The 56,477-nt window shown below is 68.6% G+C and carries 53 protein-coding genes (2 of these 53 running past the window's edge); 17 read left to right on the forward strand and 36 right to left on the reverse strand.

The window, feature by feature from the left end; all coding sequences use genetic code 11:
- The 3 genes from AD72_RS04120 to AD72_RS04130 all read left to right on the forward strand — a co-directional run.
- A protein-coding gene (locus AD72_RS04120) for a Fur family transcriptional regulator (protein WP_031465029.1) crosses the window boundary here: on the forward strand, positions 1–169 show its final stretch. 266 nt of this gene lie to the left of the window's left edge; 169 of the gene's 435 nt are visible here — the last part of the coding sequence; the start codon falls outside the window, past its left edge; it ends in the stop codon at positions 167–169.
- A 33-nt stretch (positions 170–202) separates the two neighbouring features.
- Positions 203–2,395, forward strand: coding sequence for a catalase/peroxidase HPI (katG, locus tag AD72_RS04125; RefSeq protein ID WP_031465030.1), 2,193 nt, complete (start codon positions 203–205; stop codon positions 2,393–2,395).
- A 140-nt stretch (positions 2,396–2,535) separates the two neighbouring features.
- On the forward strand, positions 2,536–2,790 hold the full coding sequence (locus tag AD72_RS04130; RefSeq protein ID WP_156365040.1) for a PASTA domain-containing protein: 255 nt from the start codon (positions 2,536–2,538) through the stop codon (positions 2,788–2,790).
- Between the two features lie 7 nt (positions 2,791–2,797).
- Here AD72_RS04130 and AD72_RS04135 read toward each other — a convergent pair whose 3' ends face one another.
- The 3 genes from AD72_RS04135 to AD72_RS35230 all read right to left on the reverse strand — a co-directional run bounded on the left by AD72_RS04135 (position 2,798) and on the right by AD72_RS35230 (position 6,151).
- Positions 2,798–4,351, reverse strand: coding sequence for a helicase HerA-like domain-containing protein (locus AD72_RS04135; RefSeq protein ID WP_031465032.1), 1,554 nt, complete (start codon positions 4,349–4,351; stop codon positions 2,798–2,800).
- A 79-nt stretch (positions 4,352–4,430) separates the two neighbouring features.
- Entirely contained in the window at positions 4,431–5,057 is a 627-nt protein-coding gene (locus AD72_RS37475) for a maleylpyruvate isomerase N-terminal domain-containing protein (protein WP_231644730.1), read from the reverse strand.
- Complete coding sequence (locus AD72_RS35230; RefSeq protein ID WP_082468753.1) at positions 4,940–6,151, reverse strand: Lrp/AsnC family transcriptional regulator; 1,212 nt, start codon at positions 6,149–6,151, stop codon at positions 4,940–4,942. Before AD72_RS35230 ends, AD72_RS37475 begins: the two co-directional genes overlap by 118 nt.
- A gap of 91 nt (positions 6,152–6,242) precedes the next feature.
- Between AD72_RS35230 and AD72_RS04145 the strand changes: the two genes are divergently transcribed.
- Entirely contained in the window at positions 6,243–7,445 is a 1,203-nt protein-coding gene (locus AD72_RS04145; protein WP_031465034.1) for a M20 metallopeptidase family protein, read from the forward strand.
- 1 nt (position 7,446) lies between these two features.
- Here the strand turns inward: AD72_RS04145 and AD72_RS04150 are convergent, their stop codons facing one another.
- From AD72_RS04150 to AD72_RS04175, 6 genes are all read right to left on the reverse strand, one after another.
- The gene (locus AD72_RS04150; RefSeq protein WP_031465035.1) at positions 7,447–7,788 is read right to left on the reverse strand and encodes a hypothetical protein; all 342 of its coding nucleotides are present in this window, start codon (positions 7,786–7,788) and stop codon (positions 7,447–7,449) included.
- Between the two features lie 116 nt (positions 7,789–7,904).
- Positions 7,905–8,930 (reverse strand): GNAT family N-acetyltransferase, encoded by a 1,026-nt coding sequence (locus tag AD72_RS04155; protein WP_031465036.1) that lies wholly within the window; start codon positions 8,928–8,930, stop codon positions 7,905–7,907.
- A gap of 26 nt (positions 8,931–8,956) precedes the next feature.
- Positions 8,957–10,018, reverse strand: a complete 1,062-nt coding sequence (gene tdh / locus AD72_RS04160; RefSeq protein WP_231644726.1) for an L-threonine 3-dehydrogenase — start codon at positions 10,016–10,018, stop codon at positions 8,957–8,959.
- A complete protein-coding gene (locus AD72_RS04165; RefSeq protein WP_031465038.1) occupies positions 10,015–10,548 on the reverse strand; it encodes a pyridoxamine 5'-phosphate oxidase family protein in 534 nt (177 codons plus the stop codon). The genes tdh and AD72_RS04165 overlap by 4 nt, the downstream gene beginning before the upstream one ends.
- Positions 10,548–11,462, reverse strand: a complete 915-nt coding sequence (locus AD72_RS04170; protein WP_031465039.1) for an aromatic prenyltransferase — start codon at positions 11,460–11,462, stop codon at positions 10,548–10,550. Before AD72_RS04170 ends, AD72_RS04165 begins: the two co-directional genes overlap by 1 nt.
- A complete protein-coding gene (locus tag AD72_RS04175; protein WP_231644727.1) occupies positions 11,459–12,364 on the reverse strand; it encodes a class I SAM-dependent methyltransferase in 906 nt (301 codons plus the stop codon). The genes AD72_RS04170 and AD72_RS04175 overlap by 4 nt, the downstream gene beginning before the upstream one ends.
- A gap of 334 nt (positions 12,365–12,698) precedes the next feature.
- Between AD72_RS04175 and AD72_RS04180 the strand changes: the two genes are divergently transcribed.
- On the forward strand, positions 12,699–13,307 hold the full coding sequence (locus tag AD72_RS04180; protein ID WP_156365042.1) for a hypothetical protein: 609 nt from the start codon (positions 12,699–12,701) through the stop codon (positions 13,305–13,307).
- The gene (locus tag AD72_RS04185; protein ID WP_156365043.1) at positions 13,271–14,539 is read left to right on the forward strand and encodes an alpha/beta fold hydrolase; all 1,269 of its coding nucleotides are present in this window, start codon (positions 13,271–13,273) and stop codon (positions 14,537–14,539) included. The genes AD72_RS04180 and AD72_RS04185 overlap by 37 nt, the downstream gene beginning before the upstream one ends.
- A gap of 6 nt (positions 14,540–14,545) precedes the next feature.
- On the opposite strand, the gene AD72_RS04190 is transcribed toward AD72_RS04185, so the two are convergent.
- The gene (locus AD72_RS04190) at positions 14,546–15,319 is read right to left on the reverse strand and encodes an AraC family transcriptional regulator (RefSeq protein WP_031465043.1); all 774 of its coding nucleotides are present in this window, start codon (positions 15,317–15,319) and stop codon (positions 14,546–14,548) included.
- Between the two features lie 117 nt (positions 15,320–15,436).
- Here AD72_RS04190 and AD72_RS04195 point away from each other — a divergent pair, with 117 nt between their 5' ends.
- Together AD72_RS04195 and AD72_RS04200 are read left to right on the forward strand one after the other, a co-directional pair.
- Entirely contained in the window at positions 15,437–16,285 is an 849-nt protein-coding gene (locus tag AD72_RS04195) for an alpha/beta hydrolase (protein ID WP_031465044.1), read from the forward strand.
- Positions 16,278–18,053, forward strand: a complete 1,776-nt coding sequence (locus tag AD72_RS04200) for an MOSC domain-containing protein (RefSeq protein WP_031465045.1) — start codon at positions 16,278–16,280, stop codon at positions 18,051–18,053. Before AD72_RS04195 ends, AD72_RS04200 begins: the two co-directional genes overlap by 8 nt.
- Here the strand turns inward: AD72_RS04200 and AD72_RS04205 are convergent.
- Complete coding sequence (locus AD72_RS04205; RefSeq protein ID WP_031465046.1) at positions 18,037–19,344, reverse strand: MFS transporter; 1,308 nt, start codon at positions 19,342–19,344, stop codon at positions 18,037–18,039. The genes AD72_RS04200 and AD72_RS04205 overlap by 17 nt on opposite strands.
- A 188-nt stretch (positions 19,345–19,532) precedes the next feature.
- On the opposite strand from AD72_RS04205, the gene AD72_RS04210 reads away from it, so the two are divergent.
- The gene (locus AD72_RS04210) at positions 19,533–20,747 is read left to right on the forward strand and encodes a Gfo/Idh/MocA family protein (protein ID WP_031465047.1); all 1,215 of its coding nucleotides are present in this window, start codon (positions 19,533–19,535) and stop codon (positions 20,745–20,747) included.
- 187 nt (positions 20,748–20,934) lie between these two features.
- Here the strand turns inward: AD72_RS04210 and AD72_RS04215 are convergent, their stop codons facing one another.
- Both AD72_RS04215 and AD72_RS04220 read right to left on the reverse strand, forming a co-directional pair.
- Complete coding sequence (locus AD72_RS04215) at positions 20,935–21,750, reverse strand: SAM-dependent methyltransferase (protein WP_031465048.1); 816 nt, start codon at positions 21,748–21,750, stop codon at positions 20,935–20,937.
- 104 nt (positions 21,751–21,854) lie between these two features.
- A complete protein-coding gene (locus AD72_RS04220; RefSeq protein ID WP_031465049.1) occupies positions 21,855–22,634 on the reverse strand; it encodes a helix-turn-helix domain-containing protein in 780 nt (259 codons plus the stop codon).
- A gap of 68 nt (positions 22,635–22,702) precedes the next feature.
- Here AD72_RS04220 and AD72_RS04225 point away from each other — a divergent pair, with 68 nt between their 5' ends.
- On the forward strand, positions 22,703–23,329 hold the full coding sequence (locus AD72_RS04225) for a hypothetical protein (RefSeq protein WP_031465050.1): 627 nt from the start codon (positions 22,703–22,705) through the stop codon (positions 23,327–23,329).
- A gap of 18 nt (positions 23,330–23,347) precedes the next feature.
- On the opposite strand, the gene AD72_RS04230 is transcribed toward AD72_RS04225, so the two are convergent.
- The 3 genes from AD72_RS04230 to AD72_RS04240 form a co-directional block, all read right to left on the reverse strand.
- Complete coding sequence (locus AD72_RS04230; RefSeq protein WP_031465051.1) at positions 23,348–24,757, reverse strand: alkaline phosphatase family protein; 1,410 nt, start codon at positions 24,755–24,757, stop codon at positions 23,348–23,350.
- The gene (locus AD72_RS04235; protein WP_082468755.1) at positions 24,757–25,884 is read right to left on the reverse strand and encodes an NHL repeat-containing protein; all 1,128 of its coding nucleotides are present in this window, start codon (positions 25,882–25,884) and stop codon (positions 24,757–24,759) included. The genes AD72_RS04230 and AD72_RS04235 overlap by 1 nt, the downstream gene beginning before the upstream one ends.
- Positions 25,885–26,001: 117 nt before the next feature.
- On the reverse strand, positions 26,002–27,051 hold the full coding sequence (locus AD72_RS04240) for an AraC family transcriptional regulator (RefSeq protein ID WP_051897880.1): 1,050 nt from the start codon (positions 27,049–27,051) through the stop codon (positions 26,002–26,004).
- Between the two features lie 156 nt (positions 27,052–27,207).
- Between AD72_RS04240 and AD72_RS04245 the strand changes: the two genes are divergently transcribed.
- Entirely contained in the window at positions 27,208–28,116 is a 909-nt protein-coding gene (locus AD72_RS04245; protein ID WP_156365044.1) for an acyl-CoA dehydrogenase family protein, read from the forward strand.
- Here AD72_RS04245 and AD72_RS04250 read toward each other — a convergent pair.
- From AD72_RS04250 to AD72_RS04265, 4 genes are all read right to left on the reverse strand, one after another.
- Positions 28,106–29,206: a calcium:cation antiporter gene (locus tag AD72_RS04250; RefSeq protein ID WP_031465055.1), complete on the reverse strand. Its 1,101-nt coding sequence runs from the start codon at positions 29,204–29,206 to the stop codon at positions 28,106–28,108. The two genes, AD72_RS04245 and AD72_RS04250, sit on opposite strands and share 11 nt — an antisense overlap.
- Before the next feature lie 90 nt (positions 29,207–29,296).
- The gene (locus AD72_RS04255) at positions 29,297–30,376 is read right to left on the reverse strand and encodes a hypothetical protein (RefSeq protein WP_031465056.1); all 1,080 of its coding nucleotides are present in this window, start codon (positions 30,374–30,376) and stop codon (positions 29,297–29,299) included.
- A gap of 266 nt (positions 30,377–30,642) precedes the next feature.
- Positions 30,643–31,302: a response regulator gene (locus tag AD72_RS04260; RefSeq protein WP_031465057.1), complete on the reverse strand. Its 660-nt coding sequence runs from the start codon at positions 31,300–31,302 to the stop codon at positions 30,643–30,645.
- Positions 31,299–32,456 carry a sensor histidine kinase gene (locus tag AD72_RS04265; protein WP_051897884.1) on the reverse strand — a complete coding sequence of 386 codons (1,158 nt, stop codon included), beginning with the start codon at positions 32,454–32,456 and terminating at the stop codon, positions 31,299–31,301. Before AD72_RS04265 ends, AD72_RS04260 begins: the two co-directional genes overlap by 4 nt.
- A 174-nt stretch (positions 32,457–32,630) precedes the next feature.
- On the opposite strand from AD72_RS04265, the gene AD72_RS04270 reads away from it, so the two are divergent.
- Together AD72_RS04270 and AD72_RS04275 are read left to right on the forward strand one after the other, a co-directional pair.
- Positions 32,631–33,047, forward strand: coding sequence for a hypothetical protein (locus AD72_RS04270; protein ID WP_051897886.1), 417 nt, complete (start codon positions 32,631–32,633; stop codon positions 33,045–33,047).
- Positions 33,044–34,615 carry a multicopper oxidase family protein gene (locus AD72_RS04275; RefSeq protein WP_031465060.1) on the forward strand — a complete coding sequence of 524 codons (1,572 nt, stop codon included), beginning with the start codon at positions 33,044–33,046 and terminating at the stop codon, positions 34,613–34,615. The genes AD72_RS04270 and AD72_RS04275 overlap by 4 nt, the downstream gene beginning before the upstream one ends.
- Positions 34,616–34,689: 74 nt before the next feature.
- Here AD72_RS04275 and AD72_RS04280 read toward each other — a convergent pair whose 3' ends face one another.
- From AD72_RS04280 to AD72_RS04295, 4 genes are all read right to left on the reverse strand, one after another.
- Positions 34,690–35,169, reverse strand: a complete 480-nt coding sequence (locus AD72_RS04280) for a nitroreductase family deazaflavin-dependent oxidoreductase (RefSeq protein ID WP_031465061.1) — start codon at positions 35,167–35,169, stop codon at positions 34,690–34,692.
- Positions 35,170–35,407: 238 nt separating this feature from the next.
- Positions 35,408–36,076 carry an HNH endonuclease signature motif containing protein gene (locus AD72_RS38090; RefSeq protein WP_343123697.1) on the reverse strand — a complete coding sequence of 223 codons (669 nt, stop codon included), beginning with the start codon at positions 36,074–36,076 and terminating at the stop codon, positions 35,408–35,410.
- Positions 36,010–36,615: a DUF222 domain-containing protein gene (locus AD72_RS37490; protein ID WP_343123696.1), complete on the reverse strand. Its 606-nt coding sequence runs from the start codon at positions 36,613–36,615 to the stop codon at positions 36,010–36,012. Before AD72_RS37490 ends, AD72_RS38090 begins: the two co-directional genes overlap by 67 nt.
- Positions 36,616–36,871: 256 nt before the next feature.
- Positions 36,872–37,441, reverse strand: coding sequence for a TetR/AcrR family transcriptional regulator (locus AD72_RS04295; protein ID WP_031465063.1), 570 nt, complete (start codon positions 37,439–37,441; stop codon positions 36,872–36,874).
- Positions 37,442–37,544: 103 nt separating this feature from the next.
- Between AD72_RS04295 and AD72_RS04300 the strand changes: the two genes are divergently transcribed.
- Positions 37,545–38,408 carry an alpha/beta fold hydrolase gene (locus tag AD72_RS04300; protein ID WP_031465064.1) on the forward strand — a complete coding sequence of 288 codons (864 nt, stop codon included), beginning with the start codon at positions 37,545–37,547 and terminating at the stop codon, positions 38,406–38,408.
- On the forward strand, positions 38,395–38,988 hold the full coding sequence (locus AD72_RS04305) for a TetR/AcrR family transcriptional regulator (protein WP_031465065.1): 594 nt from the start codon (positions 38,395–38,397) through the stop codon (positions 38,986–38,988). The genes AD72_RS04300 and AD72_RS04305 overlap by 14 nt, the downstream gene beginning before the upstream one ends.
- A gap of 5 nt (positions 38,989–38,993) precedes the next feature.
- On the opposite strand, the gene AD72_RS04310 is transcribed toward AD72_RS04305, so the two are convergent.
- From AD72_RS04310 to AD72_RS04335, 6 genes are all read right to left on the reverse strand, one after another.
- Positions 38,994–44,468 carry an ATP-binding protein gene (locus AD72_RS04310; protein WP_031465066.1) on the reverse strand — a complete coding sequence of 1,825 codons (5,475 nt, stop codon included), beginning with the start codon at positions 44,466–44,468 and terminating at the stop codon, positions 38,994–38,996.
- A gap of 253 nt (positions 44,469–44,721) precedes the next feature.
- A complete protein-coding gene (locus AD72_RS04315; RefSeq protein WP_037344782.1) occupies positions 44,722–47,832 on the reverse strand; it encodes an AfsR/SARP family transcriptional regulator in 3,111 nt (1,036 codons plus the stop codon).
- 106 nt (positions 47,833–47,938) lie between these two features.
- A complete protein-coding gene (locus AD72_RS04320; protein ID WP_031465068.1) occupies positions 47,939–48,844 on the reverse strand; it encodes a hypothetical protein in 906 nt (301 codons plus the stop codon).
- A 17-nt stretch (positions 48,845–48,861) separates the two neighbouring features.
- Positions 48,862–49,188, reverse strand: a complete 327-nt coding sequence (locus AD72_RS04325) for a hypothetical protein (RefSeq protein ID WP_031465069.1) — start codon at positions 49,186–49,188, stop codon at positions 48,862–48,864.
- Between the two features lies 1 nt (position 49,189).
- On the reverse strand, positions 49,190–49,618 hold the full coding sequence (locus AD72_RS04330) for a YbaB/EbfC family nucleoid-associated protein (protein WP_051897893.1): 429 nt from the start codon (positions 49,616–49,618) through the stop codon (positions 49,190–49,192).
- Positions 49,619–49,701: 83 nt separating this feature from the next.
- Positions 49,702–51,186: a sulfatase family protein gene (locus AD72_RS04335; RefSeq protein WP_031465071.1), complete on the reverse strand. Its 1,485-nt coding sequence runs from the start codon at positions 51,184–51,186 to the stop codon at positions 49,702–49,704.
- Between the two features lie 125 nt (positions 51,187–51,311).
- Here AD72_RS04335 and AD72_RS04340 point away from each other — a divergent pair, with 125 nt between their 5' ends.
- The gene (locus tag AD72_RS04340; protein WP_051897896.1) at positions 51,312–51,761 is read left to right on the forward strand and encodes a MarR family winged helix-turn-helix transcriptional regulator; all 450 of its coding nucleotides are present in this window, start codon (positions 51,312–51,314) and stop codon (positions 51,759–51,761) included.
- Positions 51,762–51,794: 33 nt separating this feature from the next.
- Positions 51,795–52,610, forward strand: a complete 816-nt coding sequence (locus AD72_RS04345) for an SDR family oxidoreductase (protein WP_031465073.1) — start codon at positions 51,795–51,797, stop codon at positions 52,608–52,610.
- On the opposite strand, the gene AD72_RS04350 is transcribed toward AD72_RS04345, so the two are convergent.
- The 6 genes in view from AD72_RS04350 to AD72_RS04375 are tightly spaced (at most 38 nt apart) and all read right to left on the reverse strand, a layout consistent with a single transcriptional unit that may run on beyond the window.
- Entirely contained in the window at positions 52,585–53,856 is a 1,272-nt protein-coding gene (locus AD72_RS04350; protein ID WP_037344785.1) for an MFS transporter, read from the reverse strand. The genes AD72_RS04345 and AD72_RS04350 overlap by 26 nt on opposite strands.
- 38 nt (positions 53,857–53,894) lie before the next feature.
- The gene (locus AD72_RS04355; RefSeq protein WP_031465075.1) at positions 53,895–54,539 is read right to left on the reverse strand and encodes a TenA family protein; all 645 of its coding nucleotides are present in this window, start codon (positions 54,537–54,539) and stop codon (positions 53,895–53,897) included.
- On the reverse strand, positions 54,536–55,393 hold the full coding sequence (locus AD72_RS04360) for a BtpA/SgcQ family protein (RefSeq protein ID WP_031465076.1): 858 nt from the start codon (positions 55,391–55,393) through the stop codon (positions 54,536–54,538). Before AD72_RS04360 ends, AD72_RS04355 begins: the two co-directional genes overlap by 4 nt.
- The gene (locus tag AD72_RS04365) at positions 55,390–55,701 is read right to left on the reverse strand and encodes a hypothetical protein (RefSeq protein WP_031465077.1); all 312 of its coding nucleotides are present in this window, start codon (positions 55,699–55,701) and stop codon (positions 55,390–55,392) included. The genes AD72_RS04360 and AD72_RS04365 overlap by 4 nt, the downstream gene beginning before the upstream one ends.
- On the reverse strand, positions 55,698–56,402 hold the full coding sequence (locus AD72_RS04370) for a hypothetical protein (RefSeq protein ID WP_031465078.1): 705 nt from the start codon (positions 56,400–56,402) through the stop codon (positions 55,698–55,700). Before AD72_RS04370 ends, AD72_RS04365 begins: the two co-directional genes overlap by 4 nt.
- Positions 56,399–56,477, reverse strand: partial view of a carbohydrate kinase family protein gene (locus AD72_RS04375; protein ID WP_031465079.1) — the 3' end only. The gene runs 794 nt beyond the window's last position; 79 of the gene's 873 nt are visible here — the last part of the coding sequence; its start codon lies off the right edge, out of view; it ends in the stop codon at positions 56,399–56,401. The genes AD72_RS04370 and AD72_RS04375 overlap by 4 nt, the downstream gene beginning before the upstream one ends.

A 56,477-nucleotide genomic window follows, 5' to 3' on the forward strand; every position in this document is an offset into this window, starting at 1 on the left:
TCATCACGTGGTGTGCCGCTCGTGTGGTGCAATCGCCGATGTCGACTGCGCGATCGGTGCGGCACCCTGTTTGACCGCTTCCGAGGACCACGGTTTCGTGATCGACGAGGCCGAGGTCGTCTACCGGGGCCTGTGCCCCGAATGCAGTTCCGCTACCACCCGTTCCTGACCACTCTGTACGTCCTGATCGTGGAGGATTCCCGTGTCTGACAGTCCCGAAACCGGCTGCCCGTTTTCGCCGTATCCCGTCGAGGGCGCCGACAACCGGCGGTGGTGGCCGGAGAAGCTCAACCTCAAGATCCTCGCCAAGAACCACCCCGCGAGTAACCCGCTCGGCGAGCAGTTCGACTACGCCAAGGCATTCAACTCCCTCGACCTCGCCGAGGTGAAGCGGGACATCGAGCAGGTGCAGACCACCTCGCAGCCCTGGTGGCCCGCCGACTTCGGGCACTACGGCCCGCTGATGATCCGGATGGCCTGGCACAGCGCGGGCACCTACCGGGTCGGCGACGGCCGCGGCGGCGCGGGCGGCGGGCAGCAGCGGTTCGCCCCGCTGAACAGCTGGCCGGACAACGTCAGCCTGGACAAGGCGCGGCGGCTGCTGTGGCCGGTCAAGCAGAAGTACGGCAACAAGCTCTCCTGGGCCGACCTGATCGTGCTCGCGGGCAACGTCGCGCTGGAGTCGATGGGCTTCAAGACGTTCGGCTTCGCGGGTGGCCGGGTGGACACCTGGGAGCCCGACGACGATGTCTACTGGGGTGCCGAGACCACCTGGCTGGGCAGCGACAAGCGCATCCTGAACGAGCAGCGCGACCTGGAGAAGCCGCTCGGCGCCACGCACATGGGCCTGATCTACGTGAACCCGGAGGGCCCCGAGGGGCAGCCGGACCCGGTCGCCGCCGCGCGCGACATCCGGGAGACCTTCGGCCGGATGGCGATGAACGACGAGGAGACCGCGGCGCTGATCGCGGGTGGGCACACCTTCGGCAAGACGCACGGTGCCGCGCCGGACTCGCACAACGGCCCGAACCCGGAGGGCGCCCCGCTCGAGCAGCAGGGTCTCGGCTGGAAGAACGACTTCGGCACCGGTGTCGGCGCCGATGCGATCACCAGCGGCATCGAGGTCACCTGGACCAGCACGCCGACCAAGTGGACCACGAACTTCCTGTGGAACCTGCTCAGCTTCGAGTGGGAGGTCTACCAGGGTCCGGGCGGTGCCTGGCAGTGGCGGCCGAAGGGTGGCGCGGGTGAGGGCACCGTGCCGCACGCGCACGATTCCTCGAAGCGGATCGCGCCGAACATGCTGACCACGGACATCGCGCTCAAGGTCGACCCGATCTACGGGCCGATCGTGCAGCGGTTCATGGAGAACCCGGACTACTTCGCGGATGCCTTCGCCCGGGCCTGGTTCAAGCTGATCCACCGCGACATGGGCCCGGTGGACCGTTACCTCGGGCCCGAGGTGCCGAGCGAGGAACTGATCTGGCAGGACCCGATCCCGAAGCCGGACCACGAGCTGGTCGGCCCGGCCGAGATCGCCGAGCTGAAGAGCAAGATCGCCGAGACCGGGCTCGACGTCGCGCAGCTGGTGTCCACCGCGTGGGCCGCGGCCTCCTCGTTCCGCGGCAGCGACAAGCGCGGCGGGGCCAACGGCGGCCGGATCCGGCTCGAGCCGCAGAAGGACTGGGAGGTCAACGAGCCCGCGAAGCTCGCCCCCGTGCTGCGCTCCCTGGAAGAGGTGCAGGAGTCCTTCAACGCCGGGCGCACCGACGGGAAAAAGGTCTCCTTCGCCGATGTGGTCGTGCTCGCCGGTGGTGTCGGCGTCGAGCAGGCAGCCAAGGCCGCCGGGGTCACCGTCGAGGTGCCGTTCACCCCGGGACGTGGGGACTCCTCCGCGGAGCAGACCGATGTGGAATCGTTCTCCCACCTCGAGCCGCAGGCCGACGGGTTCCGCAACTACGCGGGCAAGGGCGGCACCCTGCCCGCCGAGTACCAGCTCGTCGACCGGGCCAACCTGCTCACGCTCAGCGTGCCCGAGATGACCGTGCTGATCGGCGGTCTGCGGGTGCTCGGTGCCAACTTCCAGGGCTCCTCCCTCGGTGTGCTCACCGACCGGCCGGGGACGTTGACCAACGACTTCTTCGTCAACCTGCTGGACATGGGCACCAGCTGGGAGCCCGACGACGAGTCCTCCGAGACGTTCACCGGCCGCGACGCCGCGAGCGGTGAGGTCCGCTGGACCGGAAGCCGGGTCGACCTGGTGTTCGGTTCGAACTCCGAACTGCGCGCGGTCGCCGAGGTGTACGCGTGCGCCGACTCCGGCGAGAAATTCGTCGGGGACTTCGTCGCCGCCTGGCACAAGGTCATGAACCTCGACCGGTACGACCTCGCCTGATTCTTCCAGCGCGGAAACCGGCCCGGCAGCACTGCTGCCGGGCCGGTTTCTCGTATCCCCACATTCGGTGACTGGTGTGCCGCCGCGCAGGTGCGTAACGTTGAAGATCTCGCGCCAGCATCACGCATTCCGGGGTTGCCATGAGCCGATTCGGTCTTCGATTCCGCGAAACCCGCCAGGTTCCCGTGCCTTCGCTGCTCGGGCTCACCGGCAGCGAGGCCAGATCCCGCGCGAGCAAGGAAGGCCTGCGGCTGATCGAATTCGGCGAGGGCGCCCGGGTGGTCAGCCAGGACCCGATGGCCGAGATCTGGGCACCGCCCGGCGCCGCGGTCACGGTGTGGCTGGACGGGCTGGATGTGGATGCCCCGCCCATTCCCGAACCACGGTCGCGCTGAGCGGGGTTCAGCGGCGGCGCCTGCTGGTGCCGAACACGCTGCGGGTGATCTCCCGGCCGAGGCTGCTCGCGGTCGAGCGCAGGAAGGACCGCACCGCGGGGTTCGCCATGGCCTGGGCGACGAGTCCCGGTTCTTCCTTCTCGGCTTTCCCGTCCGGTTTTTCGCCGTCCCCGGAAGGCTTTTCCGGTCCGGCGGAGGAATCCGGTGCCGCGGGCGTTTCCTCGTCCTGCAGTTTCTCGTAGGCGGATTCGCTGTCGACGGTCTCGGCGTATTTCGCGGACAGTGGGCTGGCGTTGGCGGCCTCGGTGACGGCGGCGGCCCCGATGCTGCCCATCAGGGAGCGTGGGGCGCGCAGTTTGGTCCAGGCTACCGGGGTGGGCGCACCGGTTTCGGAGAGCACGGTGACGATGGCTTCTCCGGTGCCGAGTGAGGTCAGCGCCCGTTCGATGTCGTAGACCTCGGAGACGGGGTAGGTTTTCGCGGTCTGGCGCAAGGCTTTCTGGTCGTCCGGGGTGAACGCGCGGATGACGTGCTGGACGCGGGCGCCGAGCTGAGAGAGCACGGTGTTGGGGATGTCGGTGGGCAGCTGGGTGCAGAACAGGACCCCCACTCCCTTGGAGCGGATGAGTTTCACGGTCTGCTCGACCTGTTCGAGGAAGGCCTTGGAGGCGTCGGCGAAGATCAGGTGTGCCTCGTCGAGGATGAACACCAGCTCGGGTTTCTCGGCGTCGCCGACCTCGGGCAGTTCGTGGAACAGTTCGGCGAGCAGCCACATCAGGAAGGTGGAGAACAGCGCGGGTTTCCCGGCGAGCTCGTCGAGTTCGAGCAGCGAGATGACCCCTTGTTCGCCCTCGCGCCGGATGAGGTCGGCGATCTCGATCTCCGGTTCCCCGAAGAAGGTGTCCGCTCCCTGAGCCTCCAGGTTGACCAGGGCGCGCAGGATGACGCCCGCGGTCGAGGTGGACACCCCGCCGATGCCCTTGAGGTCGGCCTTGCCCTCATCGGAGAGCAGGTGCTGGATCACCGCGCGCAGGTCCTTGGTGTCCAGTAGTTCGAGTCCTTTCGAGTCGGCCCAGTGGAAGATCAGGCCGAGGGTGGACTCCTGGGTGTCGTTGAGCCCGAGCACCTTGGACAGCAGCACCGGGCCGAAGCTGGTGATGGTGGCGCGCACCGGAACGGCCTTGCCGCCCGCGCCGAGCGAGAGGAACTGCACCGGGAACCCGGCCGCGGACCAGTCATCGCCGACCTGGCGGGCCCGCTCCTCGATCTTCTCGCCCGGTTCCCCGGGTTTCGCGAGCCCGGAAAGGTCACCCTTGACGTCCGCCATCACCACCGGAACCCCGGCCCCGGAGAGCTGTTCGGCGAGCAGCTGCAGCGTCTTCGTCTTGCCGCTTCCGGTGGCTCCGGCGACGAGCCCGTGCCGGTTCAGCATCGCGAGCGGAACCCGGACCTGTTGCCCGGTCGCGACCTCCCCGTCGATCTGCACGGCCCCGAGTTCGAGGGCGGCACCCTCGAAACGGTACCCGTCCGCGATGGCCTTGGCGGCGTCCTCGCTCATCATGCACTCCTCGTGTGGCTGCACCGGACAGACCGTGACAACCTACATTGAGGCGCTGAACAGGGCAAACGCGGCGAAGGGATCAGCTGAGGATCAGCGGCAACCGGGTGCCGAACGCACCGAGCCCGTCCCGCTCCGCCGCGCTGGGTTCCCGCCTTCCGGTGCCGATGAGCAGCGCGTCCGTGTCCGAGAACGCGGCGGGGAACGCGGCCCCGGCGAGCTGCTCCAGCATGGCCCGGGACCGGGCGAGACCGTCCGCGGGCGGTGCCGTGCCCTCCGGCAGGTGCGCGATCAGGTCGAGGTGGTGCAGCGTCGACTCGAGCACGTAGGCGGTGAGGTAGTCGCCCGCGGTGAGCACCTGGCCCTTGGTGGCGACCCGCAGGTCCGGATCGGCGAGTCCGGCCGCGCGGCCCGCGGCGGAACCGACATCGTCGAGGTGGAACTTCAGCAGCCCGGGCTGTTCGTAGGCCGCGGCGAGCCGGACGATCAGCGCGTCGAGCGGATCCTGCCCGCTCGGCGGGGTCTCGGCGAGCTCCCAGTAGCTCAGCGCGTCCCTCGTCGGTTCCGTCTCGGCGGGCGTGGCCAGGGTGATCAGCACATCCTGGGCGTCGATGACCAGGTGACACACCAGATCGCGGACGAGCCAGCCGGTGCAGCCCGAGGGCCGGGTGAAGTCCGCGTCGCGGAGTTCGGCGACCGCGGCGCACAGCGCCGACCAGGAGCGGGCGAAGGGTTCCACGGCGGCAAACTAGCAGCGGGCGAGTGCGGCGGCGAGAGAGTTTCTAGAGCTCCAGCGCGACGGTGCCCGCGCGGCGTCCGAACTCGTCGAGCAGCTGGCCCATCCGCTTCCGGTGGCCGCAGCGCGATCGAACGGTCCAGGATCCGCAGCCCGGGAACCCGGCCGGTCAGCTCGGATTCGAACCGCTGCAGTTCGGCCGGGGTGCGCAGCCACAGCGCGCACAGCATGGTGGCCTGCCCTCCGGTGATGCCGGCGACCAGCCTGCTGTGCCGCATCCCGGCGACCAGTCGCGCGGTCTCCCCGGCCCGGTCCGGGGGCGCGCTGACCCAGACGACCGCGGAGACCGGCCAGCCGGACCATTCCTTGGACAGCTCGCAGCGCAGGGTCAGCTTTCCCTGGCCGAGCAGGGTTTCCATGGTGCGGCGCACGGTGTTCACACTGGTGCCGAGCACCCCGGCCAGTTCGGTGTAGCTGCGCCGCCCGTCCTTGCTCAGCTCGCGGATCAGCACCCGTTCCGCCTCGGTGTACGGGCGGCTTTCCACCGGGGTCACCGCGCGCGGTTCGAGCAGGGCCTGTTGCTGAGCGGTGGTGAGCGAGGACAACCGCCAGCGGCTGCCGTCCTGGTGCAGCGTGGACACCACCTGGCTCTGGGTGCGCGCGAGCTCGAGCGGCCCCAGCTCCTCGAGGAACCGGGAGAGCCCGTCGGTGCTCCCGGTCAGCACGGTGAGCAGCAGATCCCGGCTGCCGCTCGTGTACTCCACGGTCAGGACGCGCGGATCCCCGGCGAGCACATCCGCGACCTCGCCGATCCGGCCGGGTGTGCAGCGCACTTCGACGAAGCTGAAACAGAGCCGTTCGAGATCGCGCTTGCCCGGATAGGCGGTCACCCAGGCCTGACCGGAGTCGCGCAGCCGGGCCCACCGGCGGCCGACGGTACCGGGATCGAGCCCGATGGTCCGCGCGATCCGGTTCCAGGTGGCGCGCGGATTCACCTGGAGTGCGTGCAGGATCGCCAGGTCCGCCTCGTCATAGGCGGAAACTTCTGGCAAACCGGGCTCGCTCATGGAAATTCCTCGCCCCCTCCGCCATTCCGGACCGGCCGGTCCCGCATCATCGAATCACCATCGAGGATGTGACCGAGGAAAGGGTGCGTGGATGAGTCTGTCCGGAATCGCCGAGGATGCCCGCGAACTGTCCGGGGAACTGGCCCGGCTGCGGCATCGGCTGCACCGCAGCCCGGAGACGGGACTGAACCTGCCGCGTACCCAGGAGGCGGTGCTCGCGGAACTGGACGGGCTGCCGCTGGAGATCAGCACCGGGGAGGCGCTTTCCTCGGTGGTCGGCGTGCTCCGTGGCGCGCGGAAGGGGCCCGCCGTGCTGCTGCGCGGGGACATGGACGCCCTTCCGGTCGCCGAGCGCAGCGGGGTGGAGTTCGCCGCGACCAGCGGTTCCATGCACGCCTGCGGGCACGATCTGCACACCACGATGCTCGTCGGCGCGGCCCGGCTGCTCGCCGACCGCCGCGCCGAACTCGACGGCGACGTGGTGTTCATGTTCCAGCCGGGAGAGGAAGGCCATGACGGCGCGAGCCACATGATCAGCGAGGGCGTGCTGGAGGCGAGCGGTGCCCGTCCGGTGGCCGCCTACGGGCTGCACGTGATGGCCTCGGTGGTGCCGCACGGCGTGTTCACCACCCGGCCCGGGCCGATGATGGCCGCCTCGGACACCGTCACCGTCACGGTCACCGGAGCGGGCGGGCACGGTTCGGCACCGCATCGCGGACTGGACCCCATTCCGGCCGCCTGCAGCATGGTCGGCGAGCTGCAGACGATGGTGACCCGCCGGTTCGACGTGTTCGATCCCGTCGTGGTGACCGTGGGTTCCTTCCACGCGGGTACCCAGCACAACATCATTCCCGAGCAGGTCCGCTTCGAGGCCACCGTGCGCTCGCTCTCGGCCGAATCGCACGCCAGGGTCAAGGACGCCTTCGTGACCGTGTGCGAGGGGATCGCGAGCGCGCACGGGCTCGCCGTGGACATCGACTACCGGCGGCTCTACCCGGTCACCGAGAACGACGCCGAGCAGGCCCGGTTCGCCGCCGATACGGTGCGCGAGCTGCACGGGGAACAGAGCATCGAACCGGCGAGGAATCCGTTCACCTGCTCCGAGGACTTCTCCCGGGTGCTGCACAACGTTCCCGGCGCCTTCCTCGCACTCGGGGCCTGCCCGGAAGGGGCCGATCCGGCGAGCATGCCGAACAACCACTCACCGCAGGCCCTGTTCGCCGATGAGGTGCTGGACCGGGGCGCGGCCGCCTATGCCGGGCTCGCCCATCGCAGGCTCGCCGCGGCCGGGTAGCTCATGCGGCGTGCCTGCAGGTGGGACAGGTGCAGTCGGCGCAGGCACAGTTGACGCAGGCGCAGTCCCCCGCGCAGTTGCCGCACCGACAGTGCGCGTGATTGCAGGTCGGGCACTGACAGTCCGCGCAGTCGCACACGGCGCAGGAGTCCGTGCAGTGCGGGCACTGGCAGGTCACGCATTCGTCGTAGTGCATGCCCTCGGTTTCCTGATGCTCCCGGTGCACGTGCCCGTCGTGCAGGTAGTCCACGTGGTCGTGGTGGATCACCGCGTCGTGGCCGCACCGGGGGCCGTGGGTGTGCGCGTGCCGTTCCGCCGGTTGATGTGCTGTGTTCGCAGTCATGGCCATTCATGATGATATGCGCATTCGTGAACGCAAGTCGGCCGCGAGGTTTCACCCGGCAGAGTGGCCCCGCGAGACCGTCCGGGGCGTGCTCCGCCGGACCCGGCCGTCGGGACTCAGGACGGCCCGATCCGGCGTAGATGTGCCTGAAGCGGGCTGGACGTAAATCCGTACCGGCGTTTGAAGTCCGGATTGCGGCGGCCGAGGTAGAGCCATTCTCGTTGTTTGCGGATGGTTTCCAGTACCACATTGGCGGCGAGCACGTAGAACGGGCTGAAGTTGGGGCAGGCGTCCAGATCGAATCCGCAGAACGGGAAATGCGTCCGGGTGGTGTCGGAAAGCAGCACGGCCGAGCCGACGAGTTCACCTCGCGATCCGCGCAGTTCGAGGACGTCCACGTACTCGCCGAGATGACGCAGGAACTCGGGAAAGATGCCTTGTTGGTAATAGTCCGCGTTATCGTGTTTGGTCGCGGTGTGCCGGGCCAGCCGCATGAACCCGTCGATATCGGCGTCCTGGACGGACAACCGGCGAGTGGTGAAGCCGGTCTCGGCGGCGCGGCGCAGTTCGGCGCGCATGATCCGGCGCGGGTTGTGGCGTAGCGTGGCCAGCCAGCCTTCCACATCCTTGAACCCGTCCATCCGCATCCGCCAGCCGGTCTCGATGGTGGCGCCCGGATAGTCCTGCTCGGCGAGGACCGTGGACAGTGGGTCGATCTGGTCGACGTTCACCAGCCCGCACACTGCCGCTTTCCAGTCGGCGGCGAGGTCCCCGAGTGCGCGCAGTGCCGCGTGTACCGCGCCAGGATCATGCTCCGGACAGGTGGGCAGGGTCGATTCGTACGAGTGCCAGATGTGGCTGAGCAGCGCCGGACGGTTCAGCTCTTCGGGAAAATGCGTGGCGAGTACCCGCATCGGGTCGGTGCCGCACTGGAGATAAGCGGGAAGCACGGCGACCGCGGTTCCGTTCGGTGCCCGGACGGTCAGGTAGGCGGCACGCTCCAGCGGATGGATCGGGTGTTTTTCGAATGCCTCGAGGAACTGCCGGTAGTAGAAGACGGGTGCGTCGGTATCCCGGACGACCACGTCCCATTCATGGTCGACCTCGGCTATGTGTTCGGCGATCTGCACCGTATAGGCCATGCGGGTTCCCTTCGGCTGCGCGGGGATCAGGAAAGACGGGGCTCGCTCCAGGTGAGGACGAGCTTTCCGGTTTCGGTCGAGCAAGCGCGGTCGAAGGCGGCCGCGTGCTCGGTGTAGGGGAAGTGCTCGGTCACCACCGATGCGGGACGTGCGCCGCTGTCGAGCAATGCCGTCACCTGTTGCCAGGTCTGGAAGATCCGTCGCCCCGAGACACCCTGGACGGTGAGCATCCGGACCGAGATGTTCGCCCAGTCGGTGTCCACCGGCCGGGCAGGCAGACCGAGCACCGCGACCTGACCACCGAAGGCCATGTTCCCGAGGAGCGCGTCCAGCGCGTCGGGGTGCCCGGACATCTCCAGGCCGATGTCGAACCCTTCGGTGCAGCCGAGTTCTTTGGCCGAGGAAGCGAGCGGTTCGTGCCCGGCCTCGCAGACAGCCGTGGCGCCCAGCCGGGTGGCGAGCTGGCGGCGGAACTCGCTCGGCTCGGCGACCACGACCGCACGTGCGCCGAGCTCGCGCAGTACCGGAATGGTCATCAGGCCGATCGGACCGGCTCCGGTGAGGGCCACGATCTTGTCGAGAACCGGGAACTGGGAAGCGGTGTGCACCGCGTTGCCGAACGGGTCGAACAGAGTCGCGGTGTCCAGGTCGATATCGGGAGGATGCCGCCAGACGGCGGTGACCGGCAGGGTGGCGTACTCGGCGAACACCCCGTCGATGTCCACTCCGAGCCTGCGGGCCTTGGTGCACAGATGACCGTGCGCGGAGCGGCAGTGGCGGCATTTCCCGCACACCAGGTGGCCTTCGGCGCCGACGAGTTGTCCCGGAACGAAACCGCCGACCTCCGGTCCGCTCGCGACGATCTCGCCGACGAACTCGTGGCCCGGGATCAGCGGTGCCGCGATGGTCCGCTGCGCCCACTCCGACCAGCGGGCGATCTGAAGATCGGTGCCGCAGATGCCGGTGCGCAGTACCCTGACCAGTACCTCGCCGTTGCCCGGCCGCGGAACGGGCACTTCCTCGAGCTCCAGTCCGGGTCCGCTGTTCCGCCGTACGAGTGCCGCCATGGTGGCGGGAACCGCGTTCACCGGACCGGCTCTTTCGGCGCCTGCTGCAAGGCCGCGAGGTCCACGTCGATGCGCTGGTCGTTCATCGTGGCCAGCCAGTGGCCGACGTCCAGCAGCCACCATCCGTTGACCGTCACCTCATAGAAGCGGCGGTGTCCTTCGCCGTGGAACTCGGAAAGCGGTCGCCGCCACTGCTCGCGGACCTGCTCGTCCGGGAAGTTGCGGGTGTAGTAGAAATCCGCGTATTCGGCCAGTTCGGCCGCTTCCTCGATGGCCCGCGCGATCCCGGTGAACTGTGCGCCGTCGAGGCCCAGTTCGTTGGCCGCATCGGTGCGGAAGATGCTACCGGCGATCTCGGGGGCCACGTCGATATTGCGGGAATGCCGTACGTGCCGCTGCGAATACCACAGGAACCGCAACGGTCCCCGGAGCGGCACGAAGTTCACGGTGCTCGCCCACGCATTCTCCGGGCTGTGCGTGGCGAGCGTGACGAACTGGCCGGTCTCGATCAGTACATTGCTGCGGTCGATCAGCGAATCAGAGGAAACCATCATGCCTCCATCAGGTTGTCGAGTCTCGGCCGGCGGCCGGACGGGATCGAAGGTGGACTGCCGGTGTAGTCGGCCTCCACGGCCAGACAGCGGCCGCGCGGTCCATAGGTGGTGGAGAAGACCAAGTCCCGGTCCCCGGCGGGCAATCGCGCTTCTTCGGTGAAGGTCCTGGCGAGAACGCGCCAGCGCGCCGGGGAGTGGTCTTTCCGGGTGTGCACGGGAAAACGAAGCCGGAGAACACCGGGCTGGTCCCAGTGGAACGTGTAGCACACGGCGAACGCTTCGGTGTTTCGAAGCAGTTCGTGTTCGGAGGGAACCCGGAAGGAAAGTTCGGTTGTCAGCTCGAGTATGTCCTTTTTGGTGAACCGATGCGGCCGGAACGGGCCGAAGCAAAGCGTTGTCGAACGTTCTCGGAAGTCGAGGAGGAAGCCATAGATCCGATCCATCGAGTATCGGGTGAAATGGGAGTGGTACCCGACCGCGGTATCCGGCATGTTCGGAAGCTCGAGGACTTCTTCGAGAGGAATGCTGTCCAGTAGGAGCATGCGGACCCCGGCGAAACCGTTCGTCACTGTCGCATCCACGCCCCATCGCCCGGTGAAGCCGGTTGCGATATCGGAAAGCAGACCCTCGATGGGGTGACCGCTCGACGTGAGTATGCCCTCCTCGCGCAGCGTCCGGGCCGGATTGTGTTCCGTCGATTGGGTCAGGTAGCGGAATTCGACATCTCGCCCCCTCGTTGGTTGTACCGTCGTGCCGATGCTCAGCCAGGAATCGGAATATGCGGCACCGAAGGTGGTCAGCATTCGATCAACGGCTGTTTCGTTGAAGTCCACCCCGCAGGCCTTGGCGTAGTGTTCGAGGGCAGCGCGCAGCTTCGGGACGTCCTCGACCGGGATGGCAACCCTGGTCAAGACTTACGGCAATCGATCAGCGCGGCGTGCGGGCAGTCGAGATACGGCCGCCAGTACTGTTCGCCGCGATCGGAGATTCCCTGTGCGGACACGCGGTACGGCGGCCAGTCGATCGAATCGAAACCGGCAGCGTGGAGCGCGCGCTCGAGGGTCGGTCTGGTCCAGTACCTGGCGATCACGTCCTCCTGGTAGCGGCCGAAGCGCAATTCGAGCCGTACCCGCGAGGCGTCGGCGCGCGGTTCGGTGTCGAGCATGCGAAGGCCGTAGGGCGTGTAGTACTCGGCGCGTGGGTCGTAGTCCGGGTTTATCGGCAGCGTGAGGAAACGGCCCCCGGGGCGCAGTGTCCTGCCCGCGATGGAGCACAAATCAACCAGCTCGGAGTAGTTCTCAGCATAGGGCAGCACGTATACCCCGATGGCCAGATCGAAGCTGCCCGGATCGCTGAGTGGTGGTTCGTCGACGTATTCGATGCCTTGGCGCTTCGTTTCTTCGATCCGGGACGCGTGAGCAAGCATCTGCTCGGATGCGTCGAATCCGACGACCCGATCGGCGCCCAGTTCGTTGAGCCGTCTGCTGTAGACACCAGATCCGCAGCCGATGTCGAGAACCGACTTTCCGGTGACGTCACCGATGAGGCTCAGGACACTGTGCATCTCCAGCTGAACACGCCAATCGAGATCGAACATGTCCTCGTAGACCTGTGGCAGCTCGTCGAACTGACTGCGTGACATGACCGAGCGGCTCCCTTCTCCGCGAACCTTGCCGAGCTCCGAAGATTTCAGCGCGCGAATGAGGTCGTCAACGCGCGGTTCCGGGCGGCGGAACCCGCGGACGGTGGATGGATTCAGGCGGGTCGGACGTTCAGGGCGCGCCCGGCTCCGGTGTTCAGTGGCGGGACCCACTCGCTGTAGCCTTTTTTCGGGCATAGCTGAATTCCCAAATGGGCATAACCTCGATTCGGGCCGTTTTGTGCTGCGCCGCCCGGGATGGCGGCTCGGTTCGGATCGGAGAAACCGCAGGTCGTGGCGTGCTTGTCGGTGCCGAGCTCACCCGCGGTGGGGGTAATTTCACGCCCTGCTTGCGAATGCCGCGAGGGCGGAACTACTGTTCATTTCGTCCATTAATTGTTTTCTTGCCACGGGTGAAATGTAGTCGGCCGGCGATCCCGCGCCGGGAATTGATTTTCAGCTGAACGGGTCTCCGTGTTCGGTGGCCCGCATGGAAAAGGAGAAATGTATGAAGGCTCGTCTCGGTCGGAAATCGCTCATGGCCACCGCGGCCGCGTTCGCGCTGGCCGCCGGTTTCGCGGGCACCGCCTCGGGTGCGACCGCCGCGGATGAACCGGTGAGATCCACCGATCTCGTTCAGGTGAGCGCGGACAGCGGCTCGATCGCCAATCCGTCCAAGTTCGTGATCACGAACGTCGCGGACCATTCCGGTAAGGTGGAGAACATCCCGGCGGGGACCAAGTTCCTGCTGAACGGTAACTCGCTCGCCCGGCTTTCCGGGCCGAGCAACGACCTGAACTGGAATCTCCAGATTCTGGAGATCAACAACAAGCAGTACACCCAGGTCACGCTGAAGAACGATCTGCAGCCCGGTGAATCGCACACGGTCGAACTCGGCCATTTCAACGTGTCCATCGGCTCGAACGATGTGCTCGGCCTCGCGCCGTACGATTCGCAGCCGATCCGCACCAAGCAGGAGCTGAACAGCACCGAGTGGGCCAATCCCGGTGACTCCTCGGCCCGGTTCAACAACGCCGCGCAGATCAAGTGCATCGCCACCGCCTTCCCGATCGCGGGCTGGTGCGATGGCTCCAACAGCGTGCCGACTCCGTGGTGATACTCGGCCCGGTCGCAGCGATGCGGCCGGGCATCCCGGTACCGAAACCCAGGTGGTTCGCCATTCTGGCTGCCGTGCTGCTCACCCTGTGCGGGGTGCCGAGCATTCCCGCCCCGGCCCAGCCCGTGCGGGCCGGGGATGTGCTCGGTGCCGAACCGAGCCGATTCAGCCTCGACCCGTTCGGGAAAACCCCGGTGCCCGGGGTGCGCGCCACGAAGATCACCTACCGATCGCGGGACGCGCTGAACCGGCCGATCGAGGTCACCGGAACCGTTCTGGTGCCCGAAAAACCCTGGCGCGGCACGGGTCCGCGTCCGCTGATCGGTTATGCCTCGGGCACCAAGGGCTGGGTGGATCGCTGCGCCCCCTCCCGGCAGCTTCCCCAGGGAATCGACTACAACGGCCCGCAGCTGGCGGCGCTGCTCGCGCACGGCTGGGCGGTGACCATGACCGACTACGAGGGGTTGGGTCACGGTGGCGAACACACCTGGCAGGTGGCCGATTCCGAGGCGCACACCGTGCTGGACTCCGTGCGCGCCGCGCAGCGCCTTCCCGGAAGCGGGCTCGGTTGGCAGACGCCGGTCGGCATCTACGGCTATTCGCAGGGCGGCGGTGCGGCCGCCGCGGTCGCGGAACAGGCTGCGAGCTACGCGCCCGAGCTGGTCATCAAGGGCGTCTCGGCCGGGGGTGTGCCCTCCGACTGGAACGTGCACCTCAACACGTACCAGGCGGGCCGGTTGACCACGGGCACCGCGGTCATGGTCGGCGCCGGTTTCGCGCATGCCTATCCCGAACTGAAATTCGGCCGATACCTCAGCGAACGCGGGAGGAAACTGTACGACTTCCTGCGTTCGCGCTGTCTGGCCCAGCCGGACTCGTTTCTCGCGCTGCTCGGCACCGCCGACGGGAAGGTGAACCGGTTCTTCGGCGCGGTCGACCCGTTCCGCACCGGTCCCTGGCTGCGCCGGTTCGCCGAGAACCGGATCGGTGACCGCAGACCCCCGATGCCGGTGCTGCTCTTCCATGGCGCACAGGACGAGATCGTGCCCGTCGACATGGCCAGGACGCTGCGCCGGGACTGGTGCGCCCGCGGCGCGAACATCACCTGGCAGGAGTATCCGATGGTGGAACACATCCTCGCTTTCGAACTGAACACGCCCGCCTCGATCGATTTTCTCGACCGGCGCTTCCGGAACGTTGCCACGGGCGGGAACTGCGGCACCGGGCGGTGAACCGGCTCAGGCCGTGAAGTACTGACTCGGTGCCACACCGAGGGTTTTGCGGAACATGGCGGTGAACGCGCTCGGGCTGTGGTAACCGAGCTGGCTCGCGGTCATCCCGATCGTGTTCCCGCCCGCCAGCAGCTGCACGGCGGTGAGCAGCCGGGCCTGCTGGCGCCAGCGGCCGAGGCTCCATCCGGTCTCGGCGCGGAACCGCCTGGCGAGGGTGCGCTCGCTCAGGTGCGCGATCCGCGCCGACTCGGCGAAGGTCCACTCCTGCTCGGGCTCGGCCATGATCCGGGTGCACAACCGGGCGAGGCCGGGATTGTGCGGCATCGGCAGGTGCAGCGGGAGCACGGGAGCGGGCACGAGCTCGTCCAGCAGCAGGGAGACCACTTTCCCGTCCCGCCCGCTCTCCTCGTATTCGGTGGGCATCCTGGTGCACGCGATGATGAGTTCGCGGGCAAGCGGGGAGACCGAGATCACCATGCACCGGGTCGGCGGGGTGGCCTGCGCGCTCGGCTCGATGTAGAGCGTGCGCATGGGCACCGGTCCGCAGGTCCGGGTGGCGTGTTCCACCCCGGCGGGCACCCATACCGCGCGCTGCGGCGGTACCACCCAGGTCCCCTCGGTGGTGATCACGGTGATGGCCCCGCTCGCGCCGTAGATGAGCTGGTCCCTGCGGTGCGCGTGGGGCGGGATGTAGTGCCGGTCGGGCAGATCCCGCGCCATGCCGCCGACCGGGCGGGGAATGTCCTGGTAGTCGTCCCGGTCCTCGCTCTTCCCGTACATTTTGGCAGCTTCCCGACGATAGTTGGCTCAGATGCGGCCCTCGGCCAGTTCGGTTCCTCGTAGGTTTATAGACAGATCGGCGATGACTCGCAACAACCAAGGAGAATGGCTGACCGCATGAACGACCGGGCTTGGCTGGACGCGCAATACAATGTCCGCGCGGGTATCGATGACTATCTCTCGGTGTTCTCCCGTTTCTCGCGGGTGAGCGCCCCGGTGCGGGCCCGTAGGGACGCGGTGCTGGAGGTGTTCTACGGGGACAACGCGCTGCAGTCGGTGGACGTGTTCCCCGCGCGGGAATCGACCGGGGCGGACCCGGTGCTGGTGTTCCTGCACGGCGGGTACTGGCAGTCGCTGGACAAGTCCATGTTCGCGTTCCTCGCCCAGTCCTACATCGAGCGCGGGGTCTGCTTCGCCGCGGTGAACTACCGGCTCGCCCCCGCGGTCGGCATGGACGAGATCGTGGCCGATGTCCGGGACGCCATCGGACTGGTGCACGACAAGGCCGCGGACTTCGGTGCCGATCCGAACCGGCTCTATGTCGCGGGCCACTCGGCGGGCGGGCACCTCACCGCGCGGATGCTGGCCACCCGGTGGGCGGAGCTCGGCAGGCCCGCGGACCTGATCAAGGGCGGCTGCGCGATCAGCGGGCTCTACGACCTGGACCCGATCCAGCGCTGCTACCTCAATGATGTGGTCGGGATGGACGAGGCGACCGCGCAGCGGCACAGCCCGGTGCACGCCGAGCCCGCGGTCCCGACCCCGCTCATCCTCTCGGTCGGCGGGGACGAGTCCGCCGAATTCCACCGCCAGCAACGGGAATTCGCCGCTGCCTGGCGTGGCCGCGGGCACGACTGCCGGGTCGTCGACCAGCCGGACGGACACCATTTCCGTGCCGTGGAACGACTTTCCGAACAGGGCGACCCGCTCTTCGAGGCTACCCTCGGCATGGTGCGCGATGAATGACGACCAGGCTCGCCTTGCCCGGATCTACCGCTATCCGGTCAAGGGGCTGCACGGCCAGCGGCTGACCGGTACCGAGACCGCGGTGGGGCAGGGCCTGCCGTACGACCGGCGGTGGGCGATCGCCACCGGAGCGGAACCGGTCCCCGAAGGCGGTGCGTGGGTGCCACGCACCGCCTTCCTGCATCTGGCCAAGAACGCGGAGCTGACCCGGTTCGGCTCCGCGGTGCGGGACGGAGAACTGGCGTTGCGCGGGCCGGAAGGGATCGCAGCGGCACCCGAGCGCTGGTTCGACGCCCCGGTGGAGCTCGTCGAGGCCGCGAAAGCGTACTGGGACCAGGAGGACGCCACCCTCTCGCTGATCAATCTGGAGACCGTCGCCGAGCTCGGTGAACTGGCCGAGACACCGCTGGATCCGTTGCGGTTCCGCGGCAATCTGTATCTCTCCGGGCTGCCCGCCTGGCGGGAACTGGGCCTGATCGGGCGGCGGCTGCGGATCGGCGAGGTCGAACTGGAGGTGCTGCGCCCGATCGCGCGCTGCCGGGCGACCTCGGTCAATCCGGCGACCGGGGAGGACGATGTGAACCTGCCCGCGCTGCTCGGCGCCCGGCACGGGCACATCTTCTGCGGGGTGTACGCCAGGGTGTGCCGTGCGGGAACGCTGCGCGAGGGCGCCACCGTGCTGGAGACCGGTGCCGCGGCCGCCGCGCTGCGTTCCGGGGCGGCCGCACCGTCCGCCCCGGATCTGCCGCGCTGGCCGCGCCCAGCCGAACTGGTGCGCAGAACCGAGGAAAGCGGTGCGGTGACCAGCTTCTGGCTTCGTGATCCACTGTGGACACTCGGCCTGGAACCGAGTTCCGGCCAGCATCTGCGGGTGCATCTGCACGATGCGGAAGGCCCGCTGTGGCGCTCCTACACGATTTCCGGGGCCCGCGAAGGGCTGCTCCGGATCAGCGTCAAACGCGAATCGGACGGCCGGGGATCCCGGCTGCTGCACGATTCGCTGCGGACCGGCTCGGATGTGCTGATCTCCGGGCCGTTCGGGGAACCCGCGCTGCCGGAGCCGGTGACCCGCCCGGTCGTGCTGGCCAGCGCGGGCATCGGGATCACGCCGATGCTGCCGATCCTGGCCGGGCTCGCCCGGATCGGGTTCACCGGTCCGGTGCTGTTCTGCCACACCGCCCGCGACGGCGGCCAGCTCGCCCTGTGGCAGGAGGCGAAGCGGCTCGCCGAACGGCTGCCCGGTGCGTGCCTCCGGCTGTACCTGACCAGGCCGGGCGCCCACGAGTGCGCGGAACTCGGTGCCACGGCAGGCCGCCCCTCGGTCGCCGCGCTGGCCGCCGAGCAGCTCTCGCTGCCGGACGCGGTGGCCCACCTCTGCGGCCCGGTGGAGTTCCAGAAGGAGTGCGGCACCGAACTGCGGGATGCGGGCCTGGTCGCGGATCGCCTGCATTACGAGGTGTTCCAGTCTCCGCGGATGACCGTCGGGCAGCGCAGCCCGGCACCGCGCCCCGGCCCGTTCCGGGTCCGGTTCGGCGTGAGCGGGGTGGAGCAGCAGTGGGATCCGGAAAGCGGCAGCCTGCTCGATCTCGCCGACCGGGCCGGGCTGCGGCTGCGGTCCGGTTGCCGGGAAGGCGCCTGCCAGAGCTGCGTGCAACAGGTCAGCTCGGGCGATACCGCGTACACCCTGGAACCGGTGCTGCAGCCGAGCGGGGACGCCGTGCTGTTGTGCTGTGCGGTGCCCACGAGCGACCTCACGATCGACGCCTGAGCGAGACCGGGGCGGGCACTTCCGCGCTCGTACTGCTGGAGCCGGTGCGCAGCAGCAGCGCGGCGCCCGCCCCGATCAGTGAGCACAGCACCAGATAACCGGCGATCGCGAGCCCGGAACCGGTCCAGCCGTAGAGCGCGGTCGCGATGATCGGCGCGGGCCCGCCCGAGATGATCGAGGCGAGCTGGGAGCCGAGCGCGGTACCGCTGTAGCGCACCTCGGGCGGGAAGCTCTCCGCGATCAGCGCAGCCTGCGGGCCGTACTGGATGTCGTGCAGCACAAGCGAAACGGTGACCGCGACCGCGATGAGCGCGGTGGTTCCGGTGTCCAGAAGGGGAAAGTAGGCCAGGCTCCACACCGCGGTGAGCAGTGCGCCGACGACATAGACGCGTTTGCGCCGCCAGCGATCGGAGAGGTGCCCGAACAGCGGAATCGTCACCAGGGAGAGCACCGAGGCGAACAGCACGATGTTCAGCACGCGATTTTCCGGTAGCCCGAGGAAGTTCTTCCCATAGGTGATGACGAAAGTCGTGAATATGTAGAACGGCGCCATTTCGGATGTGCGGGTGAGCGCGGCGAGCAGCACCTGACGCCAGTGCCCGCGCAGCAGCACCAGCAGCGGATTCGCGGTACTCTTCGGCGCTTCGGCCCGCGGTTCCTCGACCTTGGCCCGGATGTAGAGGGTCGCCCCGATCAGTACCGCGCTCGCGATGAACGGAATCCGCCAGGACCATTCGGCGAACTGGTCCGAACCGGTTACCCCGAGCGTGGCGATGATGGCGAGGTTGGCCAGGATCAGTCCCAGCGGGGAACCGACCTGCGCCCAGGAGGCGAAGAACCCGCGTCGTTTGGCCTGCCCCGTTTCCATGGAGACCAGCACCGCGCCCGCCCACTGCCCGCCGAGCCCGATGCCCTGCACCACGCGGAGCACGACGAGGATGATCGCGCCCGCGAGCCCCGCGGTCTCGTAGCCGGGAACGAGCGCGACGGCGAAGGTGGGTATTCCCATGCAGAGCGTGCTGGAGATGAGCGCGGTGCGGCGGCTGAGCCGGTCGCCGAAATGGCCGAACAGCATCGCGCCCGCGGGCCGGGCGATGAATCCGACGGCGAAGATCGCGAAGGACTGCAGTGTTCCGGATGTGGCGCTGGAGGCCGGAAAGAAGACGTGTCCGAAGACAAGTCCGGAGACCAGGCCGTACAGATAATAGTCGTACCACTCGATCGCGGTGGTCAGAACGCTGGTGGCGGTGGCGCGCCGATTCCTGCGCGCTTGGTCCGGGGAGTTCGGCACATCATCTCCTGACGAACAATCGCTGGTCGTGAAGAGGGTGTTCCGCTCAGCCTCTCACCGGATGAGCCGACGGACTGTCGCATGCCGGTCGATGAGCATCGGAGACCGGCCAAAAACGGCGAGGGCGACTTCCGGTGTCACCCGAATTGCCCTTACGGGCGCGATCGGGGCGGCGTTAGGCTGCGCCGGTGCCCGAACTGCGTATCGGGGTCGTCGGCCTCGGCCAGCGCGCGGAACTGGCCACCCATGCCCAGCGTCGTGGTGTGGCCAGGGTGGTCGCGTGTGCCGATCCGGCCGCGCGGGGCCGTGCCGATGCCCGGGCCCTTTTCGGTCCCGAGGCCGAGGTGTACGAGGACTACGAGCGGCTTTTCGACCGCGATCTCGACGCGGTTTTCCTGCTCACCCCCGATTATCTGCACACCGCGCCCGCGCTGCGGTTCCTGGAGCGGGGAATCGCGGTGTTCGTGGAGAAACCGCTCGCCATCGAGCTCGTGGAGTGCGACCGGATTCTCGCCACCGCGGCGCAGACCGGGACCCGGTTGTTCGTCGGGCACAACCTGCGGCATCTCCCGGTACTGCGCGAGATGCGCCGGTTGATCGACAGCGGCGCGATCGGTTCGGTCCGCTCGATCTGGTGCCGGCATTTCGTCGGCCACGGCGGGGACTACTACTTCAAGGACTGGCACGCGGAACGGGCGAACACCACCGGGCTGCTGGTGCACAAGGGCGCGCACGATCTGGATGTGATCCACTGGCTGGCCGGCGGGTTCAGCCGAAACGTCACCGCGTTCGGCCAATTGTCCGTCTATGGCGCGAATCCACGCCTTCCGGGCGGCGCCCCGGACAGCGGGCGGCGGATGGCGGACTGGTTCGATCCGGAGATCTGGCCGCCTTCGGCGTTACGGGAACTGAATCCGGTGATCGACGTGGAGGACCTGAGCATGGTGCTCACGCGCACCGGGAACGGCGTGCTCGCCAGCTATCAGCAGTGCCATTTCACCCCGGACTACTGGCGCAACTACACGGTGATCGGGGACGAGGGCCGGATGGAGAATTTCGGTGACGGCACTTCGGGGGAGCTGGCCGCCATCACGGTGTGGAACCGGCGGCGTTCCGGGTACCGCCCGGACGGCGACCTGCGGGTGACCGTCGACGCGCAGCCGGAACACGCGCACGGGGGAACCGATGCCGCGCTGGTGGCGGAATTCCTCCGGTTCGTCGCCGAGGGCGGGCCCACCGAGACCTCACCGATCGCGGCCCGGGAAGCGGTCGCGACCGGGATCGCGGCCACCACCTCGCTGCGTTCCGGCGGGGTGCCGATACCGGTGCCGGAGCCGGATCCCGTTGCCGCGCGGTACTTCGCCGGAAACCAGGCGCGGCTCGGGGTGCCCGGCTGTGCCTAGGGTATGTCTGATAATCCACTGCCGTCGCGAGCGGGAGTCAGCGTGACGGGGCCCTGCGGGACACCCGCGCCCGAGATCGGCAAGGCGGAGGATTGAGCCGCTGTGGGTTTCTGCGGTGATTGCGCGCCTTCGCCGCGAGGCGCCGATATGGCCCCGCGCAGCAGGCTACGGGATTGCCAGACGCGCCCTAATCCTCGCGCTTGCGGCCCGCGCCCGCGAGGATCCCGGCGCGCTTCGGGTCCTCGCCGGGGGCGAGCGGCCCGTCCGGGCGCCACAGGGAAGTGGCCACGATTCCGGGATCGACCAGGTCGAATCCGGTGAACAGTTCCTCGATCTCGGCCTTGCTGCGCGGATGGATCGGGTCCCGGCTGCCCTTCATCACCTCGACGATGGCCGCCATCTCCTCGGGCTCCAGGTCGCTGGTGAAGTGCGAGATGACCAGCCAGCTTCCCGGGGCCAGTGCCTCGCGGTACCGGCGGATCAGGTTCACCGGATCCTTGTCCGGGAAGACGAAGTGGAACACCCCGACCATGAGCAGCCCGACCGGCTGGCTGAAGTCGAGCAGCTCACGGGTCTCCGGGGCGGAGAGGATGGTCTCCGGGTCGTTCATGTCCGCCTGCACGACCCCGGCCCGGTCGTTGTCCTCGAGGATCATCCGGCTGTGCGCGACGGCCACGCTCTCGTAGTCCACGTAGACCACGCGACACTCCGGATCGAGCTCCTGGGCCACCTCGTGCACATTGCCCACGGTCGGGATACCGGAGCCGATGTCCAGGAACTGCCGGATGCCCTGGTCGAAAAGGAACTTCACCGCGCGGCGCAGGAAGGCCCGGTTCATCGCGCCGATCGTGCGCGCGTTCGGCTGCGCCTTCAGGAACTTCTGTGCCAGGGCGCGATCGGCCTCGAAATTGTGCCCGCCCCCGATCAGATAGTCGTAGAGCCGGGCCGCGCTCGGCTCGTCGATGTTGATGTGCCAGGGAACCCAGTCGCGCTGATCGGCCACCGCGAGCTCCTCTGTCGTCGCCGGTGCAGGAGGGTGCTCACTGTAGCACCGGTCACCCCGGCGATTCCGGCCCGGCGGACGCGTTCACCGGGAAGGACCACGGTTCACTGCTCGGTGGCCGCGAGCGCGGCGAGGATGTCCCTGGTTGCCTCGTCAGCCGGGAAGAAGGTCTCGATCGCGATCTCGTCGGTGGCGACATCCCGCGGGGAACCGAAGACGGTGACCGCGTAGAGCAGGGAGAGCTCACCGGCCTCGGTGCCCAGCAGCATGGGGGTGACCAGTCCGGTGTCCGGCACGGGCTCTTCGTCCGGTTCGGGTGCCGGGTAGCTCGCCAGCTCGTGCAGCAGCCCGGCCAGTTCCGGATCGGCGCTCCGGTCCAGCTGGCGGCGCACCCGGCGCAGGGTGTGCTCGCGCCAGTGCGCATGATTCCGCAGCTGGGAGGCGAGCCCGTCCGGATGCAGGGTCGCGCGCAGCATGTTCACCCGTGGTTCGCGCAGTTGCCGGGGGATTCCGGTGAGGAACCGGGCCATCGCGCGGTTTCCGGCGAGCAGATCCCAGTGCGCGTTCACCGCGACCGCCGGGTTCGGTTCGTGCCCGGTGAGGATCGCCTCCACCGCGGCCCGCACCGCACCGAGGTCGTCGAGCGGGCGTTCGGTGTGCACCGGGGCGAACCCGGCCGCGAGATAGAGCGCATTGCGTTCGCGCAGCGGGACATCGAGCTCGGCGCAGAGCCTGCCGAGCACGGCGGGGCTCGGGTTCGCCCGCCCGGTCTCCACGAAACTCAGGTGCCGCGCGGACAGTTCGGCGGCGAGCGCGAGATCGAGCTGGGACCGTCGCCGCCGCTGCCGCCACTGGCGCAACAGGGTGCCCACCGGAGAACTCATGCGGCCACAGTAGGCGATTACCACCGAGGTAATCGACGGATCGGGCGTGGACCTCGAGGATCACGGGCATGTTTCTGATCGAGATCGCGTATCCGGCAGGCGCACTGACCGAGACCGAGCGGGACACCATCGCCGCGTCGATCACCGAACTGATCACGGCGGCGGAGCAGGCCCCGGAAGCGACCATGCGCCGCGCGCGCCGGATGACCCATATCGCGTTCCGGGAACTGCACGGCTGGCACACCGGGGACGGGCCGGTGCACCCCGGTGCGGCGCCCCCGGTGCTCGCGAGCATCACGGTTCCCGAGGCGTGGCGCGCGGAAACGGCGCGGCACACGATGGGCGCCGTGCGCTCCGCGATCACCGGCGTGGACCGGGTGAGGGGCTGGACGAGGGAGGGCGGTGACCTGTGGATCAACGTGTTCGGGGTCGCCGAGGGCAGTATCGGGCTGAACGGCAAGGCGGCCGATGCCGATGCGGTTCTGGCCTATATGACCGAGGAATTCCGGGCCCTTGCCGAATCCGGTGAACTCGGCCCGGTTCCGGACGGTAAGCTGCTGGATCCGGTCTGCGGCATGCTCGTGCACCACGGCAAGGGGACGATCCTGCTCGACCACGACGGCGTCACGCTCGGTTTCTGCGCGCAGTCCTGCCGGGATGCCTACGCCCGCGAACACGGACTGAGTCCGGCCTGACCAGGGAGACAGGGAAGGTCAGGAAACCTGGCGTGGCATCGTCTGCGTTCCCTCGGGGACCGTCGGTGCCGGGTTGTCCATGACCTGTTGCTGGGCCAGCAGCAGCCGTTCGGTGGTGGCCCGGTACTGCAGTTCCGGGTTGTGCCGAGGGAACGGGGATGGCGGCGCGCCGAGGCGGAACACCGAGGTGAGATCGCCGGTGGTGGCGCGCCGCCAGTCGCTGATGTGCGGTTCGGGCACCCCGAACCGGCGCTCGAGGAACCGCAGCAGCGAGGTGTGGTCGAACCGTTCGGAGCACACGTATCCGCCGACCGTCCACGGCGAGACGATGACCGTCGGAACCCGGAAACCGAGCCCGATCGGCACTCCGTCCACGTATTCGCCCGGGGTGCCCTTCGGGGCGACCGGCGGGGCGACGTGGTCGAAGTACCCGTCGTTCTCGTCGTAGGTCAGGATGAAGACGGTCTTGCGCCACACCTCGGGATTGCGGGCGATCGCCTCGATCTTGCTCGCGACGTACTGCGCGCCCGCGGCGGGCATCCAGTCCGGGTGCTCGGTCTGTGCGGACGGCGCGACCAGCCAGGAAACCTGGGGCAGCAGATCGTGTTCCGCGTCGTACTCGAACCAGCCCGCGGACTTGTGCACCATGGCGTTGCGGAACAGCGGGGAACTCTTCCCCGCCTCGGCGTACTGGCGGAACCAGGCGAGCGAATTGTCGTCGTAGTTGTCCTCTTCCTGATAGATGCGCCAGCTGACACCCGCCTCGGTGAGCCGTTCGGGGTAGGTCTTCCAGCGCAGCCGGGGATCGGTGGAGGACATGTAGTTGGTGGTCGCCGGTTCCCCGTAGCGCCCTTCCGGATCGACGAAGCCCGACCACATGTACAGCCGGTTCGGGTTCGTCGGCCCGATGACCGAGCAGAAGTAGTTGTCGCAGACCGTGAACGCCTCGGCGAGCGCGTGGTGGAAGGGAATGTCCTGCGCGGTGAGGTAGGACATGGTGAACGGGCCCTTGGCCGTGGTCCAGTTGTCCATCTTGCCCTCGTTCCACGCGCTGTGCTGATCGAGCCAGTCGTGCGGGCAGCCCACACTCTTCTGCCCCGAGGTGCGCAGCGTGTCCACGTGGAAGGGAAGCAGATGGCCGTCCTTGTGCCCGGAATACGGCTGGGCGAACACGGAATCGCCGTTGGGCAATCGCATCGGGTTCGGATCGGAGAACCCGCGCACCCCGCGGAGGGTGCCGAAATAGTGGTCGAAACTGCGGTTCTCCTGCATCAGGATCACGACGTGCTCGATGTCCTCGAGCGAGGCCCGCAGATTCGCGGGGGTCTCGGCGACCGCGCGGCGCACCCCGTCCGGCAGAAAGGGCGAGGCGAGCGCCGCGGTCGTCGCCGCGCCGAGGAGCCTGCGCCTTGTCCAGGGTACGGCCATCAGTTCCCTCCGAAGATCGCGATCAGGTGCTGGCCCGCGTCGGCCACGAGCACCCGCCCGGAACGGTCCAGTGCGATGCCGAGCGGGACACGCAGCTCCCGTGCCCCGTACTCGCGCAGCGGGGCGCCGCGCGGGCCGAACTCGGTCACCCAGCCGTAGTCCGGGACGGTGACCGAGACGGTGTCCTGTTTCCCGGCCACGGCGAAGGCCGGATTGGACATGCCGCCGAACAGGCTGTTCTGGCCCGCCCCGTAGGAGCCGAGTTCGGTGCCCGCCTTGTCGTAGCGGACGACCGCGTCGTTGCCCGCCACCCGCCAGCCGTTCTGCGTGACCAGGATGTCCCCGCCCGGAGTGACCGCGATCCCTTGCGGCGCACGGTTTCCCGAGCCGATCTCGCCGAGCGGTCCGGACTTGCCCGGCGCGAACCGCAGTACCCGGTTGATCCCGCTGTCGCAGACGAGCAGTTGCCCCTCCGCGGTCACCGCGAGGCCGCGGGGCGTGTCCAGGGAACCCGTCCCGAGTACGGCGGTCGAGCCGTTGCGGGCGAAGCTGCGCACACAACCGTTTCCGGTGTCGGCCACGTACACGGTGCCGTCCGTGCCGACCGCGACCGCCTCCGGTTCGCGCAATCGCCCGTGCCCGAGATCGCGTTTGGGGCGCAGATCCGGGGCGAGCACCCGGATCAGATCGTTCCCGGTGTCCGCGAGGTAGATGTCCCCGTCCGGACCGACCGCGATCCCGTGCGGCCTGCGCAGTGTTCCGCCGAGATCGACGGTGCCCAGCAGCGGGCGGCCCGGTAGCCGGGTACCCGCGCGCACCGTGCACCGGACCGGATCGGCCAGCTGCTCGTAGCCGTCGTCGTGCAGGTAGAACACCCGGTAGTCGCCGGGGCTCAGTCCGGAGGTGTCCAGTTCGGCCGAGCCGCTCGCATCCGGGGCATAGGTCCAGGTGCGGTAGCCGCCGTGTTCCGGTTCCGCGTTCCCGTCCGCGGGCCACACCCCGACCCAGTTGTGTGCGGCCGCCTGACCCGCCGAGGTGCGGTACTCGGCGCGCAACCAGTCGCCGGGGGCGACCGTGTTCGCGGAGAGCCCCAGCCGACCGGAGGCGACCATGCGTTGCTCAATCATGCTTGAATCACTCACCTCAGCCGCAGTTGTGGGCAAAATATCGGGGTGCTGGCGCGCTGTCAGCCACCGAACGAGTGGGCGGGCCGGGCTCCGGGGAATGGTCTGGGTAGTGCGCGGTCAGGAGCGCGGGGGAACCTCGATGCTCCGGTCGTTGCGGGGCGCGCGGCCGAACCAGCGGCGGTACGCGTGCGAGAAGCTGGTGACATCGGAATAGCCGAGCCTGCGGGCCACCTCACTGATCGAATGGCCCGCTTCGAGTAGTTCGGTCGCCGCCTCCTTGCGTACTTCGCGGACGATCGCGCGGAAACTGGTCGCTTCGGCGCTGAGATGACGGTGCAGGGTCCGGTCGGTCATCGCGAGTTCCCCGGCGACGGCCCGCATGTCCGGCGGCGCGCTGAGATCCCGGTGCAGGATCGAGCGGATCCGCCAGGTGAGCCCGGTGACCGCGGTGCGGGATTCGAGCATCCGCTCGCACTGCTCGACGCAGTAGCGCAGCATGTCCCGGTCCGCGGTCGGGATCGGGAGTTCGAGGTAGCCGAGTGGCAGCGCGACCTCATCGCTCGCGCTGTCCAGCAGCACATCCCGGGTGGTGGTCAGCACCTTGCCCGCGGTTTCCGGGAGCCTGGGCAGCCGGGTCCGCACCCGTGCGTCGAATTTCGGCAGGCCGCCACCGGAGAGCACGGACAGGATGTGGATGAATCCCGCGAAATCGCGGCCACAGAAGAACATCCGGACATCGGCCGGAATGTCCGATCCGTCGAAGACCAGGACGATGTCCGCATCCGTGCGGCGTGTGGTGAAGCGATGGAAACTGCCGCTGAGCCGGGTGAATCGTTCGCCGATCTCGATCGCCTCGCGGATCGTGGGGCAGGAAAGCAGGGCGAACCCGAGCGGCCCGGAGCTGCTGAACGTGAACCGCTGACCGGTCTCGATGCCGAGCTCCCCGCCCGCACCGAGGCGCCGGATTAGGTTCCGTACGATGATCAGCTCCTGGTACCCCTCGATCAGGGCGTCCTGGCTGCGCAGGAAGTCCGGGGTCAGTCCGGTCCCGGAGAGACAGTCCGGCTCCGCGAGTCCGTGTGCGGCCGCCGTGTCGAGGATGTGACGGGTCGTGGCCGTGGAACGCGGATAGTTCCACCAGGCCGAACCTTCGTCCCGGGCGGACATTGTCTGATTCTACCAAGTAATTGTCCGAAGGGGACCTTTGTCGGTGCTGCTGACGCTCAGTAGTGTCACTTCGGGAGTATCGGACCCGCACGAAATATTTTCATTTGGTGGAGTGTGAATTTGTTTGATACCGAGTCGTTCGAATCAATGATCAGGGTGGAAACACAGGGTTTCATCGAGCGCGAGCTGAGCGCACCGGAGCGCGGTTCCGGTGCGGTCGGCGGGTTGCGGATCGACCGAGCGCATCTGGTCCGGATCGAACGGCTGCTCCGGGATCAGGCAGCAGGGAAATTGTTACGGGAGGGTTTCCACGAGCTGGTCGTGCACGGGACGAAAAACGGTGGCTGGCGGAAAGGCGCGGAACGGCTCGGGCTGGCCGGCGGGCGCGCCGGATTGTCCGAGCACGAGCTCTCGGTGGTGTTGACGAGCATCATGATGGCCGGGGAAGTGCTCGGCGAGCTGTACCCGTTCCAGGAGGGGATGGCGCTCGCGGCGGGCGCACTGCTGGCCGACGGCACCTTCAGCCAGCAGTGCGGCCATGTTCCGAAACTGCTGGCCGGGGTGGAGACCGGCGCCTGGGCTCCGCTGGAGTCCCGGGTGGCCGGCCGGGCGCGCGAGGTGACCGTGCGCCGCGATGGCGATGTCTTCGTGCTCAACGGCGTCACCCGCGCGGTCACCACACGCTGCGGGGCCGATCTGCTCGTGCTCGGCGCCCGGCTGACCGAGAGCCAGGGCAGGGAACCCGGCTGCTATCGCTCGCTGCGGTTTCTCGTCGACGGGGAGACGCCCGGGGTGGAACAGGCCGTGCCCGAGGACGTGGCCGGGGTGCCGATGGGGGCCGTGGTGCTGAGCCAGGCCAGGATTCCGCGGGAGCGGATGCTCGGGCCCATCGCCGCGGACCGGGGTGACGAACGCCTGCGCGGGCGCGCGGTCCGCGCCTTCGCGCGCGGCTGCCTTGCCTCGCTTTCGCTGCGCATGCTCGAGGCGGGGAAAACCGGGCAGGCGGAGGGGAAAACCGATCGCGGTTCCCTCGGCAGGGTCGGGAGTCCGGGGCTCAGGGGCTGATCGCGAGGAACACGAATCCGGCGAACAGCGCCAGATGCACCCCGCTCTGCAGCAGCGTCGCCCTTCCCGGAACCACGGTCAGCGAGCCGACGACGACGGTCAGTGCGAGCAGCACGGTGTGCGTGGCGTCCAGGCCGAGCACCAGCGGTCCGCGCAGCCAGATCGAGGCGACCGCGATGGCGGGAATGGTGAGCCCGATACTGGCCATGGCCGAACCGAGGGCGAGATTCAGGCTGGTCTGCATCCGGTCCCGGCGCGCCGCGCGCACGGCGGCCAGGGTTTCCGGAAGCAGCACGAGCAGTGCGATGATCACCCCGACCACCGCCTGGGGGAGCCCGGCAGCGGAGACACCGGCCTCGATGGTCGGCGAAACCGCCTTGGCGTCCCCGACCACGGCGATCAGCGAGACCAGCAGCAGGCCGAGGCTGATCAGTGCCGCCTTGGAACTCGGCGGGTTCGCGTGTTCCTGCTCCTCGAGCGGGGTTCCGTCCGGGGAGACCGGCAGGAAGTAGTCGCGGTGCCGCACCGTCTGCATGGTGACGAACAGTCCATAGAGGATCAGCGAGGCGACCGCGGCGAAGGTGAGTTGTGCCGGGGAGAACGCGGGACCGGGGGTGCTCGTGGTGAAGGTCGGCAGCACCAGGCTGAGCGTGGCCAGGGTGGCGACCGTGGCCAGCGCCCCGCCGGTGCCCTCGGCGTGGAAGGACACGGTGCGGTGCCGCAGTGTCCCGGTGAGCAGGGCGAGCCCGATGATCCCGTTGCAGGTGATCATCACCGCGGCGAACACGGTGTCCCTGGCGAGGGTCGCCGATTTCGCGCCACCGTCGGCCATCAGCGTGACGATCAGGGCCACCTCGATCACGGTCACCGCGACCGCGAGCACGAGTGAGCCGAACGGTTCACCGACCCGGTGCGCGACCACCTCGGCGTGGTGCACCGCGGCGAGGATGGCCCCGGCGAGGAACAGCGCCACGAGCCCGGCGACGGCGGGATGCAGCGTGCGGCCCCAGGTGGCGATGAGCGCGACGATCGCGAGCAGGGGAACCCACAACGTCCATCGCGCCGTCACCGCCCGGATCACCGTGCTCATCCGCGGACTCCTCCCGTAGCCGAATCGTGTCCAGGCTCCAGGATGTCATGCCGCTCGCCGGGGCTCGGGTATTGCGCTGGTCCGGGCGGGTCAGGACTTGCGCGCGCCGTCCGGATGCAGCACCGGGAATTCCTTCTGCCACGCGGTGATGAACTCCGCACTCGGGCGGATCGCCTTCGGATCCTGCTGGTCCGCGTACTGCTTCTCGCCCCACTGGGTCGCCGCCGAACGCTGCTGCGGGCTGCCGTGATCGTCCTGGCAGTCGCCGATGGAGGAGCTGAGTTCGTTCGCCTTGCCCTGGGTCGCGCTGTCGAATCCCATGCCGTTCGGGTGTGTCACGAAATACCCGGAGAACGCGTCCGCGCCCATTTCCAGTGCGGGACCGCTCGCAGCGTAATTGTTCGCGAACTGATTCTGGTGACCGTATTCGTGCGCGAGTACGACGGGAACACCGATCGAGCCGAAACCGAATTTGGCCGCGGCGTCCAGGATTCCGTCGCCGAGTTCGATGCGCTTGTCCGGGCCGGGTGCGGAATAGGCGTTGAAGGTGAGCACCGGATTACGGCCGTTCTTCAGTTCCGGGATCTTGGTGAGCACCGACCGCACGTCCGCGGCATCGGTCTTGGCCTGTTCCGCGCCGTCCACGAGCGAGAACAGTTTCGTCACCTTGGCGGAATCGGCCAGATCGGTGCCGTGCGCGGGAACCAGCTGGATGTCCTTGCTCTGGATGTCCCAGAACGAGCGGAGTTTGTCCATGGTCTTGGTGCTCTGCCCGGTGTACTGCCCGTCGGTGCCGAACTTCTGGTCCGGCCCTTGTTCGGCCACGCTTCCCGCGTAGTCGAAAGCGAGGCTGCCGAGCAGGTCCGAACCCTGTTGCTCGGTCTCGGACATGGCCTTCTTGAGCTGGTCCGCCCAGCCGAGCAGCGCGCCGGGAGTGCAGCCCGCGCGGCTTCCGGACCCGGTGTCCAGCAGGCTGTTCCCGGTCTCGGTGCGAATCCCCTTGGCCTGCAAGCCTTTTTCCAAGCGGGTGACGTCCTGTTTCAGTTTGTCCACCGCGGCTTTCAGCCCGGGAGCGTCGCCTCCGGTGGCCGCGCCCGCGGTGCCGATCGATCCGGCGATCGCGATCGAGGCGATGGCCACGGCGGTACCCACTCGCACACCAGCTCGCATACTCGTCCTCCACACTCCGCCCCGGTGACCGGGCGTCACCAGGTTTCCGAGCAGACTCTGCGGGAGGAAGTCCGCGCGGAACACCCGGCGCTGGGTGGGTACCTGTTCACCGAAAGTAGCCCGCGAGCCGTTCGGGACATTCCGCCGTCGATCACCGGAACAGACGTGCAACCGGCCCTGCGCTGCGGCGAACGGGCGTGTGCGGCGCCGCGAACGGCCGCGCCCACTGCGGCATTCGGCCTACCCCATTCGGCGCGCGCGGATGCTCACGGCGGATCGGCGAGCCCCGTCCGGTAGGCCGAGATCACCAGCTGGGCGCGGTCGTGCGCGCCCAGTTTCGCCATGGACCGATTGACGTGGGTCTTCGCGGTCGTCGGGCTGATCGACAGTGCACCGGCGATCTCGGCATTGCTCAGTCCCGCGGCCACCAGGCGCACCACATCGCCCTCCCGTTCGGTGAGCCCGTGTCCGGTGTGCCCGGTGAGCCGGGGCGTGCGGCGGCTGGTGTAGGCGTCGATGAGGGTGCGGGTGACCGTGGGGGCGAGCAGGGCCTCGCCCGCGGCGACCACGTGGATCGCGTTCCGCAGTTCGGCCGGATCGGTGTCCTTGAGCAGGAAACCGCTCGCCCCGGCATCGAGTGCGGCGAAGATGTTCTCCTCGGTGTCGAAGGTGGTCAGCACGATGATCCGGACCGCGGCCGTTTCCGGGGCGGCGAGCAGTTCCCTGGTGGCCGTGATGCCGTCCTTGCCGGGCATCCGGATGTCCATCAGCAGCACATCGGGGCACTCGGTGCGCGCGGTCCGCACGGCCTCCTCCCCGGTTGCGGCCTCGCCTGCCACGGTCAGCTCCGGATCGCGGTCCACGAGCACCCGCAGCCCGGTGCGCACGATGGCCTGGTCGTCGGCGATCAGTACCCGGACGGTCATGCGGCGCGGTCCGTTCCGCGCGGTTCATCGGGGGCGCAGGGGAGTTCCGCGTGCACCCGGTACCCGCCTCCGGGCAGCGCCCCGGTGCGCAGTTCCCCGCCGATGGCCGTGACCCGTTCGCGCATGCCGAGCTGGCCGTATCCCTGCTCCGGGGCGGATTCCGCGGTGCCGCGACCGTCGTCGGTGACCGAGACGGTGAGCGCCGTGCGCCGGTAGCCGAGTGCGATGCGCACCGAACCCGCCTCGGCGTGCCGGATCACGTTGGTCAGCGATTCCTGCACGATCCGGTACCCGGTGACCTCGACGGCGGCGGGCAGCGGGCGCGGGATCCCGGTCACCTCGGTGCGCACCAGCAGTCCGGTGCCGCGCGCGGTGTCCAGCAGTTCCGTCAGTTCGCCGAGCCTGGGCGCGGGCGCGGGGTCCCGGTCCTCGCCGGTGCGCAACAGTCCGATGGTGGCGGCCAGTTCCGCCCGCGCGTCCCGGTAGGCGGTGCGGACGGCGGTCAGCGCGGTACGGCAGGTGTGTGGATCGTCCTCGAGCGTGTCCGCGGCGACCGAAGCCTGTACGGCGGCCCCGGCCAGGGTGTGCGCGAGCACATCGTGCAGTTCCCGCGCGATGCGTTCCCGTTCCCCGGCCATCCGCGCGGCGGCCTCCCGCTCCCGTTCCCTGGCGATGAGCCGGGCGCTGGTGTGCCGGTTGCGCACGGTCTCACCGAGCAGCACGAGCGCGGCGAGCAATCCGGCCTGGGGCAGTGCGGTACCGAGCGCATGCGCCACCGGGGTGCCCGCCTTGACGACCGGATACAGCGCCGTGCCGAGCACGGCCAGGCCCGCGCAGGCGCCCGCGGCCCGCAGGTGCCCGGCGCGTGCCGCGGAGTACAGCGGAACGGCGAGCGGCACCACGGGGGAGAGATCGGTGCTCGCGGTCGCGTAGAAGACGATCATCAGCCCGAGCGAGCCGAACAGCACACCGAGCGGTGCCCGGTGGCGCAGCGGCAGCAGCAGGCCGGGGAGCGCCCCGATGCCGCAGGCGAGCGCATCCGGTGTTCCGGTATTGGGCGCGGCGATGATCTGCAGTTCGATGGCGGTCACCACCACCAGCATCAGCGCCACCTCGGTGCGCGATCTGGGGAACGGCATCGGAGTCGCGGTCACGGCACAACGGTATGTCCCCGCACGGCACCGGTCATCGTCCGGCCGCGGTATCCGCTTCCCGCCCGGCTACCGCGAGCGCGGTACGCCGAAGTGTCCGCGGCCGGACGATGCGCGAACCGGGTGCGCCGGGGAACACTCGGCGATGACTCACCAAGATCAACTTATGGAGATGGAATGGCGCAGCGCAGCCGTTTCTGGCCGTGGACACTGGCCCGGATCGTGCTCACCGTGCTGGCACTCGCGGTGATCCTCGAACCGGTGCTCGCCGGCCGGTTTCTTGCCGGGGACTACCCGATGCTCGGCATGCACGAGGTCGTGGCGCGGGTGGTGCTCCTCGGATCGGTGCTACTGATCCCGATCACCGTGCTGGCCTGGCGGATTGCGGGCAGCCCCGGATGGCTGGCGTTCGCCGCCGTGGCGCTGACCGTGCTCGTACTCGGGCAGACGGTCCTCGGCTACACCCGTGCCGCAGGGGTGCACATCCCGCTCGGGGTGGCGATCCTCGTCCTGACCTGCCGGCTGACCTGGCTGGTGTACACCAAGCGGCCCGCGGAATGCCCGTCCTGGCGCGCGGAACCGGAGCAGGCATGAACACGGTGTCCCGCAGGAAAATGTTCGGACTGCTCGGTGGTGCGGTGGCGATCGGCGCCGCCGGGATCACGATTCCCTCGATGGCCGGGGAAGTGGAGATCGGGCGGCTGCTGCCGAGCCGGGTGCGGTTGCCCGCGCCGTTCGGTGTGCGGCTCCCGGTGCCGCCGGTACTGCGCCCGGGAACGCATCCGCGCTATCCCGGCGCGGACTACTACGAGATCACCCAGCGCGCCGCGCACCGGGAGATACTGCCCGGGCTGCGCACCGAGATCTGGGGCTACAACGGGATTTTCCCCGGACCGACGATCGTGTCCACACGGGACAGAACCACCGTCGTCCGGCAGACCAACGCCCTTCCGGTGCCCACCGTGACCCATCTGCACGGCGGGCACACGCCACCGGAATCCGACGGGTTCCCCACCGATCTGGTGTTCCCGCAGGGGAGCCCGCCCGATATCGCGCAGCGGATGCCGAGGATGGCCGATATGCCCGGCATGGGCCCGGATCCGCAGGCGCGGACCACGATCGGCAGCCGGGACTACGTCTTCCCGATGCACCAGCGCGCGGCCACGCTGTGGTACCACGACCACCGGATGGGATTCACCGCTCCGGATGTGTGGCGCGGTCTCGCCGGTTTCCACCTGATCCGGGACCGGGAGGAGGACGCGCTGCCGTTACCCAAGGGGGACAAGGACATTCCCCTGATGATCACCGACCGCTCGTTCGCCGCCGACGGTTCCTTCCGTTATCCCGCACTGGATCCCAGCCTGTTGCGAACCCCCGGAGTGCCCGGCGAATACATGGCCGGGGTACTGGGCGACGTGATCCTGGTCAACGGTGCGCCGTGGCCGGTCGCCGAGGTTTCCGCGAGCCGGTACCGGTTCCGGATCCTCAACGCCTCCAACGCGCGCCGGTATCGGCTCACCCTGGATCCGCCCGGTGCGCTGACCCAGATCGGTTCGGACGGTGGGCTGCTCGAGCGGCCGGTGCACCACGAGCGGCTGGACATCGCGCCCGCCGAACGGTTCGACGTGGTGATCGACTTCGGGCGGTACCGGGTCGGCCAGGAAATCACCGTGCGCAACGAACTGGGTGACGGCAGCACCGCCGTCGTGCTGCGATTCCGGGTCACCCACCGGGAATCCGATGACACCGCGATCCCGGAACGGCTCGCCGGGTTCGGTCCGATTCCCGCGCACGAGGCGACGGCGACGAGAGATTTTCTCTTTCAGGACAGCGGTTCCGCCGGGTGGACCATCAACGGCCTGCCCTTCGATCCGGTGCGGCCGGTGGCGACCGTGGGACTCGACGCCACCGAGATCTGGCGGTTCACCACCGATTTCCACCACTCCGTGCACGTTCATCTCGTGCAATTCCAGGTACTGTCCCGCAACGGGCGCGCGCCAGAGCCGTACGACGCAGGCTGGAAGGACACCGTGGATCTGCGCCCCGCCGAACAGGCCGCGGTGATCGCCCGGTTCACCGACTATCCGGGTCGCTATGTCATGCACTGCCACAATCTCGAGCACGAGGACATGTCGATGATGGCTACCATCGCGGTACGTTGAGCGTGGTTCCGGTCCTCCCGGCGAGCGAGGCGCCGCAGATGACGGCTTCATCGCTCGCCTCATGGTTCCGGTGTTCAGGATTCGGGCGTGAATCGGACGAAGGACAGATTCCTGCCGACCTCGCGGTAATCCTCGATGCTGCCGTCGACGGCGAAACCCATGAAGCGCACCAGCCGCCGTGCCGCCCGCGGATGCCGTGCCGCGTAGTCGGCCATCACTTCCGCGCCCTCCTCGGTTTCGAGCGGCTCGGCGAGGGCGGGCATGGCGCGATTGCCGACCTGGATCCGTGCCCGCGGGGTGGCCAGCACATTGCGGTACCAGGCGGACTTCCGGCCGAATCCCGAGCAGGTGAAATAGCTTCCGGTGCGCTCATCCCTGCCGACCACCTCGATCACCGCCTGGCGCGGTTTCCCGGACACCCGGCCGGTGTGTGTCAGCAGCAGCATCCGCGAGCCGAGCAGCCAGCCCAGCCGCAACCGGTAGAGCCGGATCGGCAGGCGGAACAGCAGGCGGGCGAGTCCGGTCGGCGGAGCTGGTTTCTTGATGACCTGCATGACTCTCCTCGGTGCCCTCGCCTCGATGTTTAGGGCGATCGCCCAATTTGGGCACATGCCCAAATGTACCCGAACCCGTGGTGCTTCGCCAGTTCGGACGGTCGGTCGGCCGGTTGTCGGGGAAGCTGGTGACCCGCCGATGTTTCTGTCGTCCTCGGCAAGCACGCCACCACTTGCCGAGTGGTCGTCCTGCGCAACGCCGTCGTGGCCTTTGTTCCGACATTCCATCAGACAAGACCTAGCCCCGAACGCGGTCTGCTCGGCTGCCGAATTGCCGGTAGCCAGGTGGGGTGAATTCGGGTTTGCCGTGCTGAATGTGGACTTCCCATTCGGCGTTGTGGATCAAAGTGTGGTGGTAGGCACAGAGCAGCACCATGTTTTCTTCGGTGGTGAGTCCGCCGTTGGCGTGGTGCTGAATATGGTGCGCCTGGGTGAGAGCTGGTGGTTTATCGCAGTCGGGATGCGCGCAGCCCTGGTCGCGAGCGATGAGCCTTCGGCGAAGCTTCGGTGGCGCGGTGCGGTCGCGGCATCCCATGTCGAGTACTTCGCCCTCGCCGCCGAGCACGGTGGGGATGATTCCGGCATCACAGGCGATGCGGCGCAACTGTGCGGCGGGGATGGTGGCGCCGTTCATGGTGGTGGCTTGTCCGATGCCGTCGCGCAGGCTCATTTCGGTCATGGTGACCAGGATGGTGAAAGGTTCGCCCCCGTTTTCGGGAAGACTCTCCGGATTCGCGGCCAGTTGGACGATCTCGGCAAACGCATCCGCGTCCCGTTCACTCGGCAGTGGACCTTCCGGGCTGCGGGTTTTGCCCAGCGCATCAAGGATGCTACGTAGTTTCAATCCGGTTTCCTGGTCCAGGTGGCCTTCGATGAGCCAATCACTGTTGCGCTGCTGCAGCCGGATTTCTCGGCGTGGCCGCGAGGGTTCGTGGTCATTGGTTCCTGGCCATCCGGGTCGAGGCGGGCGCGCAGCTCCCGGATCGGGCGATTCAATCCACGTGGCCCGGTCTCACTGGCCACCGTGGCCAAACACTTCTCGGCGATCGGCCAGGATTCACCGGTCAACACATCGGCGGGCAACTCCGCGGCGAACTTCCGGATCCGGTCCACATGCTCGCTGCCGAGATCCCCACGCGCATAGGCTTCCGCGGTATTCGGCAGATCCGGGGACAACGGTTCACCGCTGATCCCCAACGCCCCGAACAGAGACCGCGCGCGCTCGGCAATCCGCCGCGCTTCAGCCAAACCCGCCCGTGCCACGTCCTCGACCATCCGCGCGGGCGACCCCCAATATCCGAATTCCACCGGCGCACCATGCTTGTCAAGCAGCGCAACAAGATCCAGGATTTCCGCTTCGGTACGCCACAGCATCGTGAACCGCTCACCAAGTTCGGCAAGCATCTCCCGATTCGAGAGTACAACTCCATTTTCCCCAGTGTTCATAACATCTATACTAGCATAATTGGCTTTGCTGAGCGACTACGGCTTGTCCGAGAAATATCGAGCCCAAGCGATGGCGGCATTGAGCGCAGCGGCTGCGCGGTAGGCGAGCGCACTGGATGGAGAGAGCGCGCCATTGTTCGAGGTCGGCGAAGCAGGCTGCAGAATGACTGCGCGGATCCCACGCTTGCCTGGTTGTGCTGTCCGGGAACGTGGTTATGGAGTGAACTATCTACAGAGTCCGGTCCGGACCGTGACGCTAATCCTCGGTCATCAGCTGGCACAGTGGCCCGGCGACGCTCCGGATGTCGAAATCGGGGTCGACCGAACCGTGCAGGGCCAGTCCGTCCAGCGCGGCCCCCAGTAGTGCCGCGATGGGCTCGGCCTGATGGTGTTTCCCGTGCGCGCACAGCCACTCGGCGACCTGGCCGCGGAAATCGGCGAGGACGGCCGCCAGCTCGGTGCGCAGCCCCGGATCGCGCCCCGCCGCGAGGAACGCCTCGACCAGTGGGAGCGAGGCGGAATGGTGACCGCTGTACCGGGACAGCTCGTCGAGCAGCCAGTGCATCCCGGTCTCGATGTCGTCGTGCGCGGTGAGCGCGGCCGTGGTCTCGTCGAGCAATCGCCGTACATAACCACCGCAGGCCTGGCTGAGCAGTTCGGCGACCGAGGAGAAGTGGTAGTGCACCAGGCCGGGATTGACTCCGGCGCGCTCGGCGACAAGACGTGTCGTCACGCCACTCCAACCGAGCTCGCCGACCAGCTCGACGGCGGCGGCCAGCAGCCGTTCGCGGGTCGCGCGGCCGCGTCCGGTCGCCGTATCGGACACGGGTTCCTCCTGGGCGATCACCTTGGTTGTCCGCCCAATCCTAGCCCTTGCTCAACATACATACCGCATGTATGTTTATGGCAACCGCACCCAGGAGGTCGCCATGGCGCAGCACACCGAGGCACTCGGCCCGGCACACGAGGTCACCGTGGGCGGTACCCGGATCCGCTATCACGACACCGGCAGCGGGCCGCCGATGGTGTTCGTGCATGGGGTGTTCGCGAATGCGGATCTGTGGCATGAGCTCGTCCCGCAGCTCAGCGCGGCCGGGTACCGTTGCCTGGCCCCGGACTGGCCGCTCGGTTCGCAGGAGATCCCGGCACTCGGCCAGGATCTCGCCCCGTCCGCGGTCGCCGATCTGATCGCGGGGTTCCTCGCCGAACTGGATCTCGAGGATGTCACCGTGGTCGGGAACGACACCGGCGGCGCGCTCACCCAGCTGCTGTTCACCCGCCATCCGGAGCGCATCGGCCGGGTGGTGCTGACCTCCGCGGACTGCTATGAGCAGTTCTTCCCGGGATCGCTGAAACTGCTCACGCTGTTCGCGCGGATTCCCGGATCGATGCGGGTGCTGACCGAGCTGTTGCGGTTCTCCGCGCTGCATCCGCTGGCCTACGGCATGTTGAGCAAGCGAGGTGTTCCGCTGGATGTGCGCGAGTCGTTCCTGGCTCCCGCGCGGAACAATGCGGCGGTGCGCCGGGATCTGCGGCGGTTCAACGCGGGCGTGCACCGCCGGTACACGCTGGCGGCGGCGAGCGAGTTTCCCCGGTTCACCAAGCCGGTGCTGCTAGCCTGGTCGGGTGCGGACCGATTCTTCCCGAGCAGCCTCGCGCACCGGCTCGCCGGTGACCTGCCGAACGCGAGCCTGCGATTCATCGCGGATTCGTACACGTTCAGTCCCATTGACCAGCCGCAGCGTCTGGCCGAGCTGATTCTGGAGTTCGCCGGCCAGCATGCCCCGTCGTAGCCAAGTCGACCGCTCCCGCGAGACGAAGACCGCGCTGATCGCGACCGCTCGCGAACTGTTCGGTGCGCACGGCTATGCCCAGGTGTCCGCCGAACAACTGGTCATGGCCACCGGGCTGAGCCGAGGGGCGTTGCACCATCATTTCGGCGACAAGCGGGGACTTTTCCTCGCTGTGCTGGAACAGATCGAGCAGGAGATCACCGCGGACGTCGCCGAGGCGATCCAGGGGCAACCGGAACTGTGGCAGGGCATGGTCGCCGCGCTGCGCTGCTATCTGGACAGCTGTCAGCGCCCGGAGGTCATCCAGATCACGCTCACCGACGCGCCCGCGGTGCTCGGTTGGAAAGCGTGGCGGGAACTGGAGACCGAACACGGGCTGGGGCTGATCACCGAGGCGCTGCGCGGCGCGGCCGAAGCGGGAATCCTGCGCCCCGCACCGATTCCCGCGCTCGCGCAACTGCTGCTCAGCGCGATCATCGAGGTGAGCCTGATCATCGCCAACGCCGAGGACCCGGAGCAGGCCCGAGCCGATGCCGAGCAGTCACTGCTGCTGCTCGTCTCCGGCCTGCTCCAGTCCTGAACTCTCTAGCGCCGCAGTCCCTGCTCGATCGCCTCGATGATGCGCGGCCGCAGCTGCGCCACGCTGACGATCGCGTCGACCGAACCGACATCGACCGCGCGCTGGATGCTGTGCACCCGGTCGAATTCCGCGGCGACCTCACCGAGTTTCTCCGCCCGCACGTTCGCCTGCACCTCGGCCAGCTGCGAGTTGAGCGTGGCCCGTTCGGCGCCGCCCGCCGCACCGATCCGCGCCTGCAGTTCGGTGACCCGCGGGTCGTTCGCGATGCGCTTGTTGACCTCGCCGGAGAACACCACGGCCGCCGCGGGGGCACCGCCGAGCACCGAGGCGAACGAGCCCTCCAGCGCGAGCACCGTCATGTTCGGGTTCAGCGCTTTGGAGAACACCACGAAGGCGCCGCCGTGATAACGGGAGATCACGCAGAACACGATCGGCCCGGAGAAGTTCACGATCGCGCGGCCGATCTCGGCGCCGTACTCCAGCTGCAGTTTGCGCATCGACTCGGGGGAACCGTCGAAACCGGACAGGTTCGCCAGCACCACGAGCGGCCGGTTGCCCGAGGCCCCGTTGATCGCGCGCGCCGCCTTCTTGGAGGACCGCGGGAACAGGGTGCCCGCGGTGTAGGTGTCCGGACCGTCGGTCGGCGGGAACCCGCGCCGGGGCACCGCGCGGGATTCGATCCCGAGCAGGCACACCGGCCGCCCGCCGAGGTGCACATCCTGCACGGCCGCGGTGTCCGCGTCCGCCATGCCCGCCCAGCGTTCCAGCACCGGGTGGTCCTGGTCGGAAAGCGCGCGCATCACGGTGCGGATGTCGAACGGCTTCTTGCGGTCCGGATTGTGCTCGGCGGAGAAGATCTGGCCCACCGAGGTGAACTCGCTGCCCACGACCGCGTGCGGGTAATCGGACACATCCCGGTCCACCGGATCCGTGCTGCCCGCGCGGCGCGGCCCGTCCTCCCCGGGACAGACATACGTGTGGTCGTAGTGGCTCAGCAGCACGTCCCGCGCGGCGGCGAGGTTCGGCGCCCAGTACTGCGCCTGCCCGTTCGGGCCCATCACCCGGTCGTAGCCGCCGATGCCGAAGTTGTCCTCGGCCGAGACCCCACCGGAGAAGTCCAGCGATTCCTTACCGGTGAGCACCATCGCCGAATCCGGGGTCATCACCAGGATTCCCTTGGTGTGCATGAGCATCGTGGCCTCGGCGTTCCAGTACGGCTGGGCGCCCACGTTGATGCCGGCGACCACGATGTTGATCTCGCCGCCGGACTGGGTGAACTCCACGATCCGCTTGAGCGCGGCGGCGACCCAGTCCATGTTCTCGGTGCCCGAGGACATGGAGATCCGGGCCCCCGCGGAGAGCGCGTACCACTCCAGCGGCAGCTGCAACCGCTCGGCGAGATCGAGCGCGGCGATGACCCGGGAGCACTCGGGTTCGGAGAGCGCGCCGAGTGACTTGGTGGGATCGCCGAGCAGGATCACCCGCCGCACCCCTTCGGGATGGCGTTCGGTCGCCGTGGACACGATCCCGGCGACGATCGCGGCCGAGTTCCGCCCGCGCGGCCGGTCGACCGGGACCAGCGCGCCGTTCTCGTCCAGGTCGTGCTCGGTGAACTCGCCGAGCAGCCCGGTGAGCTCGTAGGGGTAGACGGTGTTGCGGCTGCTGGCGCGCAGCACCTTCTGCCGGTAGTCGTCCAGCGGTTCGACCGGATCGTTCGAGGGCGCACCGACATCGAGTTCGGCGCGGCCGGTCGCGTCGAACCGCACGCGCACCGCGATCTTGGTCAGCTCCCCGGTTCCGGCGTCCCGCTGCCGCGCGATGAACAGGATCTCCTCGAGCCCGGCGCCCGCGGTCGTGGGCAGCACGCGTTCGGTGATCCGCTCCAGTTCCGCCCGGGTGATATCGCTCGGCGGCCACACGTAGACCACGATCCGGTTGGTGTTGAAGCGTTTCTTCGGGTCGCCCCGCCGGGACTGCGCGCGGCGGATCGAGTCCAGGCAGGCGTCGATGGTGTCCTCGGCGGTGGGCAGTGCGATCAGCCTGCCGTCCTGCTCGCGCAGTTCGGTCAGATCCCGCACCTGGGCGAAGGCGACCAGCCGGTCATCGGCCGGGTTCTCTCGCGCCACGCACTGGAACAGGTACACCTCCTCGTCCGAGGAGGGCAGCCGGGTGAGATCGAACTTGCTCAGCCGCTCCAGCTGCATCCGCTGCGCGATGTACGGGTGCAGCCCTCGGATCAGCCGCTCCTCGCTCATCCCGGTGGTGGACGGGCGGAAGGTGAAGTGGTGGTGCATCACCGCTCCGCCGCTGCCCGCGACCGTGGTGGTGAGCCTGCGGACCCGGTCCGGAAGCGGATGCGCGCCGATGACCTCGTGCAGTGCGGCGACCGCGGCATCCGAATCCTGCGGCTGGTTCTCCCAGGACAGGTAGATGTCCGCGTCGATGGCCGCACCGGTCCCGGCCAGCTCCGCGAGCCCGCGCAGCGCGTCCCCGAGCCCGTCGAAGCTCACCGCGGAGGAAACCACCCGCGCGCCCGGGTACTCGGCGGCCACGAAGGTTGCCCCGGCGTTCTGGCTGACCTGGAGGTTCGTGAGCCCCTTGTTGCCGTAGTAGCGCCGGGTCAGCACCTCCAGCATGACCGTGTTGTCCAAGTGGGCGGCGTCCCTGCGCACCAGGCGCTGGCCGAGCAGCCGCACGAGCGGTTCGGTGCTGCGCACCATCTCGGCGATGCGCTCGGCGCGATCGGGTGCCTCCGGGTTCGCGTCCAGGTGGCGCAGGTGCCTGCGGACATCGGCGTAGACCCGGGCCCGGATGCGGCGCAGCAGCGGCTGGCCGAACCAGGCGAACACCAGGCCGCGCGCGAGATCGGAGACCGCGGGGAACCGGGCCTGGGTGGCCGAGACCAGTCGTTCGAGCGCCAGGCCAGCCGGTTCGCGCAGCGACTCGTCCGGCGGCGGCTCCTGCAGCCAGGCGCGCAGCAGGGCGGCGACCGCGCCCGCGTCCGCCGTGGAGCGCTGCTGGGTGAGGAAGATCCGGAACACCGCGGCCTCGAGCTCGGGGGTGTGCTCGAGCTCAGTGACCCCGTACCGGCTCAGTGCCTTGGCCAGCTTCGCCTGGAACGCCTCCGGCAGTCCGGCCCGTTCCACATCCAGGCTCTGCAGATAGGTGTGGAAGTTCTCCCGCGCGCTGTGCACATGGCTTTCCGCGCCGTCCTCCCCGCTCGGCCGGTTGCGGCTCAGCTCGGCGAGATCGGCGAACACGTCGATGAGCCCGAGTTCCTCGGCGAGCGGGCGCCTGCCCTCGGCGATGGCCGTCTTGCGCGCGTCCAGGTAATCGTCGAGCACCCGGCGCTCATCGTGCGGGTCCAGGTCGAAACCGAGCAGCAGGCTGCGCAGGTCCTGCAGGCCGCGCTGCACGCGCTGTTCGGTGGACACCGTCGCCGGTTCGGCGGGCAGGTCGATCTCGGCCTCGGCGGCGTCTCCGGAATCCTGCTCGTCCTCGTTCTCGGCGAGCGGTTCCAGGCGCAGCAGCGGGGCGCCCGTCTCGATCTGGCTGCCGACCGAGACCGGGAGTTCGGAGACCTTGGCGTGGAACGGCGCGCGCAGCACCGTTTCCATCTTCATGCTCTCCAGCACCAGCACCGGTGCCCCGGCCTCGACCTCATCGCCGACCGCGAGCGGGGTGGCGACCACGAGCGCGGGAGCGGGCGAGCGGACCACGCCGCCCTCATCGCGGCTGACCCGGTGCGTGACCCCGTCCACCTCGACCAGGTGGATCGGCCCGTGCGTGCCGGTGACCAGCCGGAACTGGTGACCGTTGACCGTGATCTGGCCGCTGTGCGCGTCGAAGCGCTCCAGCTCGGCATCGGCGTGGTGCACCTGCCCACCGGCGGAGATGCCGATCCGGAATCGCTTCTGACCGACCCGGACCACGGTCACCCGGTAACCGACGCCGCGGAGCTTGAAGTCCAGCGGGCGGCCGCTTTCCCTGCGCACCTGCGGGCGCCCGCCGAACGCGGTGGACAGCAGCTGCTGGCGGGCAACGGTCTCCTCGTCGAGGTAGGCCTCGATGGCGGCCGCGGTCAGCGCGATCGCCGAATGCCGCTGACTGACCAGGCGGCCCTCGGCGCGCACCCGGTCGATCCAGCCGGTGTCCGCGCTGGCGTCGATCACCTCCGGTGCGTCGAGCAGGTCGAGCACGAAGCTCTTGTTGGTGGCGCCGCCGTCGATGATCACCGTGGTCTCGGCCATCGCGCGGCGCAGCCTGGCCAGTGCCTCGTCCCGGTCCCGGCCGAAGGCGATGATCTTCGCGATCATCGAGTCGAAGTCGGCGGGAATGGTGTCGCCCTCGGAAACCCCGGTGTCCACCCGGATCCCCGGGCCCGCGGGCAGCGTCAGCTTCGCGATCCGGCCGGGGGCGGGCGCGAAGTCCCGGTCCGGGTCCTCGGCATTGAGCCGCGCCTCGATCGCGTGCCCGTTCTCGGGCGGATGCGGACCGGAGAGCTTGCCCCCGGAGGCCACGTGCAGCTGCAGCTTGACCAGATCGGTGCTCGTGGTGAGCTCGGTGATCGGGTGCTCGACCTGCAGGCGGGTGTTCACCTCGAGGAAGGCGAACAGCTTCTCCCCGGGGTGGTACAGGAACTCCACGGTGGCCGCGCCCCGGTACCCGACCGCGACGGCGAGCCGCTCGGCCGAGGACTTCAGCTCGGCGGTCTGTTCCTCGCCGAGCACCGGGGAGGCGGACTCCTCGATGATCTTCTGGTTGCGCCGCTGCACCGAGCAGTCCCGCACGCCGAGCGCCATGGCGGTGCCCTGACCGTCCGCGATGACCTGGACCTCCACGTGCCGGGCCCCGGTGACCAGCCGTTCGAGGAACACCACCCCGGAACCGAAGGCGCGCAGCGCTTCGGAGCTGGTGCGCTCATAGGCATCGGCGAGGTCCTCGGCACTGGTGACCTTGCGGATCCCGCGCCCGCCGCCGCCCGCGCTCGCCTTGAGCATCAGCGGGTAGCCGATCCGGTCCCCGGCCTGCACCGCCTCCTCCAGGCTGGCGACCTCACCGCGGCTCCACGGGGCGACCGGGACACCGACCTCCTCGGCGATCAGCTTGGCGCCGATCTTGTCGCCGAGTTTGCGCATCGCCTCGGCGCTCGGCCCGATGAACGTGACCCCGATTTCCTCGCAGACATCGGCGAAGGCCGGGTCCTCGGCGACGAAACCCCAGCCGACCCAGGCCGCGTCCGCCCCGGTGTCCACCAGCGCTTGCTTGAGTACCGCGTGGTCGAGGTACGGCCGCGCCGAAGCCGGGCCGAGCGAGTAGGCCAGATCCGCCTCCCGCACGAAGGTCGCCGAACGGTCCGCGTCGGTGTAGAGCGCGACCGTCTCGATCCGCGTCCCGGTTTCCGCACGGAGATCCCGGACGGCGTGGATGAGCCGCATCGCGGCTTCCCCACGGTTGACGATTGCGACACGCTTGAACACCGGCTGATCCTCCCGAAACGACACACGTAGCAGGCGAGGTCCGGGTCTCGGATCCTCGCCTGTACCTCGATCCCAAGCCTGCCCCGTTACCGGGCGGTACACCATGTCCGGCTCGACGCATGCCGAGGCCGTGCCGTTGTGGGAACCCGCCAAAAAGACGGTCCAGGCCACATCGCGGGAAGGTCTACCACAGTGCCCGGACTCGAACGCGTCCGCCCTGAGGATTTGTCGGGGGCGGCCAGTGTTCCCGGAATCACGCGGCGAGCAGCCGTTGGAGCCGGTTGCTGCCGGGGATGTGCCCGGATTCGTGCCAGAAGGTGCTCGCCCGATCGCGAGCGGTGGCCGCGGCGCCGGGTTCACCGAGCTTGGTGAGCGCGGCGGCGAGGGTGCCGTCCGCCTCGGCGCACAGCACGCGGTAGCCGTGTTCCCCGGCCCATTCCGCCGCCTGCCCGGCGAGGTCCGCCGCGCTGCCGGGTTCGGCCGTGGCCAGTGCCGTCTCCGCGAGCCAGAGTCGTGCGCTCGCACCGAGGTAGCCGAATCCGGCGGCATCGCTGATCCGGCGCGCCTGACGCAGTCGCGATTCGGCGAGGGCGAACCTGCCGAGACCGGTTTCCGCCCTGCCGAGTGCGATGAGTGCCGTGGCGTGCATGAGTCTGTCGTCCTCCGCGGCGGCGAGTTCCCAGGCGCGTTCCGCTTCGGCGCGGGCCGGTTCGAACGCACCGGTCTCGGTGTGGATCCTGCTGAGCGTGAGCAGGACGTGCACGCCACCGAGCTTGGCGCCGAGCCCGGCGAGCAGTTCGCCCGCCAGTTGGACGTGTTCGACCGCCCGGCCGGACTCGCCGAGCGCGTGCAGCGCGAGGCCGAGCTCGTTGTGATTCGCCGCTTCCCAGAAGACGAGCCGGTGTTCGGCGGCTATCTCCAGTCCCGTGCGGTGGCTTCGCTCGGCTTCGTGCAGCCTGCCGAGGTTGTGGTACAGCGAACCGAGCGAACTCAGTGCCGCGCTGTGCCCGGCCGGATTGCTCACCTCGCGGTTCAGCTCCACCGCGCCGACGGTGTGCTCGACCGCCTCGATGAGCCTGCCGGTCCATTCGAGCGCGTTGCCGAGGTTGATCTGTGCGGCAGCCTCGCATTCCCGCCAGCGCTGCGCGCGTCCGGCGGTGACGGCCGCGCGCAGGTGGTGGATGCCGTGTTCGTGCTCCCCGGACCGGAAATACGCCTCGCCGAACCGCAGCCGCAGGAACGCGGCGACCGAGTGCGCCCCGCTGCGCTGTGCCCGTTCCAGGATGGCGGGAGCGGCCCCGAGCCACTGCGCCTGATGACCGTTCGTGGAGACGTAACCGCTGATCACCTCGGCGAGATTCCACGCGATCTCGTACGGACCCGTCGTGGCGACGGCGATGAGGTTGCCGAGCTCGGTGCTCAGCCACGCCCGCGCGGCCGTACTGTCCACAAAGGACATCGCGTACTCGCTCGCCTTCGGGCTGTCGACCGGCAGCCGGACCGCGCCCGCGCGGTCCACCGGCCACGCCGCTTCGGCGGTCGTCAGATAGAACCGGCCGAGCCGCTCGCGCGCCCGGGCCCGCCCGAGCTCGTCCTCCTCGGTGTGCGCCCGGCAGGCAGCATAGGAGCGGACGAGGTCGTGCATGCGGTACCGGCCCCTGCTGTGGGATTCGAGCAGGTGCGCCGCGGCGAGCCGGTCGAGCAGGCGATTCGCCTCGGCCACCGGGATCCCGGCGAGCGCGGCGGTCGCTTCCGGAGTGCAGTCCTCGCCGGGGATCAGGCCGAGCAGCCGGAATAGCCGCCGGGACGACGGTTCGAGCGCGAGATACGAGAGCGCGAACGTGGCCGCCACCGGACTTTCCTCGGCGCCGTCCAGTACGAGACCGCCGATCGGGTCCGTTGTGGACAGTTCGGCCGCGACATCCCCGAGTGTGCCGCGCGGTTGTGCGAGTGCCTTGGCCGCCGCGATTCGCATCGCGAGCGGGAGACCGTCGCAGAGCCGGGTGAGTTCGCGCGCCGCGTCCGGTTCCTCGGCCACCGCTTCGGCGCCGAGTACTCGGCGCAACAGTCCGTGTGACTCCACTTCGGACAGTGGGCCGAGCGCGATGGTGCGGGCCCCGGCGCGGGCCACCAGTTCACCGAGGCGGTTGCGGCTGGTCACCACGGCGGCCCCGGAAGGCGGAAGCAGCGGGAGTACCTGGGCGGTGTCGCGCGCATTGTCGAGCAGCACGAACATTTCGCGGTCCGCGATGGTGGAGCGGTACAGCCGGACCTGATCGTCGAGGTTCGCGGGAATCGCTCGCGGATCGACCCCGAGTCCCCGCAGCAGCTGCGCCATCGCCACGACCGGGGTGAGCGGTTCGTGTTCGGCGTCGTAGCCGCGCAGGTCGAGATAGAGCTGCCCATCCGGAAACCTGCCGCGCACCGAATGCGCCCAGTGCACGGCGAGCGCGGTCTTGCCGATCCCGCCGGTCCCGCTGAGCACCCACAGTCCGGTGCCGTCCTCGGCGAGCTGGGCATCCAGGACGGCGAGTTGTTCGGTCCGCCCGGTGAACCCGCGCACCCGCGCGGGCAGTTCGGCGGGGCGGATGGGATGGATCGGCGGGGTGCCCGGGTTCTCCGGTTCGCCGCCGAGGACACTCGCCTGTATCGCGCGCAGTTCCGCTCCGGGCTCGATGCCGAGTTCGGCGCGCAGGCGGTCGCGGGTCTCCCGGTACACGGCCAGTGCCGCGGTGGCTTGCCCGTTGCGCCACAGGGCCCGCATGAGCAGTCCGCGCAGCCGCTCCCGGAACGGATGACGACCGGTCGCCGTGCGTAGTTCGCCGAGTATCGCCGCGTGGTTCCCGGCGGCGAGCTCGGCCTCGAAACACTCCTCGAGGGCGACCAGCCGTCGCTGTTCGAGCGCGGGTAGTTCGGCACCGGAGAGGGTGTCGGTGGTACCGCCGAGTGCTTCGCCGTCCCACAGTGCCAGCGCCCTGCGCAGGCATTCGGCCGCCGCGGTGTGCTCGCCCGCCGCCTGATGGACCTTTGCCTGGTCCGCCAATCGGTCGAAGCGGTGCAGGTCGAGTTCCCCGGTCCGTACCGCGATGCGATACCCGGCCGGTTCCCTGCCGATCACCTCTTTGCCGAGGCTCTTGCGCAGTTCCGAGATGTACACCTGCAGCCTGCCGCGGATGCTCGGCGGCGGTTGCTCGCCCCAGACCAGGTCGAACAGCTGTGTTTCGGGTACGACCTGGTTCGCGCGCAACAGCAGCGCCGCGAGCACCGAGCGCTGTTTCGGTCCGCCGAGCCGAATCGGGCCCGCCGGGCCGTCCGCGCCGACGGGGCCGAGCAGCCGATAGCGCGGAGGTTCGGCGGCGAACATGGGACCTCGATTCGTGTTCCGGAACGACCCGGCCTTGGACGTGGCACCGCGCCGTGCGGTTCCGTCGAACCGAGGTCGTCAGGAATGCGAGGAAAGTCCCGATTTCTCAGGTATGGATACCGTTCGCGGATTCCTGGTCCGAACCTTGCGGATTCTTCGGCTCCGCGACGAGGTCCTTGTGCGAAGCTCGGTGTTCCACCCGTTCGGCGCCGGGGGATCGGGAGGAGAAATCGTCCGGATCGAACCGTTTGTCGGTCACCAGTGTGGGGCGGGGCGGACGCAGCGTCGCGTCGTTGGCGAGAATGTTCTGCTCGGTGATCCTGAAAGCCCGGGCGATGCGGTCCATTTCCGCGGTGGTCTTGTTGTGGAGATCGTCGAGAGCTTCGGCGAACGACTCCAGCACCTCGTGTTTTCCCTTGACGCCGCGCCATTGCAGAGCCGTGCTCAGCTCCACGGAGAACAGGGTGACCGCGGCGCTCACGGCGGAATTCGTCGGGGTCAGTATCGCGGTGACGATCTGCAGCTTGGTGGACTGCTCGGTGAGCTCGGCTTTGTCCAGCCCGGTCGCGGCCGTGTCCATGGCGGTGTGAAAGTCCTGCTTCATCGCCTTGAGCAGCTTGTTGTAGTTTTCCAGGATCGTCTGCTGATCGGTCAGCAGTAGTTCCATCAGGTGGACCGCATCGCGCATCGTTTCCAGATAGCGCCGGAATCCCGTCGCCGCGTCACCCTGCCAGGCGGCGAGGGTCTCGACCGTATCGTCCAGCCCGCTTTCCCGATGCCTGGCGACCGCGAGCCTGGCCCGGTGCACGAACTCCGCCATGGTCGCGCTGGCCTCGAAGTCCTCGGGTACCGCGAACCGCATGATCGACCGGTGCAGCCGGTCGGGCAGGGAAAGCTGGCCGACCGGGACCAGCTCGGAAGTGACCACTTCGTGCGCGGTTCTGCGCCACTCATCGGCCCAGGCCTCGACTTCTGCCGGCCAGGAGGCGCCGATCGGAACGAGTACGCCCATGATTGTCTACCTCCGCGTCATCGCTGGTGCTTGTGCAGTGCTTCGGCCGAATCGCGTTCGGCGGCGGCATACCGCTTGGCGACCTCCAGGATCGCCTCCCTGCCGAGGTCGAGGTTCTCGTGATCGTCGTGCAGCAGCTTGATCAGCGCCTCCGTGGTGAGCTGCCATCCGGTCATGGCGCGGGCACACAGGTCCGGGTTGTGCGAACGGAACGCCGCGTTCTCCTCCTCGGTGGCCTTGATCAGCTGCCGTCGCGCTTCCTCCAGGTCGTCGAGCGCCTTGGGCAGGTCGCTCTTGCCCGCATGGCGCAGATCCTCGACGTCGGCGTGGAATCCGTTGCTCATCTCACCACTCCCTGCGCAGTACGGTCAGGGGCAGCGCATCCAGGTCCGCCGGTTCGGGCTCGGGTTCCGCGTACGGTGCGAATTCCTGCCGCCAGGCGAACCGGTCCTGCAGATAGGTGTTGCCGCCGAACGGGCGCAGCAGTTCGGCGGCCTGCTGTGCCGCGGTGCGCTGTGCCTCGGCGTAGGTCCGCAGTACCGCCTCGGCGATCCGGTCCGGTGTCATTTTCCTGACCTGTTCGCCGAGCCGCAGCTCGGTCAGCACCCCGTCGACGTTCACCGCGAGGTGCACCGCGCCGTCCGGGGAATCGCCCTCGACCGAGATCGCGGGCAGCTCCTTGCTCAGTACGTCCTTGGTGGCCTGCGCGTTCTCACGGACCTGTGCGAGCTTCTGCCACGCGGCATCCATCCGCGCGGCCTCGTCGTCTGTCATCGCCGTCCTCCTGGTCGCCCCTTACCCGGCCAGTCTCGGCCGCGGGACTTCCGAACGGCTTCGCACGCGCTTCCCGGGGAGTATCAGCCCGTTCGGGCCGCCGCTGTGCAGCTCTGCGTGCCGTGGCACTGACGCAGCGCGGTCAGCTGCCGGTGCAGCCGATCTCGGGTCTCGGCGGGCAGTGCGTCGTAGGTGTTGTGCAACTGGCCGGGATCGCGCCGGCGGTCGTAGTACTCCTTGGCGCCGTTGTCGTATTCGGTGTAGGTGAACGCTGCGGTGCGCATGGCGGCGTAACTCGGCGGATTGCCGCTGCCCTTGGCCGGATAGTCGGGATCCTTCGGGTCGGTGTCCGGTCCGTGGTGCTCGACGAGTGCGGTGTCCGGCTGGCCGGGCGGATTCTGCCCGTGCAGCAGCGGGACGAGGCTGCGGCCGTCCGCATCCGGTGCGGGAGTCGCGCCGCCGAGGGATTCGAAGGTGGGGGCGAGGTCGATATTGGAGGCGGTGGCGGGATTGCCGCGGCCCGCGGGTACTCCGGGACCGGTGACCACGAGCGGTACCCGCACATCGGTGTCGAACGCGGTCTGCTTGCCGGAGGCGAGCCGGTACTCGCCCATGTGGAAACCGTTGTCGGAACTGAACACGAAGTAGGTGTTCTTGTCCTGCCCGGTGGCCCGCAGGGTGTCCTGCAGTCTGCCGATCATCGCGTCCACGGCCTGCACCGACTGCGCCCGCTTGCGGAAGTCCTTGTCGATCTTCTGGATCCGTTGCTGGGGAAGGGGTTCCCGGTTCGCCAGCCAGGGTGGGGCATCGGCGGGCAGCTGGTCGAACGCGGGTCCGCGTGGTGCCCGCAGTCCGGGGAACTTGTCCTTGTCCCGTGGCGCCGGGGTGTACGGGCCGTGCGGGGCGAAGGTCGCGGTCTCCAGCATGAACGGCTGCCCGTCCTGTGCCGCGGACTTCGCGAAGGAGTTCGCCTTACGGGAGACCACATCGGTGAGGTAGTCCTTCGGTTTCTTCCCGTAGTGCACCAGCTTGCCGTTCTCGTTCATGGTGTAGCCGAACTCCGGATACCCGTTCCCGGCGACATCCCATTCGTCCCAGCCGGGCGGCACCGGAGGAGCCTCGCCGCTGGCCTTCTTCGGCACCGGGTACTCGTTCATGTACTTGCCCATCATCGCGGTCCGGTAGCCCTTGTCCTGCAGTGCCGTGGCGAAGGTCCGGTTCTCGTTGCCGCGCTGCCGGAACACGGGATAACCGCCGTCCGGCGCGGAATTCGTGAACACCCCGGTGTCGTGCGGGAACTTCCCGGTGAAGATCGAGGACCGGGAAGGGCAGCACAGCGAATCGGTCACCGAGTAGTTCGAGAACGACATGCCCTCTCGCTGCATCTGCTGCACGTGCGGCATATAGGGCAACAGGTTCATGGACAAGTCGTCGGTCAGCACGAAAACGATGTTCGGGGGCGCGGAACCGGTCTCGGCGGTGTTCGCGATCGGGGTTCCGGAGCACCCGGCGACCGCGAGCAGGACCGCGATCCCGCACAAGGCCACTGCGGTACGGATTCTGGACATCGGGCCGCATCCTCTCGGTGTGGGACGCCTCGCCGGATCGACGGTACCCGCGACTCCGGATAACCGTCAACAAATGAGACTGTCTCTGGGTACGACCTTCTTGTCGACTCCGTTAGCATGGCCAGGTGAACGAAGCAGTCGAGGAAATCCCGTCGAACACCGCGCCCGAACAGCTCGTCATGGTGCTGCGGCGGTATCGGGAGGCACTGCGCAGGGCACTCATCGCGGATGACTTCAGCCCCGTCCCGCCGGTGGCGAACTGGTTGCTCATCGCGCTGGCACGGCGATCGGGGACGGTCGGGGAACTCGCCCGCCGATTGGACACGACCAAGCAGGCGGTCAGCAGGCTCGCCGATCAGCTCGTGGGCCTCGGATACTGCCGCCGTCAGCGCGGCACGGCCAACCGCAGGCAGGTCACCCTCTCGGTCACCGAGGAGGGGCGCGCGGCAGCGGGGATCCTGGTCGGTGCCATCGACCGGCTCGACCGGGAACTGTTCGAGAACGTCAGCGAAACCGACCGGGACGCGTTCCACCGGGTGCTGGCCACGGTCACCGCTGCGGGTGCCCCGGAATAGCCGCGCGCGCCGTCGCCGGGGATGATCGCTGTCATGGCGACGGTATCGGTGGATTTCAGCGGCAGTCACGTGTTCGTTTCCGGCGGCACGAGCGGGATCAATCTCGGCATCGCGGAGGGGTTCGCCGCCGCGGGCGCCACGCTCACGGTGTCCAGCCGCTCCCCGGAACGGGTGGATGCGGCGGTGCAGCGGTTGCGCGGGCACGGCGGTGAAGTGTTCGGCCTGCCCGCGGATGTGCGCGATTACGAGGCCACCGCCGGGGTTCTGGAACAGGCCCATGCCCAGCACGGCCCGATCGACGTGCTGGTGTGCGGGGCCGCGGGGAACTTTCCCGCGCTGGCCACCCAGATGTCCGCGAACGCGTTCAAATCCGTGGTGGACATCGATCTGCAGGGCACCTATCACGTGTTGCGCGCGGCGCACCCGCTGCTGCGCACCCCGGGCGCCTCGGTGCTCGCGGTGTCCGCCCCGCAGGCCTTCCTGCCGATGCTCGCGCAGTCGCACGTGTGCGCCGCGAAGGCCGGAGTGGAGATGCTGGTGCGCACCCTCGCCCTGGAATGGGGCGGCGCGGGCATCCGGGTGAACGCGGTGGTGCCCGGCGCGATCGAGGACACCGGCGGCATGGACCGGCTGGCGCCCACCGAGCAGGCACAGGAGCTGGTGCGCGGTTCGGTGCCGATGGGCCGCCTCGGCGCGGGCGCGGACATCGCGAACGGCTGCCTGCTGCTGGCTTCCCCGCTCGCCGCCTACGTCACCGGTACCGTGCTCCCGGTGGACGGCGGCTGGTCGCTCGGCGGTGCCCAGTCCGCGCTGCACGAACTGGTCACCCGGGCTGCTTCCGGGGCTTGAGGAACACCGTCAGTGCGGCGCCGATCAGGTAGCAGGCGCCGAACACCCACATCACGCCCTCCACGCCGAGCGGGGTCAGGCACAGTCCGACGAGCGCCGGTCCGGCAGCGGTGCCCAGGCCGGCACCGAGGTTCAGCCCGGCCATCGCGGCACCGGTGCGTTTCGGCGCGAGCTTCGGCATGAGCGCGGACATCGGGGCGAATCCGGCGAGGCAGGCGCAGAACAGGCTGCCGATGATCAGCGAGAGCCAGAAGCTGTGCGTCGCGGTCGGCACGTAGTAGAAGGCGACCGTGGTGACCGCGCACCCCACACAACCCATCCAGCGCAGTACGGTGTTCACCCCGTACCGGTCGCTCCAGTACCCGGCGAGCAGATTGCAACCGAGGTTGACGAGGTACATCACCGCGTAGATGGTCAGCCAGTCGCCGAGCGGGAAGCCGAGGGAGTGCGTGAAGTAGACCGGGAGGAACACCGGGAAGCCGAACTGGGAGACCCCGTTGATCACCCGGACGATCCCGGCCACGGCGACCTTGGGTTCCTGCCAGAGCACCGAAACCCCTTGCACCAGGCCGCGGATCGGGTTCGTCTCGGGCCGGTCGACCGGGCGATCACCGCCGGGTGCGCGTACCGCGAACCCGATCGCCGCGCCGAGCACGATCACCACCAGCGCGGCCCACAGGGTGTGCTGCGGCCCGATCAGCGCGATGCTGGCCTTCGCGATCAGCGGGCTCAGCGTGGAGAACCCGGCGATATAGGCGAACCAGAACCAGCCGACCGCCATGCCCAGCTTCGCGGGCCGCGCGGTGCGCACCACCCACATCAGGAAACCGTAGGCGAACAGCGGATAACCGAATCCGCGCAGCCCATAACAGAGCAGCAGCAACACATCCGAGTGCTGGTCCACACCGAACACCACGAACAGCACGTGGAAGGCGACCCAGATTCCCGCGCCGACGAGCATGAGCCTGCGCGGGCCGAACACATCCGAGAGTGCGGCGGCCATCCAGGCCGCGATCCCCGCGGTGACACCGTAGATGGTGAACATCAGCGCGACCCGGTTGGCGCCGAAGCCCTGATCGGTGAGCATCGCCGAGAGGTAGCCCTGCTCGACGCCGTCGCCGATCATGAACAGGCCGAGCGCCAGATAACCGAGCGCCAGTGTCGGCGGGATTCCGACCCGGTCGAGGAAACCGTTCAGTTGACTGGTTTCCGGGCCGGTCGCCGCCCGTTCGCCGGTGTGCGACATTGCTCCACCTTCCTGTGTACTGCTGATGAGCCGGTGGCTCAGTCTCGGTATGCCGCCTCGTGGAAGGCGATCTCCGCGTCGAGGGTGTGACCGAACACGCCGAGCAGTTCGCGCTCGGTCTCCGGCAGGACCTCGAGCGCGTCGATCTCCGCGGCGAGGAAGCGCACCTGCCCGAGGAACGGTTCCCTGGTGTGCAGTGCGACCCAGTCGGCGATCGGGCCGCGCCGCGATGGCGTGCGCGCCGCGGTGGCGCACCACTGCCCGTACAGGGATTCCGCGGCGTACATGCCGGTGACGATGCCCGGATAGCCGTAGGTGTCGGCGATGTCCAGCACCACCTCGGTCAGCCCGCCCGCCTGCTCCTGCGCCGCCGCGCTCACCTCCGGCGCGCCACCGATATCGGCCAGCGCTTTGCTGAAGTAGTCGTACTGCTCGGTCACCAGGTTGTGCAGCGCGGTGCTGTGCCCGGAAAGGGCGTGCGCGTTCGGAGCCTCGCGGACCGCCGCACCGCACAGCCGGGCGGCGGTGTCCACGAATTCCCGTTCGAAGACCAGATAGCGGGCGAACACCGCGTCCGGGATCGTGTCCGCGGTGACCTCCTCGACGAACCGCATACCGAGCGCGGCCTGCCAGGTTCCGGAATTCTCCGCGCGCAACCGCGCGCTCATCGGGGTTCCGGTCATGGCAGCTGGTAACCCGCCTGCTCGGCCTGCTTGGTGAACTCGCGCACCTTGGCCCGGTCCACCCGGCCCCACCAGCGCTCGTTCTCCTTGAGCGCGGAGGCCACGATCGCGCCGTGGCACAGGGAGAGCAGCCGTTTGCCGTTGCCCTGGTTCATCCCGGAACCGATGATCACCGGCAGCTGCGAGGCCGCGCGGATCCCGGTGATCTCGCTCTCCGCGGCCTCGTCCCCGGTGCGCCCGCCGGTCGCGATGAGCACATCCGCGTCGAAGAACTCGTTGTCCTCGGTCTGCTCGGCGAGCGAGCGGTCCGCGATGATCGAGTGCGAGCCGTGCTTGACGTGCACATCGGCGAACACCTTCAGGTGCTCGGCGCGCAGCGTGGAGCGGTACCGGGTCGCCGTGGCCGAGGCGCCCTCGATGAAGCCCTCGTTCGCCACATAGGCGTTCACCCACTGGTTCACCCGCACGAAGGGCGCCTGCGCAGCCTGTGCCGCGGCGATCGAGCAGTGCGCCCCGTTCGCGAGCACGTTCACCCCCACCGGGAGACCGACCTGCTCGCGCACGTGGTCACCGATCACCGCGAGGTTCGCCGCGGTCTCGAACCCCTGGTGCTCCGGCTTGGGGAACGGCAGATCCCAGGCGTTCTCCACGATCAGCCCGTGCACCCCGCCGTCCCGGTAGGCCTCGGCCTCCTCGACGGCGAACCGGATCAGGTCCGCGACGGGTTCCCCGCGGTAGTGCGGGCTTCCGGGGAGGGCGCGGCAGTGCACGACCCCGATCACCACGCGGTCGGTGCCGAAGATCGTGTTCAGTGCCGATTCCTTGGGCGGGAAGACACCGAGTTCGTTGCTCATTTGTTCCTTTCGTTCTGCTCGGCCGTGCCGAGTTGGTTGGCGAATTCGAACCACTTCGAATACCCGCAGGAGACCAGCCGGGACCAGTGTTCGAATGCGGCTTCGGCGCTGGGGAACGACCAGATCTCCACCTGCGAGTAGTCGCCCTGCCCGCGGATGTGGAACCGGCCGGAGAACTGTGCGCCGTGCTGTACGGAAACCTGGCGCAGCCGCTCGAATTCCCGTTCGCAGCGCTCCCGTTCGGCGGTTTCCAGCTCGTACCACGTGGTGCGCGGGAGCAGATAGTGCAGCCAGACGTATTCGTTCATGCGTTCTCTCCGGTGATGGCTTTCTCGAGCGGGATCCGCTTGCCGAGGTAGTGGCGGGAGGTGGTGAACTTGAAGTCCGCGACCCGGTCGTGTTCGCGCATGGCCGCGTCGAGCATGTCCGCGCCCGGAATGCGCCAGACGCCGATGTGGTCCCATTCGCTTGCCACATCGAGCCGGTGCCGCCCGGCGATCGCGGCCCCGGCGCGCACATCGGAGGCGAAGGCGATATCGCATTCCAGATCGTATTCGCGGCGCTGTTCTTCGCTCGCCGCCTGCCAGGCCGCGTTCCACTTCCAGAGCGCGAAGAATCCCCACTCGTCCCGGGTTCCGCGCGAGGCCGGGCTGATCACCGGAAGGAATTCCCGCGGCCCGGTGAGCCATTCGGTGCGCAGCAGCCGTGCCCAGCCCGCCCGTTCGAGCGCGGCGATTCCCGCGTGTGCCGCCGATTGGCTCGGTGCCTCGAACATTCCGGCGAAGTCCACATCGTGGGTGAAACCCGTCGCGTACGCCGAGGGCTCGTTCGCCTCCGTATCGAGGATGTGATCGAGCGAGAGCAACCATCCCTTGTCCCGCAACCGATCCAGCTCGGCGAGCACGGCACTCGCATCACCGCCGCCGCGCCGCTTGGCCAAGAACACCACCGCGCACCGGCCGTCGTTCGCGGCCTGGAAGACCTCGGTCTCCCCGGTCAGCAGGCTCATGACAGTTCCTCCCTGCTCGCATAGGAACGGTGCCCGCCGAACACCGCGCAGCTGCGCGAGGCGGCCCGCACCGCG

The organism is Sciscionella sediminilitoris, from assembly GCF_000737195.2.
Lineage (GTDB): Bacteria > Actinomycetota > Actinomycetes > Mycobacteriales > Pseudonocardiaceae > Sciscionella > Sciscionella sediminilitoris.

Coding starts and splice junctions, on each gene's coding strand:
- AD72_RS04130 (WP_156365040.1), top strand. CDS start 2,536: ATGAGCCGATTCGGTCTTCGATTCCGCGAAACCCGCCAGGTTCCCGTG.
- AD72_RS04135 (WP_031465032.1), bottom strand. CDS start 4,351: ATGATGAGCGAGGACGCCGCCAAGGCCATCGCGGACGGGTACCGTTTC.
- AD72_RS35230 (WP_082468753.1), bottom strand. CDS start 6,151: ATGAGCGAGCCCGGTTTGCCAGAAGTTTCCGCCTATGACGAGGCGGAC.
- AD72_RS04145 (WP_031465034.1), top strand. CDS start 6,243: ATGAGTCTGTCCGGAATCGCCGAGGATGCCCGCGAACTGTCCGGGGAA.
- AD72_RS04150 (WP_031465035.1), bottom strand. CDS start 7,788: ATGACTGCGAACACAGCACATCAACCGGCGGAACGGCACGCGCACACC.
- AD72_RS04155 (WP_031465036.1), bottom strand. CDS start 8,930: ATGGCCTATACGGTGCAGATCGCCGAACACATAGCCGAGGTCGACCAT.
- AD72_RS04165 (WP_031465038.1), bottom strand. CDS start 10,548: ATGGTTTCCTCTGATTCGCTGATCGACCGCAGCAATGTACTGATCGAG.
- AD72_RS04180 (WP_156365042.1), top strand. CDS start 12,699: ATGAAGGCTCGTCTCGGTCGGAAATCGCTCATGGCCACCGCGGCCGCG.
- AD72_RS04190 (WP_031465043.1), bottom strand. CDS start 15,319: ATGTACGGGAAGAGCGAGGACCGGGACGACTACCAGGACATTCCCCGC.
- AD72_RS04195 (WP_031465044.1), top strand. CDS start 15,437: ATGAACGACCGGGCTTGGCTGGACGCGCAATACAATGTCCGCGCGGGT.
- AD72_RS04200 (WP_031465045.1), top strand. CDS start 16,278: ATGAATGACGACCAGGCTCGCCTTGCCCGGATCTACCGCTATCCGGTC.
- AD72_RS04220 (WP_031465049.1), bottom strand. CDS start 22,634: ATGAGTTCTCCGGTGGGCACCCTGTTGCGCCAGTGGCGGCAGCGGCGG.
- AD72_RS04225 (WP_031465050.1), top strand. CDS start 22,703: ATGTTTCTGATCGAGATCGCGTATCCGGCAGGCGCACTGACCGAGACC.
- AD72_RS04230 (WP_031465051.1), bottom strand. CDS start 24,757: ATGGCCGTACCCTGGACAAGGCGCAGGCTCCTCGGCGCGGCGACGACC.
- AD72_RS04235 (WP_082468755.1), bottom strand. CDS start 25,884: ATGATTGAGCAACGCATGGTCGCCTCCGGTCGGCTGGGGCTCTCCGCG.
- AD72_RS04240 (WP_051897880.1), bottom strand. CDS start 27,051: ATGTCCGCCCGGGACGAAGGTTCGGCCTGGTGGAACTATCCGCGTTCC.
- AD72_RS04250 (WP_031465055.1), bottom strand. CDS start 29,206: ATGAGCACGGTGATCCGGGCGGTGACGGCGCGATGGACGTTGTGGGTT.
- AD72_RS04255 (WP_031465056.1), bottom strand. CDS start 30,376: ATGCGAGCTGGTGTGCGAGTGGGTACCGCCGTGGCCATCGCCTCGATC.
- AD72_RS04260 (WP_031465057.1), bottom strand. CDS start 31,302: ATGACCGTCCGGGTACTGATCGCCGACGACCAGGCCATCGTGCGCACC.
- AD72_RS04270 (WP_051897886.1), top strand. CDS start 32,631: ATGGCGCAGCGCAGCCGTTTCTGGCCGTGGACACTGGCCCGGATCGTG.
- AD72_RS04275 (WP_031465060.1), top strand. CDS start 33,044: ATGAACACGGTGTCCCGCAGGAAAATGTTCGGACTGCTCGGTGGTGCG.
- AD72_RS04280 (WP_031465061.1), bottom strand. CDS start 35,169: ATGCAGGTCATCAAGAAACCAGCTCCGCCGACCGGACTCGCCCGCCTG.
- AD72_RS37490 (WP_343123696.1), bottom strand. CDS start 36,615: ATGAACACTGGGGAAAATGGAGTTGTACTCTCGAATCGGGAGATGCTT.
- AD72_RS04300 (WP_031465064.1), top strand. CDS start 37,545: ATGGCGCAGCACACCGAGGCACTCGGCCCGGCACACGAGGTCACCGTG.
- AD72_RS04305 (WP_031465065.1), top strand. CDS start 38,395: ATGCCCCGTCGTAGCCAAGTCGACCGCTCCCGCGAGACGAAGACCGCG.
- AD72_RS04315 (WP_037344782.1), bottom strand. CDS start 47,832: ATGTTCGCCGCCGAACCTCCGCGCTATCGGCTGCTCGGCCCCGTCGGC.
- AD72_RS04320 (WP_031465068.1), bottom strand. CDS start 48,844: ATGGGCGTACTCGTTCCGATCGGCGCCTCCTGGCCGGCAGAAGTCGAG.
- AD72_RS04325 (WP_031465069.1), bottom strand. CDS start 49,188: ATGAGCAACGGATTCCACGCCGACGTCGAGGATCTGCGCCATGCGGGC.
- AD72_RS04330 (WP_051897893.1), bottom strand. CDS start 49,618: ATGACAGACGACGAGGCCGCGCGGATGGATGCCGCGTGGCAGAAGCTC.
- AD72_RS04335 (WP_031465071.1), bottom strand. CDS start 51,186: ATGTCCAGAATCCGTACCGCAGTGGCCTTGTGCGGGATCGCGGTCCTG.
- AD72_RS04345 (WP_031465073.1), top strand. CDS start 51,795: ATGGCGACGGTATCGGTGGATTTCAGCGGCAGTCACGTGTTCGTTTCC.
- AD72_RS04350 (WP_037344785.1), bottom strand. CDS start 53,856: ATGTCGCACACCGGCGAACGGGCGGCGACCGGCCCGGAAACCAGTCAA.
- AD72_RS04355 (WP_031465075.1), bottom strand. CDS start 54,539: ATGACCGGAACCCCGATGAGCGCGCGGTTGCGCGCGGAGAATTCCGGA.
- AD72_RS04360 (WP_031465076.1), bottom strand. CDS start 55,393: ATGAGCAACGAACTCGGTGTCTTCCCGCCCAAGGAATCGGCACTGAAC.
- AD72_RS04365 (WP_031465077.1), bottom strand. CDS start 55,701: ATGAACGAATACGTCTGGCTGCACTATCTGCTCCCGCGCACCACGTGG.
- AD72_RS04370 (WP_031465078.1), bottom strand. CDS start 56,402: ATGAGCCTGCTGACCGGGGAGACCGAGGTCTTCCAGGCCGCGAACGAC.